Source organism: Salirhabdus euzebyi, assembly GCF_014207435.1.
GTDB lineage: Bacteria > Bacillota > Bacilli > Bacillales > Alkalibacillaceae > Salirhabdus > Salirhabdus euzebyi.
In genome coordinates this window covers 57,451-115,121 of sequence record NZ_JACHGH010000005.1, presented here as the reverse complement: position 1 = coordinate 115,121, position 57,671 = coordinate 57,451, and the positions used below count along the sequence as shown (strand labels likewise).

56 protein-coding genes and 2 riboswitches (1 of these 58 running past the window's edge) are annotated in these 57,671 nt (G+C 36.3%); of the genes, 42 read left to right on the top strand and 14 right to left on the bottom strand.

Annotated elements, in window-relative coordinates; translation table 11 throughout:
• The first annotated feature begins 105 nt into the window (after positions 1-105).
• From HNQ94_RS09570 to hpaB, 3 genes are all read left to right on the top strand, one after another.
• On the top strand, positions 106-1,170 hold the full coding sequence (locus HNQ94_RS09570) for a PQQ-dependent sugar dehydrogenase (RefSeq protein ID WP_174496141.1): 1,065 nt from the start codon (positions 106-108) through the stop codon (positions 1,168-1,170).
• Positions 1,171-1,262: 92 nt separating this feature from the next.
• Complete coding sequence (locus tag HNQ94_RS09565) at positions 1,263-2,429, top strand: acyl-CoA dehydrogenase family protein (protein ID WP_174496142.1); 1,167 nt, start codon at positions 1,263-1,265, stop codon at positions 2,427-2,429.
• A 190-nt stretch (positions 2,430-2,619) separates the two neighbouring features.
• The gene (hpaB, locus tag HNQ94_RS09560; RefSeq protein ID WP_174496143.1) at positions 2,620-4,074 is read left to right on the top strand and encodes a 4-hydroxyphenylacetate 3-monooxygenase, oxygenase component; all 1,455 of its coding nucleotides are present in this window, start codon (positions 2,620-2,622) and stop codon (positions 4,072-4,074) included.
• A 236-nt stretch (positions 4,075-4,310) separates the two neighbouring features.
• Here hpaB and HNQ94_RS09555 read toward each other — a convergent pair whose 3' ends face one another.
• From HNQ94_RS09555 to HNQ94_RS09535, 5 genes are all read right to left on the bottom strand, one after another.
• Positions 4,311-5,498, bottom strand: coding sequence for a M24 family metallopeptidase (locus HNQ94_RS09555; RefSeq protein ID WP_174496210.1), 1,188 nt, complete (start codon positions 5,496-5,498; stop codon positions 4,311-4,313).
• A 102-nt stretch (positions 5,499-5,600) separates the two neighbouring features.
• On the bottom strand, positions 5,601-7,040 hold the full coding sequence (locus tag HNQ94_RS09550) for an aldehyde dehydrogenase family protein (RefSeq protein ID WP_174496144.1): 1,440 nt from the start codon (positions 7,038-7,040) through the stop codon (positions 5,601-5,603).
• Positions 7,041-7,098: 58 nt separating this feature from the next.
• On the bottom strand, positions 7,099-8,151 hold the full coding sequence (locus tag HNQ94_RS09545; protein WP_174496145.1) for a homoserine dehydrogenase: 1,053 nt from the start codon (positions 8,149-8,151) through the stop codon (positions 7,099-7,101).
• 48 nt (positions 8,152-8,199) lie between these two features.
• On the bottom strand, positions 8,200-9,408 hold the full coding sequence (locus HNQ94_RS09540; RefSeq protein WP_246199983.1) for a M20 metallopeptidase family protein: 1,209 nt from the start codon (positions 9,406-9,408) through the stop codon (positions 8,200-8,202).
• 30 nt (positions 9,409-9,438) lie between these two features.
• Complete coding sequence (locus HNQ94_RS09535; protein ID WP_376697741.1) at positions 9,439-10,632, bottom strand: cystathionine gamma-synthase family protein; 1,194 nt, start codon at positions 10,630-10,632, stop codon at positions 9,439-9,441.
• Positions 10,633-10,851: 219 nt separating this feature from the next.
• Between HNQ94_RS09535 and HNQ94_RS09530 the strand changes: the two genes are divergently transcribed.
• The 5 genes from HNQ94_RS09530 to HNQ94_RS09510 all read left to right on the top strand — a co-directional run bounded on the left by HNQ94_RS09530 (position 10,852) and on the right by HNQ94_RS09510 (position 16,409).
• The gene (locus HNQ94_RS09530; protein WP_174496147.1) at positions 10,852-12,540 is read left to right on the top strand and encodes a PucR family transcriptional regulator; all 1,689 of its coding nucleotides are present in this window, start codon (positions 10,852-10,854) and stop codon (positions 12,538-12,540) included.
• Positions 12,541-12,694: 154 nt separating this feature from the next.
• Positions 12,695-13,648 (top strand): AAA family ATPase, encoded by a 954-nt coding sequence (locus HNQ94_RS09525; RefSeq protein WP_174496148.1) that lies wholly within the window; start codon positions 12,695-12,697, stop codon positions 13,646-13,648.
• On the top strand, positions 13,649-14,857 hold the full coding sequence (locus tag HNQ94_RS09520; protein WP_174496149.1) for a DUF58 domain-containing protein: 1,209 nt from the start codon (positions 13,649-13,651) through the stop codon (positions 14,855-14,857).
• Entirely contained in the window at positions 14,841-16,100 is a 1,260-nt protein-coding gene (locus tag HNQ94_RS09515; RefSeq protein WP_174496150.1) for a hypothetical protein, read from the top strand. Before HNQ94_RS09520 ends, HNQ94_RS09515 begins: the two co-directional genes overlap by 17 nt.
• 108 nt (positions 16,101-16,208) lie before the next feature.
• Positions 16,209-16,409: a DUF2197 domain-containing protein gene (locus HNQ94_RS09510; protein ID WP_260400921.1), complete on the top strand. Its 201-nt coding sequence runs from the start codon at positions 16,209-16,211 to the stop codon at positions 16,407-16,409.
• A 4-nt stretch (positions 16,410-16,413) separates the two neighbouring features.
• Here HNQ94_RS09510 and crcB (HNQ94_RS09505) read toward each other — a convergent pair whose 3' ends face one another.
• Positions 16,414-16,743, bottom strand: a complete 330-nt coding sequence (gene crcB / locus HNQ94_RS09505) for a fluoride efflux transporter CrcB (RefSeq protein ID WP_174496152.1) — start codon at positions 16,741-16,743, stop codon at positions 16,414-16,416.
• Positions 16,740-17,117 carry a fluoride efflux transporter CrcB gene (gene crcB / locus HNQ94_RS09500; RefSeq protein ID WP_174496153.1) on the bottom strand — a complete coding sequence of 126 codons (378 nt, stop codon included), beginning with the start codon at positions 17,115-17,117 and terminating at the stop codon, positions 16,740-16,742. The genes crcB (HNQ94_RS09505) and crcB (HNQ94_RS09500) overlap by 4 nt, the downstream gene beginning before the upstream one ends.
• A 103-nt stretch (positions 17,118-17,220) precedes the next feature.
• Here crcB (HNQ94_RS09500) and HNQ94_RS09495 point away from each other — a divergent pair, with 103 nt between their 5' ends.
• Together HNQ94_RS09495 and HNQ94_RS09490 are read left to right on the top strand one after the other, a co-directional pair.
• Positions 17,221-19,359, top strand: a complete 2,139-nt coding sequence (locus HNQ94_RS09495) for a sensor domain-containing protein (RefSeq protein ID WP_174496154.1) — start codon at positions 17,221-17,223, stop codon at positions 19,357-19,359.
• The gene (locus HNQ94_RS09490; RefSeq protein WP_174496155.1) at positions 19,356-19,502 is read left to right on the top strand and encodes a hypothetical protein; all 147 of its coding nucleotides are present in this window, start codon (positions 19,356-19,358) and stop codon (positions 19,500-19,502) included. The genes HNQ94_RS09495 and HNQ94_RS09490 overlap by 4 nt, the downstream gene beginning before the upstream one ends.
• 170 nt (positions 19,503-19,672) lie before the next feature.
• On the opposite strand, the gene HNQ94_RS09485 is transcribed toward HNQ94_RS09490, so the two are convergent.
• Positions 19,673-20,494 (bottom strand): metal ABC transporter permease, encoded by an 822-nt coding sequence (locus tag HNQ94_RS09485; RefSeq protein ID WP_174496156.1) that lies wholly within the window; start codon positions 20,492-20,494, stop codon positions 19,673-19,675.
• Positions 20,495-20,507: 13 nt separating this feature from the next.
• Entirely contained in the window at positions 20,508-21,263 is a 756-nt protein-coding gene (locus HNQ94_RS09480) for a metal ABC transporter ATP-binding protein (protein ID WP_246199984.1), read from the bottom strand.
• Positions 21,264-21,536: 273 nt separating this feature from the next.
• Between HNQ94_RS09480 and HNQ94_RS09475 the strand changes: the two genes are divergently transcribed.
• The 4 genes from HNQ94_RS09475 (at position 21,537) to copZ (ending at position 25,331) form a co-directional block, all read left to right on the top strand.
• Entirely contained in the window at positions 21,537-22,025 is a 489-nt protein-coding gene (locus HNQ94_RS09475; RefSeq protein ID WP_282960567.1) for a PCYCGC motif-containing (lipo)protein, read from the top strand.
• A 363-nt stretch (positions 22,026-22,388) separates the two neighbouring features.
• Positions 22,389-22,703, top strand: a complete 315-nt coding sequence (locus HNQ94_RS09465) for a metal-sensing transcriptional repressor (RefSeq protein ID WP_174496159.1) — start codon at positions 22,389-22,391, stop codon at positions 22,701-22,703.
• A 14-nt stretch (positions 22,704-22,717) separates the two neighbouring features.
• Positions 22,718-25,102 (top strand): heavy metal translocating P-type ATPase, encoded by a 2,385-nt coding sequence (locus tag HNQ94_RS09460; RefSeq protein WP_174496160.1) that lies wholly within the window; start codon positions 22,718-22,720, stop codon positions 25,100-25,102.
• A 25-nt stretch (positions 25,103-25,127) separates the two neighbouring features.
• Positions 25,128-25,331: a copper chaperone CopZ gene (gene copZ, locus HNQ94_RS09455; RefSeq protein ID WP_174496161.1), complete on the top strand. Its 204-nt coding sequence runs from the start codon at positions 25,128-25,130 to the stop codon at positions 25,329-25,331.
• A gap of 152 nt (positions 25,332-25,483) precedes the next feature.
• Here copZ and HNQ94_RS09450 read toward each other — a convergent pair whose 3' ends face one another.
• The 3 genes from HNQ94_RS09450 to HNQ94_RS09440 form a co-directional block, all read right to left on the bottom strand.
• On the bottom strand, positions 25,484-25,807 hold the full coding sequence (locus HNQ94_RS09450; protein ID WP_174496213.1) for a spore coat protein: 324 nt from the start codon (positions 25,805-25,807) through the stop codon (positions 25,484-25,486).
• Positions 25,808-25,879: 72 nt separating this feature from the next.
• Complete coding sequence (locus HNQ94_RS09445; protein WP_174496162.1) at positions 25,880-26,134, bottom strand: hypothetical protein; 255 nt, start codon at positions 26,132-26,134, stop codon at positions 25,880-25,882.
• A gap of 659 nt (positions 26,135-26,793) precedes the next feature.
• Positions 26,794-27,732 carry an ABC transporter substrate-binding protein gene (locus HNQ94_RS09440; protein WP_174496163.1) on the bottom strand — a complete coding sequence of 313 codons (939 nt, stop codon included), beginning with the start codon at positions 27,730-27,732 and terminating at the stop codon, positions 26,794-26,796.
• A gap of 273 nt (positions 27,733-28,005) precedes the next feature.
• On the opposite strand from HNQ94_RS09440, the gene HNQ94_RS09435 reads away from it, so the two are divergent.
• The 11 genes from HNQ94_RS09435 (at position 28,006) to HNQ94_RS09385 (ending at position 39,359) form a co-directional block, all read left to right on the top strand.
• On the top strand, positions 28,006-29,004 hold the full coding sequence (locus HNQ94_RS09435) for a FecCD family ABC transporter permease (RefSeq protein ID WP_174496164.1): 999 nt from the start codon (positions 28,006-28,008) through the stop codon (positions 29,002-29,004).
• Positions 29,001-30,053: a FecCD family ABC transporter permease gene (locus HNQ94_RS09430; protein ID WP_174496165.1), complete on the top strand. Its 1,053-nt coding sequence runs from the start codon at positions 29,001-29,003 to the stop codon at positions 30,051-30,053. The genes HNQ94_RS09435 and HNQ94_RS09430 overlap by 4 nt, the downstream gene beginning before the upstream one ends.
• A gap of 16 nt (positions 30,054-30,069) precedes the next feature.
• The gene (locus HNQ94_RS09425; protein ID WP_174496166.1) at positions 30,070-30,882 is read left to right on the top strand and encodes an ABC transporter ATP-binding protein; all 813 of its coding nucleotides are present in this window, start codon (positions 30,070-30,072) and stop codon (positions 30,880-30,882) included.
• Positions 30,875-31,636 (top strand): (2Fe-2S)-binding protein, encoded by a 762-nt coding sequence (locus HNQ94_RS09420; protein WP_174496167.1) that lies wholly within the window; start codon positions 30,875-30,877, stop codon positions 31,634-31,636. Before HNQ94_RS09425 ends, HNQ94_RS09420 begins: the two co-directional genes overlap by 8 nt.
• 223 nt (positions 31,637-31,859) lie before the next feature.
• The gene (locus HNQ94_RS09415) at positions 31,860-34,259 is read left to right on the top strand and encodes a 3-hydroxyacyl-CoA dehydrogenase/enoyl-CoA hydratase family protein (RefSeq protein ID WP_174496168.1); all 2,400 of its coding nucleotides are present in this window, start codon (positions 31,860-31,862) and stop codon (positions 34,257-34,259) included.
• Between the two features lie 28 nt (positions 34,260-34,287).
• Positions 34,288-35,463, top strand: a complete 1,176-nt coding sequence (locus HNQ94_RS09410; RefSeq protein WP_174496169.1) for an acetyl-CoA C-acetyltransferase — start codon at positions 34,288-34,290, stop codon at positions 35,461-35,463.
• A gap of 15 nt (positions 35,464-35,478) precedes the next feature.
• Positions 35,479-37,263 carry an acyl-CoA dehydrogenase FadE gene (locus HNQ94_RS09405; RefSeq protein WP_174496170.1) on the top strand — a complete coding sequence of 595 codons (1,785 nt, stop codon included), beginning with the start codon at positions 35,479-35,481 and terminating at the stop codon, positions 37,261-37,263.
• Positions 37,264-37,805: 542 nt separating this feature from the next.
• On the top strand, positions 37,806-38,162 hold the full coding sequence (locus tag HNQ94_RS09400; protein WP_174496171.1) for an arsenate reductase family protein: 357 nt from the start codon (positions 37,806-37,808) through the stop codon (positions 38,160-38,162).
• Between the two features lie 57 nt (positions 38,163-38,219).
• Positions 38,220-38,603: a glycine cleavage system protein GcvH gene (gene gcvH / locus HNQ94_RS09395; RefSeq protein ID WP_174496172.1), complete on the top strand. Its 384-nt coding sequence runs from the start codon at positions 38,220-38,222 to the stop codon at positions 38,601-38,603.
• An 83-nt stretch (positions 38,604-38,686) separates the two neighbouring features.
• Positions 38,687-39,049 (top strand): toprim domain-containing protein, encoded by a 363-nt coding sequence (locus HNQ94_RS09390; RefSeq protein WP_174496173.1) that lies wholly within the window; start codon positions 38,687-38,689, stop codon positions 39,047-39,049.
• A gap of 1 nt (position 39,050) precedes the next feature.
• Positions 39,051-39,359, top strand: coding sequence for a thioredoxin family protein (locus HNQ94_RS09385; protein ID WP_174496174.1), 309 nt, complete (start codon positions 39,051-39,053; stop codon positions 39,357-39,359).
• A 56-nt stretch (positions 39,360-39,415) separates the two neighbouring features.
• Here HNQ94_RS09385 and HNQ94_RS09380 read toward each other — a convergent pair whose 3' ends face one another.
• Positions 39,416-39,835 (bottom strand): TlpA family protein disulfide reductase, encoded by a 420-nt coding sequence (locus HNQ94_RS09380; RefSeq protein ID WP_174496175.1) that lies wholly within the window; start codon positions 39,833-39,835, stop codon positions 39,416-39,418.
• A gap of 85 nt (positions 39,836-39,920) precedes the next feature.
• Positions 39,921-40,031, top strand: a riboswitch (SAM riboswitch).
• Between the two features lie 200 nt (positions 40,032-40,231).
• A riboswitch (SAM riboswitch) is annotated at positions 40,232-40,347 on the top strand.
• Positions 40,348-40,510: 163 nt separating this feature from the next.
• Here HNQ94_RS09380 and HNQ94_RS09375 point away from each other — a divergent pair.
• The 17 genes from HNQ94_RS09375 (at position 40,511) to HNQ94_RS09295 (ending at position 57,446) form a co-directional block, all read left to right on the top strand.
• A complete protein-coding gene (locus HNQ94_RS09375; RefSeq protein ID WP_174496176.1) occupies positions 40,511-41,539 on the top strand; it encodes a methionine ABC transporter ATP-binding protein in 1,029 nt (342 codons plus the stop codon).
• On the top strand, positions 41,529-42,197 hold the full coding sequence (locus tag HNQ94_RS09370) for a methionine ABC transporter permease (RefSeq protein WP_174496177.1): 669 nt from the start codon (positions 41,529-41,531) through the stop codon (positions 42,195-42,197). Before HNQ94_RS09375 ends, HNQ94_RS09370 begins: the two co-directional genes overlap by 11 nt.
• Positions 42,198-42,220: 23 nt before the next feature.
• Complete coding sequence (locus tag HNQ94_RS09365; protein ID WP_174496178.1) at positions 42,221-43,102, top strand: MetQ/NlpA family ABC transporter substrate-binding protein; 882 nt, start codon at positions 42,221-42,223, stop codon at positions 43,100-43,102.
• A 235-nt stretch (positions 43,103-43,337) separates the two neighbouring features.
• Positions 43,338-43,490, top strand: coding sequence for a YuzK family famiily protein (locus HNQ94_RS09360; RefSeq protein ID WP_174496179.1), 153 nt, complete (start codon positions 43,338-43,340; stop codon positions 43,488-43,490).
• 253 nt (positions 43,491-43,743) lie between these two features.
• Positions 43,744-44,529, top strand: coding sequence for a Fe-S cluster assembly ATPase SufC (sufC, locus tag HNQ94_RS09355; protein WP_174496180.1), 786 nt, complete (start codon positions 43,744-43,746; stop codon positions 44,527-44,529).
• Positions 44,530-44,547: 18 nt separating this feature from the next.
• Entirely contained in the window at positions 44,548-45,855 is a 1,308-nt protein-coding gene (gene sufD / locus HNQ94_RS09350) for a Fe-S cluster assembly protein SufD (protein WP_174496181.1), read from the top strand.
• Positions 45,855-47,075, top strand: a complete 1,221-nt coding sequence (locus HNQ94_RS09345) for a cysteine desulfurase (protein WP_174496182.1) — start codon at positions 45,855-45,857, stop codon at positions 47,073-47,075. The genes sufD and HNQ94_RS09345 overlap by 1 nt, the downstream gene beginning before the upstream one ends.
• The gene (sufU, locus tag HNQ94_RS09340; RefSeq protein ID WP_174496183.1) at positions 47,065-47,508 is read left to right on the top strand and encodes a Fe-S cluster assembly sulfur transfer protein SufU; all 444 of its coding nucleotides are present in this window, start codon (positions 47,065-47,067) and stop codon (positions 47,506-47,508) included. Before HNQ94_RS09345 ends, sufU begins: the two co-directional genes overlap by 11 nt.
• A gap of 60 nt (positions 47,509-47,568) precedes the next feature.
• Positions 47,569-48,966: a Fe-S cluster assembly protein SufB gene (gene sufB, locus HNQ94_RS09335; RefSeq protein ID WP_174496184.1), complete on the top strand. Its 1,398-nt coding sequence runs from the start codon at positions 47,569-47,571 to the stop codon at positions 48,964-48,966.
• Between the two features lie 259 nt (positions 48,967-49,225).
• Entirely contained in the window at positions 49,226-50,047 is an 822-nt protein-coding gene (locus HNQ94_RS09330; RefSeq protein WP_174496185.1) for a sulfite exporter TauE/SafE family protein, read from the top strand.
• A 14-nt stretch (positions 50,048-50,061) separates the two neighbouring features.
• Complete coding sequence (locus tag HNQ94_RS09325) at positions 50,062-51,462, top strand: bifunctional metallophosphatase/5'-nucleotidase (protein WP_174496186.1); 1,401 nt, start codon at positions 50,062-50,064, stop codon at positions 51,460-51,462.
• 47 nt (positions 51,463-51,509) lie between these two features.
• Positions 51,510-51,812: a YunC family protein gene (locus tag HNQ94_RS09320; protein ID WP_174496187.1), complete on the top strand. Its 303-nt coding sequence runs from the start codon at positions 51,510-51,512 to the stop codon at positions 51,810-51,812.
• Between the two features lie 162 nt (positions 51,813-51,974).
• A complete protein-coding gene (locus tag HNQ94_RS09315) occupies positions 51,975-53,060 on the top strand; it encodes an HD-GYP domain-containing protein (protein WP_174496188.1) in 1,086 nt (361 codons plus the stop codon).
• Positions 53,061-53,136: 76 nt separating this feature from the next.
• Positions 53,137-53,919, top strand: a complete 783-nt coding sequence (gene yunB / locus HNQ94_RS09310) for a sporulation protein YunB (protein ID WP_246199985.1) — start codon at positions 53,137-53,139, stop codon at positions 53,917-53,919.
• Positions 53,920-54,017: 98 nt separating this feature from the next.
• Positions 54,018-55,568 carry a Na+/H+ antiporter NhaC family protein gene (locus HNQ94_RS09305; RefSeq protein WP_174496189.1) on the top strand — a complete coding sequence of 517 codons (1,551 nt, stop codon included), beginning with the start codon at positions 54,018-54,020 and terminating at the stop codon, positions 55,566-55,568.
• 259 nt (positions 55,569-55,827) lie between these two features.
• The gene (locus HNQ94_RS09300; RefSeq protein WP_174496190.1) at positions 55,828-57,345 is read left to right on the top strand and encodes a sodium-dependent transporter; all 1,518 of its coding nucleotides are present in this window, start codon (positions 55,828-55,830) and stop codon (positions 57,343-57,345) included.
• A complete protein-coding gene (locus HNQ94_RS09295) occupies positions 57,345-57,446 on the top strand; it encodes a methionine/alanine import family NSS transporter small subunit (protein WP_174496191.1) in 102 nt (33 codons plus the stop codon). Before HNQ94_RS09300 ends, HNQ94_RS09295 begins: the two co-directional genes overlap by 1 nt.
• 46 nt (positions 57,447-57,492) lie before the next feature.
• Here HNQ94_RS09295 and HNQ94_RS09290 read toward each other — a convergent pair whose 3' ends face one another.
• Positions 57,493-57,671: the end of a M23 family metallopeptidase gene (locus HNQ94_RS09290; RefSeq protein ID WP_174496192.1), read on the bottom strand. It continues 799 nt past the right edge of the window; 179 of the gene's 978 nt are visible here — the last part of the coding sequence; its start codon lies beyond the right edge, outside the window — the gene reads right to left on this strand; the stop codon is at positions 57,493-57,495.

Here is a 57,671-nt window from a genome sequence, read left to right as displayed (position 1 = left end):
AATGATAGGTTGATTTTCGTTATTGACTGTAATCTGAAATCGATAAACATGTTAATGGATCTTTTCTTAAAAAGGATGTAATCCAAGAAATATGAGGTGATTTGCATGAAAAAGTATTACTTTTCTCTTTTACTAATCTTTCTTATCGGATGTTCTAATGATATTGGGGAAAGTACTCCTGAGGAAAAAAGCCAAGAAGCTGAAGAGGTGTTGCAGTCAGAAGAAATCGAAATTCTAGCAACAAATTTAAACATTCCTTGGACAATTAATAAATATGGAAATGTTTTTTATCTTAGCCAGCGGGGAGGAACAATTTTAATGGTGGAGGAAGGTAATGTGCAGGAGCAAAAAATCCATGTAACGAAAGAAATTAACCACGTAGGCGAAGGAGGATTTTTAGGCTTCATTTTAGCGCCAGATTTCGAGGAGACTCAGCATGCATATGCTTATTATACATATGAAGAAAATGGAGAAATATTAAATCGAATCATCACCTTGAAACGGGATGGAAAAGCGTGGAATGAAATTGCGGTACTATTGGAAGGAATACCAGGTGGAACTATTCACAATGGAGGCAGAATTAAGATTGGACCAGATGGTAAACTTTATGCTACTACAGGGGATGCAGGGATTCGGGAATTAGCACAAGAGACAAGTAGTTTGGCTGGTAAAATTTTAAGGTTAAACTTGGACGGTACGATTCCTTCAGATAACCCGTTTTCGGGGTCTTATATTTATTCTTATGGCCATCGAAACCCTCAAGGGCTTGCCTGGGATGAGGAAGGAAATTTATATAGTTCTGAACATGGACAAAGTGCGCATGATGAAATTAATTTGATTAAACCAGGGAATAATTATGGCTGGCCGGTAATGGAGGGTGATGAGACGGCTTCCAATATGGAAGCACCTGTATTTCATACGGGTACGGATACGTGGGCACCGTCCGGACTCACTTATCATAATGGTAAATTATATATAGCTACGTTAAGAGGATCTAGAGTAATGAGTTATGACATAAATGACCAAGTAACGTCTGTTATATACAATGAGGGAAGTAGAATGCGGGATATTATTTGGGAGGGTGGTTATTTGTATACGATAACGAATAATCGAGACGGAAGAGGAAACCCGAGACCTGAAGATGATAAGCTTATCCGCATAATCCCTTGATATTCATCATTGGATAAAATCCGATAATTTTAGTATGCTTTTAGCATATAAAAAGCTGGTCAAATACAAAGTGAAAATAGTGGGGTGGTTTCATGGCTAATATATTTTCTCCCTTTATTCATAATGAACGACAAAGAGACTTGTGGAATTTAGCACATTCGTTATCCGTTCGGGCGAAAAGTAGGCGAACAGAAGTTGATCAACAAGCATCTTTTTCAGAAGAAATGTTACGTGATTTAAAGGAAGCTGATTATGTAACACTTACGCTTCCTGAGAAGTATAACGGCAAAAACATTTCGTTATACGAGCTTTTATTAGTCCAAGAACAATTAGCTGTTGGTGACGGTTCAACCGCTTTATCCATTGGCTGGCACTTAGGTGTAGTGAAGGAATTAGCTGACGATCAAACATGGTCCGCTGACGACTTTCATCGTTTGGCAATAGAAATTAGTGAAAAGAAAAAAATAGTGAATCGAGCGGCAACAGAGCCAGCTACAGGGAGCCCGACTAGAGGTGGCAGACCAGAAACAAGCGCCACATTGGAAGGAGATCACTATGTTATAAATGGAAGAAAATCTTTTACTACAATGGCAAACGTATTAGACTATTTTATTGTTTCCGCATACGTCGAGAATAAAAAGGCAGTCGGCTGGTTTTTAATTCCCAATGATGTATCTGGGCTAACAGTAGAACAGACGTGGGACACTTTAGGAATGCGTGGAACCGGTAGTGATGACCTTGTGTTAACTAATGTAAAACTGCCTCAGGAAGCTTTAGTAGAAATACAATCCCCCAAGAGAGTGCCAAAAGGATGGTTACTGCATATACCTGCTTGTTACTTAGGCATTGCTATTGCTGCAAGAAACGATGCGATACAATTTGCTAAAAACTATCAGCCTAACAGTTTAAAAACAACTATTTCTGAGGTTCCACATGTGAAACAAAAGATTGGTGAAATGGATTTTGAGTTATTGCAAGCTCGCCATTTTATGTATGCAATCGCAAAAAAATGGGATGAAAACCCAGAAGAGAGAAACTTACTAGGACCAGAATTAGCTGCAGTAAAAGTTTCTGCCACTAATGCAGCATTGAAAGTAGTGGATTTGGCGATGAGAATAGTAGGTGGAAGAGGATTGTCTAAAGATTATTCCTTTGAGCAATATTACCGAGATGTCAGGGCAGGTATTCACAATCCACCAATGGAAGATATGGTCATTCAAATGTTAGCAGGTAGAGCATTAGAAAACAATCAACAATAAAGCAACTTCCCTCATCTGAAATAGGTGAGGGAGTTTTTTTGTATAAGATAGGATTTAATCGTTTGCCCAAAAGTGTATCCATCATGATTTTAGATGAATTTAGTCAACCAATGAGAGTAACAACTGCTCTTTCTCTTCAATAAGATGTAATGGTAATGATTAATCTAAAACATTAATTAGGGGTGTGAGGATGTCAGCGATTACTGGTAAAGCGTACATCGACCGAATCGATAAAATGAATAATAATGTATGGATTGAGGGGGAAAGAGTAGAAAATAAGATTTCAGACCATCCCGCATTTAAAGGGGTATTGGCAACTCAAGCCATTCTTTATGATACACAACATCAAGTAGAACATATGACATATCCCTCACCTGTAAGTGGAAATCCAGTTGGTACTTCGTTTATGCCCCCAAAAACGCTAGAACAATTAATTCAACGGAGGAAAACTACTCAGGAATGGGCTAGAAAAAGTGGGGGCATGATGGGCAGAAGTCCTGACTATATGAACACGGCACTTATGGCATTTGCAGCTTCTAAAGGTCTGTTAGAAGGAGAAGAAAATGCATTTCCCGAAAACTTACAATCCTTTTATGAGGAAGCAAGGGAAAACGATTATTCTTTAACACACACATTTATTACTCCTCAAGTAAACCGCTCCGAACTATATTTTGAAGACTCTGATGAAGTAATTGCAGCTAAAATTGTAGACAAAAATGATGATGGGATTGTTATTCAAGGGGCTAGGCTTCTTGCAACACAAGGCGGAATTACAGATGAAGTTATGGTGTTTTCAGCTGGGGGATGTGTAGATCCTGCTTATGCCTATTCTTTTTCAATTCCAAGTAATACGAAGGGATTAAAATTTATATGTCGGGAGTCTTTTGCCTATAAAGATTCCTCCTTTGATTATCCTTTAAGTTCACGTTTTGAAGAGATGGATTCTATTATCGTATTTGATAATGTATTAGTTCCGTGGGAAAGAGTATTCTTCTACGAAAACTTAGAGCTTTCTAATAAATTTTTAATGGAAAGTGCATTTCGATCATTTGCTTTACATCAGGTAGTTTCAAGACAAATTGTCAAAATAGAGTTTGTGTTAGGAATCGTTGAGTCCATCGTAGAAACAATTAATATTGGTGAATATCAGCATGTTCAAGCAAAGGTTGCCGAAGTAATTGAAGCTTTAGAAATCATGAAGGCGTTATTGACTAGGGCTGAAGCGGAAGCAGGCATTGATCGCTTTGGGTTAATGAGTCCAGATATAAAGTCGTTACAAGTGGCAAACCATTACTTTCCTCGTATATACCCACGTTTTTCGGAAATCATTCAATTGCTTGGAGCAAGTGGAATGGTATCCATCCCAACGGAAAAGGACTTTAAATCAAAGCGGAAGAAAGATTTAGAACTATATTTACAAGGAGCAACCAAAGATGCAGAGGAGCGCTTAAAAGTTTTTCGACTTGCTTGGGATTTAAGTATGAGTGCATTTGGCACAAGGCAGACATTATATGAGCGATTCTTTTTTGGCGATCCAATCAGACTTTCTAGTGCTCTCTATAAAAGTTATGATAAACAGCCATATGTTGATTGGATAAATGATTTCCTGGTAGAAAAAGAAGATAGGGATCAGGAGAAGAATTAGTCTCTCCCTACTTTGTTGGTGCTGATACCAAAAGTTTAGTAGTTTGGCATCAGAGTTATTTTGTGCCAATTATGTTTATAATCGTGCCGAAGTGGAAGTTTATTGTGTCACTTTTGTCCATAATTGTGCCAAAATAGATGGATTTTGTGCCATTTTCGTAAATGATCGCGCCAATTGGGTATAAAGACCTATATAACACGTGAAACCCAGTCTCATATAGACTGGGTTTCTTCAAGTTAATAATTTTCTCTTGATAACAAGTTGCCATTTACAAATAAAGACGGTGACGGTTGCTTCATATATAAGTCTCTTGGGAAATTAGCAAGTGTTTCATAACCGTTATCTGTAATCCGAATAGCTTCACTAATTTCAACACCATAATTTTCGAACCATAGGCCAGGTATTAAGTGCAACGTCATATTTGGTTGAATAATGGTTCGATCTCCTTTACGAACACTAATCGTGTGTTCTCCCCAATCCGGTGGATAGCTTAGACCAACAGAGTAGCCTAAACGAGATGTTTTTTCATATCCATACTGGCCTATTGTTTTTCGCCATACCGCTTCAATTTCTTCACTTGTTATTCCTGGCTTTATCACTTCAAGCGTCTCGTTTAATCCCTCCGTCACGACTTTTGCTGTTTCCTCCATTTGTTGTGACGGTTGCCCAATTACCATTGTCCGAGCTAACGGAGAGTGGTATCGTTTATAGCAACCAGCTAACTCAATAATTGCTGGGTCGTTCCTATCGTAGCGATCATCCGTCCACGTAAAATGCGGTGCCGAGGTCTTTCGTCCGGAAGGTATCATCGGTACAATTGCGGGGTAATCTCCTCCATATTCAGCAGTTCCACTAACTTGAGCTTGATAAATATTAGCTGCAACGTCACATTCTCGAACACCTTCATCTATTGTCTCATAGGCTCTTTGCATAGCTAATTCTGCAATCTTTCCCGCCTTTTTCATATAATTTATTTCTTGTGGGGATTTAATAACTCTTACCCAATTTACTAGCTGTCCAGCATCTATTATCGTCGCATTTGGTAAACTCTTGACAAGCTTTTGATAAGATAAGGCTGAAAAGTAGTGGGTTTCCATTTCTACACCTATCACTCTATTTGCCTGCCCAATTTCCTTTAGAATGTTAGCAGCAAATTCCATTGGATGCTTCACATCATTCTGGACATAGTCATCAGGGTACGGAATAACATTATCATTGTGCATCCATGTAGAAATTTTAGCACTATTCGCATCCATCTCTCTTCCAATCCATATCGGTTGTTCCTCATCAATCATCACTACAAGCATTTGATGAACGTAAAATGACCATGCATCATAACCACTTAAATAATACATATTGGAAGGGTTGACGAGAATTAAAACTTCCATTCCTTGTTCATTCATTTTTTGTTTTGTTTTTCTCATTCTTTCCCTATATTCTTCTATAGAAAACACCGTTGATCACATCCTTTCTCCCTGGAGGTGAACGTGTAGAATTTTAGGTTTGGTGAGTAAGGTGAGCGTATACTAATTTGATAGATTAAAACACACAACTTTTGGATCTGTCATTTGATTAATTGCATACTGAATTCCTTCACGGCCAAGTCCTGAATTTTTCACTCCACCAAATGGCATTGCATCGATACGGTAATCACTGCTATCGTTTACGATAATTCCTCCTACTTTAATATTATGAATCGCTCGAAAAGCATGTTCTATATTTTGTGTAAAAATACCAGCTTGCAGCCCATAATCTACATCGTTTGAACGATTGATTGCATCATCTAAAGTATCCACTTCATATAAAATAACGACTGGCCCAAAGACTTCTTCTCTAGCTAAAGTACAATTGTTTGGCAAATTGGCCAATACGGTAGGTTCGTAAAATGCGCCATTTCGGTTGCCACCACATAATAGCTTAGCCCCTTTGTCAATCGCTTCCTTTACCCAAGATTCAACACGTTTTGCTTCTCCCTCTGTAATAAGAGGTCCCATATCTGTTTGTTCAGAAAGTTTATCGCCGACTATAAACTTTTTACTCTTATCAACAAACTGTTGTTGAAAGACTTCATAGATTTCTTGCTCAACATAAACCCGTTGAACACCAATACAATTTTGACCTGCTGCTGAAAATGATCCAGAAACAGTGGAATCAACAGCCTTTGATAAATCAGCATCTTTTAACACAATAACTGGTGAGTTGGAACCTAATTCCATGCCAAGCTTTTTCACACCAGCTTTAGCCGATATTTGTTTTCCTGTTTCATAACCACCAGTGAATGATACCATTTGCACGGCTTCATGTTGGGTGAGGACGTCACCAACTTCGCTTCCTTTACCCGTAACAACACTAAGCACTTTTCTTGGGAGACCTGCTTCTTCCAATAAACCAGCTAACTTTAGTGCACTTAATGGTGTTACGGAAGCGGGCTTAATGATAATAGCATTTCCACTAGCTATTGCAGGCCCTATTTTATGAGCTACTAGATTTAATGGATCATTAAAAGGAGTGATAGCTGCAATTAGACCTATTGGGAATCGATAATAATACCCAACTCTATTTTCACTTCCAGGTCTTTGATCAAATGCTAACGTTTCTCCATTAATTCTCCTCGTTTCTTCTGCACTTATCGTCAATGTTTCAATTGTTCGTTGTACTTCGCCTGTTGCTTCTCGTATCGTTTTACTTCCTTCCTCGGCTATTGTTTTCGCAAACTCTTCTTTTCTTTCCTCTAGTAGACTAGCAGCACGATACAAAATGGATGCTCGTTCATGGACTGGCATATTTGCGGCTATTTTAACTCCCTCTTCGGCCATTTTTATTGCTTCGAGCATGTCATCTTTACTAGCCGAAGGGACACTTGCAATCAGCTCATTATTTTGTGGGTTATACACATCGATTTTTGCTTCTCGATTAACCCAATTTCCACCGATACACATTTTAAGCTGTTCTACTTGTGCTTTCATGAGAATACTCTCCTCTCCATATACATATTTACCTATTTTTGATAGGTCACAGGGAAAGTTATTTTGGCGTGTCTATTATTTTTCTTTCTAAGTTAATAAGGTCAATTAATAAAGAATAACCAGTTTCCACAATTCCAGCACCGGCTCCTAGCAACGTAATTGGACCAGATAAGTCACATTCATAAGTGACGGCATTTGTTGCACCCTGAACGGCTGCAAGTGGATCGGTGATTTCGATTTTCTCAGGCATTACAGATGCTTCTACTCGTTGACCGTTCCAATTTATTCGACCGAGTAATTTCCACTTTTTCTTCTCTTGTTCAGCTTCTTCTATATCCTGTAAGGTTAAATGAGAAATTCCTTTACAATAAACATCTTCTTTCTTTAACGGAACACCCATAATGACATTGGCTAAAATGACAACTTTGTAAAGGGCATCGTATCCTTCTACATCACTTGTAGGATCTGCCTCAGCGTAACCAAGCTCTTGTGCTTTTGTTAAGGCATCTTCATATGGAATACCTTTCTCCATTTCTGTCAAAATGTAATTTGTTGTTCCATTTAAAATTCCTTTGATTTCATTGATTTCATTTCCGGCAAGAGACACAATCGGTAATCTTATGGCTGGTGTACCACTCATTACTGTTCCTTCAAAACCTAAACTTACATTGTGAGCTTTAGCAAGCTCCGATAACTCTTGGTATGCAAGAGCAACAGGACCTTTATTGCTCATCACGACGTTTTTACCGTTACGAATAGCTGCTTTACAGTGGTCAATTGCTGGCTGTCCGGTATGAACATCTGTATAGGTGATTTCAACAATTGTATCTGCATTTGTTTTTTCGATGGTTTCAAAACTATCCCAACCTTTTACAGCACCGTCTACATTTGGATAATCCTCTAAGTTTCCAGATTCTTTCATTATTTGGTCGACTTGTTCTAAATCTAAACCGTCCGGATGATGTATCGATCCTTTCTTCAAATCGGATATGGATACAATTTCAATATTTGTCCCGAGTGTACTTCGTAATTTTTCTTTTCTTGTACGTAAAATGTTTACTAACCCTTGACCTACTCCACCGAATCCAATTAAGGCAACTTTTTGAGTCATTTCATTCATCCCCCTTTGCTTTTGCCTATTTATAGTTCGATTGCCGACTTACAAAGTATATAAACCTTTTATATAACGAATTGCTGTTTCGGAAAGAAGTGTAACCCCATAAGGAAGGGCATCTTCATTGATATCAAATTTCGGCATGTGAAGTCCTCTATCTTTTTGGTTGTCAACCTTTGCTCCTAGGAAAAACACCGCCCCAGGGACAATTTCCGTCATATGACTAAAATCCTCTCCTCCTAAACCAAATGGTCCATGATGGATGTGGAAATCAGGCAATAGATCTTTTGTTGTTTGCTCAAACCATTTTGTAATAGTAGGATGATTATTTAAAGCAGGCTCCCCGTCATGAATGGTTAATTCATACTCTCCTCCTAATGTTTTAACTAGTTCAAGCGTGTTTTGCAGTTCTTTTTTTAACATATTTCTCCGTTCAGGGTTATAACTTCGAATCGTTCCTTGGAGTTTCACTTCACTTGGTATGACATTGTAGGAGGGGACCGTTTCTATACTCGTTACACTAATAACTGCGGGTTCTAGGGGGGAGGTTCTTCTTGAAATAATTCCTTGTATATTTTCCAGTACAGACGGTAACATTGATATGGGATCTGTACTTAAATGAGGATATGCCGCATGACCACCACTCCCTTTAATACAGGCATCAAAAGTATCGATACTTGCCATGCTATATCCTTCATTTAGTTGAATTTCTCCTACCGGCTGTTCAGGGTTCACGTGTAAAGCAAGAATAGCGTCCACTCCCTCTAACACACCAGCGTTAATTAAATAGGGAGAACCAGTTAATCCTTCTTCATCCATATCTTCTTCCGCAGGCTGAAAAATAAATTTCACGGTCCCTTTTATTTCACCTGCATTCATTTTTTCAGAGAGAAGGGAAGCAACCCCTAAAGCAATGGTTGTATGGGCATCATGACCACATGCATGCATAATTCCTTTATTTTTTGACACATATTCATGTTCATTTTCTTCATATATTGGTAATGCATCGATATCTGAACGGATTGCTATATTAGGTCCACTACCGGAAGAAATGGTTCCTACCACCCCGGTAGGTAAACCAATATTCTCCGTACCTGTTACCACTTCCATCCCATCAATCTGTTCTAAATAATGCTGTATATATTTCGTTGTTTTATATTCCTGGAAGCTAAGCTCAGGATATTGATGTAGTTGCCTTCTCGTGTCTTGAAGCTTTTGTTTCATTTTTATTGCTTGGTGAAGAGTGGAAGACAAACGATCACCCCCTTTGAAAAATGCTGTTCATTAAGAAGATTTGATGTTGGAAAGTGCTTGCTCCAAGTCATCAATAAGATCATTTACGTCTTCAATCCCAACGGAATAACGAACAAGACCTTCTGGAATCCCCATTGCTTTTCGTTCTTCTGGGGTACATTCAACGTGGCTTGTAGTCCTAGCTGGCCCAACAACTGTTTCCACTGATCCTAAATTTGCAGCACGATTAGCATATTCTAGTTTTGGTAAAAATTCTCGGACGGCATCTAAGCCACCTTTTAAGGAAAAGCTTAACATCCCACCAAAATTTCTCATTTGCTTTTTAGCAATATCATGATTATGGTGATTTTCAAGACCTGGATAAAAAACATACTCTATTGCATCATGATTCTGTAAATAGGTAGCTATTTTCATTGCGCTCTCACATTGTCTTTCATTTCGTAAATCTAAAGTCTTCATTCCGCGGAGTAGTAGATAAGCTGACATTGGGTCCATTGTTGCCCCATTAATTTCACGATAGTGATAAATTGTATCCACTAAGTCTGGCTTACCGCAAACTACACCACCTAATGCATCCGCATGCCCTCCTAAAAATTTTGTCGCACTATGAATGACTAAATCTGCTCCAAGATCTATCGGGTTTTGGTTCATTGGTGTAGCAAAAGTATTATCAACAAACACGAGTGCATTAACTTTCTTAGCTGCTTTTACCATTCGTTCAATATCCGTAATTTTAACAGTTGGGTTCGTTGGCGACTCTAAATAAAGAATATTGCAGCCTTTTGCAACTTCTGCTTCTAATTGTTCATGGTCAGCCGTTTCGCATAAAACCACTTCTACATCTAAGCGAGGGAGGAATTCTGTGAATATTTTGTTTGTGCCTCCATACGTATCTTTTATCGATACAACCCGATCACCTGGCTTTAGAAAAGTAGATAACGAATTACTAATGGCAGCCATACCAGTAGAAAAACTTGTCGCACTTTCTGCTCCTTCTAGTGCTTTTACTTTATCCTCAAATGCTTGAACGGTAGGATTGGTATTTCTCCCATAGATATGGCCATCTTTATTACCAATAGCTACTTCATACCATTCATCTACATCTTCATATCCAAACGAAACACTGTGTACGACCGGTACTTGGGTTGCGCCGTGTGCTAAATATTCTCTTTCTCCTGACCAGACTGTTTTCGTTGCTCTAGTTACTTCGCGGAAATTTGTCAACATAACCACTCCTTTACAAAAGTAAAATAAATCAAATACATAAAGCATAAATGAGTAACTAATTAGTAGAAGCTTTCATTTTTGTATGTGTAGTTCCCATGATATGATAAATGCAGTAAATTGAATATTCGTAAAATTGTAAGAAATTTTTCATACACCTTTTGTCAGTTTTGTGAAACATCCATCAAAAAAGGACAATAAAGAGGGGAGGAACCCGATATGCATTTAACAGTGGAAGATGTAGCAAGCTTGGATTTGTTAAATAACGGAGAAATTGCTGCTGGAAAGGATCACTTACAAGAAGCGATTATTGAATGGGTTTCCGTTATTGAAACGCCTGTAGAAAATTTTGTGCGCAGAAATGAATTTGTATTAACTACGGGAATTGGCTGTGGGCATGACAATGATTTACTCTATGAATTTGTAAGAGAAGTCATTCAATCAGAAGCCTCGGGACTTGCTATTGCTATAGGCAGGTATGTCAATGAACTGCCAAAGTCCATAATCGATCTAGCGAATGAGCATAAATTTCCGATTATTATGCTTCCTTGGGAGGTACGTTTTGCTGAGGTCATTCAAGTTATTTTTCAAGCATTGAAAAATGAAGAAAGCAAAATCGTAGAAAGAAATGAAGAAATTCAACAAGAATTACTAAATATTATTTTAAACAACGGTGGCTTATCAGAAATTGCCACCTATATAGATCGAACGTTACACAAGCCAGTTATTATTACGAATAAACGTGGATATATAAAAGGGAAAAGTAAAGATTCTTCGAAGTTAGAGGAGAAGTGGAACAAATATTTGCAGTCAGAAGAATATGATGTCTTTTTAACTTCATTTGATACGAATCATTACTCTACTTTTCCTAATACAAAAGTGATTTCTATTAATGGTAAAAATGTCTTGCAATTTACGATTCAAACAGCGAGCGAAATACAAGGGTATTTAATTGTAGAAGGACTAACGGATAAAGAGCTTGATACGTTACTCGGGCAAAAAACAGTGCATTTGTTAGAACATGCAGCAACTGCAATAGCTTTGTGTTTTTTAAAAGAAAACACTATTTTGGAAACAGAACTAAAATTAAGAGATGACTTCGTTTGGAGTTTAGCGAAGGAAAAAATGAATTCATGGGATCAAGTCTTATCCAGGGCTAAGTCGCTAAATTACAACGTCAATTTACCTTATGTCTGTTTAATTGGGCAACCAGAAAACTTTTCAGAGGTTTTTAAGAAAAATTTAGATCACTCCTCTTATGAACACTGGAATCAGAACATTTCGAGAAGAATTGAGGATGAAATTTATTACACAGGAAAAACGCTGAACTGTCAGACGATGACTACGCATCAACGGGATCAATTTATTATTTTCTTAGAAGTAAATTTTAATAGTGTTAATGAGACGGTCTTTTCCTTTTTTGATTATTTGAATAAGAGGCTTAAACAACTGCTACCAGAGTTAATTTTATCTTGGGGGATAAGTAAGACGGCAGGCCTACGTTGTTTTTATGACAGCTATCAGGAAGCTCAAAAAGCATTAGAAATTGGAAGAAGACAAAAAGGCCCAGGCTATCAACATATGTACTCGGATACTAGAATAGACCGAGCTTTAATGAGCCTCGAACAGAATAAAGAATTAAAAAATATTACGGATCAAACAATAGGCGCATTACTGCAGTATGATCGTGAAAGAGGAATTGACCTTGTTAATACGTTTATATCATATAGTCGAAATCGGGGGAATGTAAGTCAAACAGCAAGAGAATTAAATTTACACAGACAATCCTTAATGTATAGATTACGTAAAATTGAATCTTTAACCGATTGTTCCTTAGAAGACCCAGATGAAATCTTTTTAATTGATTTAAGCATACGATTATGGACGGTTGGAAATTTAGAATCATAAATCAACGAATAACTAGAATTTGGTTGATTGTTCTTTTTTCTTTTTTTATAATTAAAATAAACTGACTAGTCGTTTTATTATGAAAATAGAATAAACTGTTAGAAGTTTTATACAATCTTTGTGATAAAATGAATGGTATTGAAGGAGGAGTATTATGGCACCGAACAATCAGAAAATCACAGAAGCAAAAGAAGCAATCAGTCAAGTTATATATGGAAATGAAGAGGTTATTGAGCTTTTGTTCACAGCTCTTCTTGCAAAAGGTCATGTACTATTAGAAAGTGTTCCCGGATCAGGTAAAACACAGCTGGCGAAAACCTTTGCTAAAGTAATAGAAGGTAAGTTTAGTAGAGTTCAATTTACTCCAGATGTATTGCCGAGTGATGTGACTGGTATTCAATTTTTTAATCCAAAAACGCAGTCCTTTGAATTAAGATATGGTCCTGTTATGACGAACATTTTATTGGCAGATGAAATAAATAGAGCAACGCCAAAAACACAATCTAGTTTATTAGAAGTAATGGAAGAACATCAAACAACAATTGATGGGGAGACAATTAAAATACAAGCTCCGTTTATTGTGTTGGCAACACAAAATCCAATCGAATCAAATCAAGGAACATTTCCATTGCCAGAGGCGCAATTAGATCGGTTCCTTTTTAAAGTGAATATGCTTTATCCTGCACTTGCAACAGAAAAAAAAATATTAAAAAGCTATCAATTGGAGGAACCGCTTGAAAAAATAGCTAGTGTTCTATCTAAGGAAGAAATTGTAGCCCTTCAAGAGGAAGTAAAGAAAGTAAAAGTCTCTGATGTCGTCTTAGATTACTTACTTGCTCTTGTTCATGAAACGAGAAATCATGCTGATATTGAACTTGGTATTAGTACAAGAGGAACACTTGCTTTAATGCGAGCAAGCCAGGCTAGAGCATTCATAAAGGGTCGAGAATATATTACCCCAGAGGATGTAAAAGAGTTAGCATACTATGCATTTGAACACAGAATTATTTTGTCAATGGAAGCTTCTCTGCAAAAGACTTCTAGACAGGTGATCGCGGAAATTTTAAAGGAGATTCAAGTGCCTGTTGAGTTTGAGGATGTGAAATAAATGGATTGGAAGAAGGACTTAGGCGCGCAGGATAGCAAGTATTATGAATGGTTTAACATATTTGCTGCATTTGCTGTCTTAGGTAGCTTACTAACGCAACGTCCTCTATTTTTGCTTTTTGCTGGGGTTATTTTTACTTTTGTAGCTGCGAGTAAAATGTATGACAAGCGAGTGGGTAAAAAGTTATATATCAGGAATGAAAGAACATCTGTAAGGTTATTTCCGAATAACGAAGAAAAAATATCCATCCGGTTTCAAAATGAATCTTTTCTTCCTATTATAAATGGCGAGCTATCTTTTAAATTGGAAGATAATGTTCAGTTAGACAATTACGAAGGGGTATTAGTCCAGGGAGAAAAAAAATATTACGTACCTTTATCTATTATTGGTAAAGGGGAAACGGAATTATCCTTGTCAGTTAAGGCAATAAAAAGGGGAGTAGCTAGAGTTAAAGCGATACAATATGTATTCCCTCATTTTATAAATTTTCGAACGATTGGATTATATTATAGACGGTACTATCAAACAGAAATTATCGTTTATCCAAAACCTATTCCTGTAAAAGGGTTGCAAGAAACCTACTTCAATACAATAGGTGACCAACGAACGAACATATCACCATATGAAGATATATTAAACCCAATTGGAACAAGGGATTATACTTCATCTGATCCTTTTCATCGGATTCATTGGAAGGCTTCCGTAAGAAAACAGTCTTTACAAACGAAGGTTTTGGAAAAAACGAGAGATAATACGTGGATTTTTATTATTAATATTTCAGCTAGTAGTCGATTAGGCAATACTTACTTTACAAACAACATCGAAAATCTTTTATCTTATGTAACCTTTGTATGTCATTTTGCAACCAAAATGGGTATTCCTTTTGAAATTCACTTGAATACCCAAAGAGGAAAAAAACTTTTTAGTGGACAAGGAAAAGAACATCTCAAAAGTGCACTAGAATTATTGGCTAAAGTAAGTAATCAAAATACATTGGTTCCGTTCCAACATTTATTGTATAAAATTGACCATCAAATAAATAGACAGCAAACGGTTATTTTGTTTGGTGAACTACCGGATGAGGCAAGAATCTATACGGCAAAATGGACAAGGAAAGGATTAAATGTGTTTCGTGTAGTAGAACATGAAAATGGTGCAACAATAGAAAGCACTTCGAAAGTGGGGGATGGCCTTGAACATATACAATAAGATGGCCATAAGAACATTATCTTTTATAAATGAAGTCATCTTTATTTATTTCTTTATCGCCCCAGTTTTTTTCTATTTGAAGTTTCCTTTTCCCTATGTAAGCTATTTGCTTGTTGTGTTCCTAAGTGCTGCTGTTTTTTGGGGAATAGGCAGGTTTACCTCAACCTATAGCCCTTTCCTGATCGTCACACCACTGATGGCCTTTATAATCTACTATTTATTTGCGTATCCTGCCGTTGTAGCAGTTCTTTTAGCAATTATTTTTAGCTGGAGATTTATAAAACAATTAGATGGATCAAGTGGGGAAAACGAGAGGCTAATCTTAATTATTAGTTTTGTACTTGCTATTTCCGAAGCGCTTATTTTTAAGAGTGATGTTTTTATTTGGATAGGGATAACCCAATTCATCCTTTTATTACTTAACCATTTAGTAAAGCAGTATTTAGCAATGGCTGAAATGAATGAGGGTAATAAATTTAGTAAATTGAACTTGGCTAGTGGACCAGCCTTTCTTATGTTTATATTTCTATTTATCAGTGCGTTTCTTTTACTATTCTTTGATGTAATTGTTAGGATTGCCTCTTTTCTATATAGTGTTATCCATAGCATGTTTATAGGCTTACTCACGATTATGGTGAAGGTACTAGGCCTTACTGGAATTGATATGACAGAGCTTCTGAATGCATTAAAGTTAGATAAAGGTTCCTTGTTTGATATGGATTTTACAAGAAAGGAAGAAGTAGAACGTCAGAAGTCTTGGGCAACTCAGAATAGGGAAGAAATTATCGAAGCCATTTCATGGACAGGCATTGTTATCGGAGCGATTGTTGCTCTTGTTATTATTTTCATTCTATACAAGAAGAAAATCAATCGGTATGAAAGTAATAATCATATAGGCAACGTTATTCATTCAAGTAATCCCATGTCAGGTGATAAAGGTAAAAAGAAAAATCCTTTTCAGAAATTTTTAGACATCTTTTCTGCTAAGTCGGAGGAACCGGCTAGAAAATTATTTTTCGATTTTGAAAAGTTCGCACATAAAAAAGGGTATGGGAGATCGTATTCGGAAACAATAGAAGAGTGGTTTACTAGATTAAGCTTTCCAGTAAAAAACGTAGACCTTTACCAAAAAGTTAGGTATGGAGAAGAACGTTTGTCCCAATTTGAAATGGAGCACTTGAAGAAAGAATTAACTTTATTACGTCATTTTATTAAGGAACGTTCAGAGACGGAAAAAGAATGAAGGAAGAGGAGAACACCATTGTTCTCCTTTTTTTGATGTGTTGTAAATCTAAATCTGTTAAAATGAAAGTGAAATATAGCTTTGAATAATAGAAAATGGGGTGTTTTTATGGATGTTATTTGTATGACATGTCAGAAAGCTTACACAATTGATTCAAAAGATCCTCAGTACACAAAGCTTAAACGTGGGCTAACGAAGCTATACATTTGCACGAACTGTAATCAATCCATTCAAGGTGAGGCAAGTCGGACGAAACAAATTAATCCGCATGACCTTGATCCCCATCAAAAAGCATTGAATTTTAAGTAAATTACTACATGAGGAAAATGACAAGTACAATTACTAAGCTAACAACAATAGAGCTTGATACATAAATTCCGGCTTTCAACCATTTTTTCTCCTCTAGTAGTTTAATGGTTTCCAAGCTAAAGGTGGAAAAAGTGGTGAAAGCCCCACAAAATCCTATTCCTAATAACAGAAAAACAGTGTCATTCACACCAATTTTAACCACTATTCCTAACAAGCAAGAACCAATTATATTGGCTAACCATGTTCCATAAGGGAAGAATGAATGATTCAGCATTTGACTGAGCATTATTCTACTTAGAGCACCGATACCCCCTCCAACAAAAATCCATATCATTTATTCGCCACTCTCCTTCCCATGTACGAATAACTCAATATACTAATAAGTAATCCACCTACTATTGTTGTACCAATATATACGAGAAAGAGGAAAAACTGATTATTTTGCAACAATTTTATGCTCTCTACGGAAAAGGTAGAAAATGTTGTAAAGGAACCAATAATTCCTGTACCTAAAATAAGTTTCCCTGTTGGATTTAACTTTGGTATAAAAAAGACAATCGGCAGTAGAAAGCACCCTACTAGGTTAGCTGTTAAGGTAGCTAAAGGGAATCCATCCCCATTATCTATGTAAATGGACAAGCCATAGCGTAAAATGGCCCCAATTCCACCGGCTATGAAAATGAAGAAAACGGTTAATTTAGACAACATTCTACACATCCTTTAAAGAATTTTTAGATTTTTTAGAATTTAATGTATAATGGTAGTATAAATGATAACCTAGGATTTTTTAATCACTCATAGGAGGACAGCAATGAAAGCAAAACTTCTAAAGTTCATAGCAAGAGATTCCGCAATTTTTCGATTTATTATAACATTCCTTTTCCTTTCATTCAGTATCATGTTAGCGCTTATTGCTGATTTTTTTGTGCTGTTCTATCTGGAAAACTCTTTATATTATCCTTATATTCGCATTGTTACTGTCATTCTTTCTCTTATTCTGGCAACATTCATACTTTATTTGATTGTTGAAAAAGTTCTACCTTTAAAGAAAAAATTCACTTTCAAAGAAAATAGAATGGAAGATTTTTTAGCTAATGAAGTGTTACAAAATATAAAACAAGGAATTGCGATTACGGATTATCGCGGTACGTTGTTAAAAGTAAATAAGGCGTTCGCTGATATGACAGGACACAAGGAACATGAACTGATAGGATCAAATTTTGTTCACTTAAAGCATTTTTTATATCCACAGGAATTTTTTAAAGACATTATTAGGATTGTTCAAAAAAATGGGAAATGGCAAGGGGAAATTTTGAACAAACGAGAAGATGGTCAAGTCGTACCAGAATATTTGACAATTTACCAGGTTTTAAATGAGTTAGGAAAGGTAATTTACTATTTTGGTATTTTTGTTGAATTAAAGGAAATTAAAGAAAAAGAAAAAGCATTGTGGGATACCAACAATAGACTGCAAGCAATTTTTGAAGATTCTCCATTAGGTATTATTGTGTGTGATTTGAATGGTAATGTGGAATTTTGGAATAGACAGGCGGAGAAAATTTTAAAACATCAAAGGGAGAATGTTATTAATCAATCGATCAGCAATGTACTACCTCATTTTGCTTGTCAATATTCTCATCATCAAGAACTCATTACTGCATATAAAAAGGATCAAAATATCATTAATACGTATTCTGCAAATGGGGAAGAAAAAACATTGCAATTAACATGCACTCCATTACATAAGCAAGATAATGAACTTAGTGGATTTCAGATGACCTTTACGGATATCACCGACTTTATGGAAGCAGAAAGACATATTGAATATTTAAAGAAATTTGATCGCAATACTGGTCTTTATAATTATGATTATTTTTATCAATACATAAGTAACCAAATAGAAGAAAAACCGGAACAAGAAAAAGCAGTTATGTTGATGGACGTTGATCGTTTTGGTGTGATCAACAAGAAGTTCGGTAACCGTTTTGGGGATAAAGCAATAGAAGAGGTCGGGAAGAAAATTCATCAAGTAGTTGGATCACAAGGTATTGTTTCTAAGTTAAAGGGAGACGAGTTTGGCGTTTTTCTGGACCTTAATAATAAACAGGAAGCTTTAGATTTGGCAAAAGCAATATTCACAAGCTTGTATGACCCTTTAATTGTAGATGGCCAGCCTGTTCACATCACTTTATCTATTGGTATTGGCATGTACCCAAATGACGGTTTCAACTTTGACCAAATTTCAAAGGCTGCTAGTTTAGCTCTTTCTAGGGCAAAAAGAGAACGGAATGTATATAAGTTATATGACGCGTCAATGCATGATGATTCAAACCATTTTTATTATGAAAATGAATTACACAAAGCATTAAAAAAGAATGAGCTTAACGTACATTATCAACCTCAAATTGATTTAAAGACAAATGAGTTGTTTGGAGTAGAGGCTCTAGTAAGGTGGGAGCATGGAGAGAATGGGAATATTCCACCAAATATTTTTATTCCTATTGCAGAGGAGTCAGGCCTTATTGCTCCTTTAACAAGTTTTGTTATTCATCGAGTATGCCAAGATTATTTACTTTGGAAGAAGAATGGCTTTGATATGCCAGCAATAGCTATTAATATATCTGCTAAACAATTTTTCAAAAAGGATTTTGCTATAAAGCTTATAGACATCTTAAACCATTACCATATTCCAAAAGATATCATCCATTTAGAAATTACCGAATCCGTTGTGATGGATATTGAAAATAGTATGGATAAATTCCATGTTTTAAAACAGCATGGTATTAAAATTAGTATAGATGATTTTGGAACAGGATATAGTTCTTTAAAATATTTGCAAGAACTTCCTATTGATTACGTGAAAATTGATAAGGCTTTTATTAGAAAGATATTAGAAAATAATATGAGCATGGTTGATTTTATTATCCATATAGCTGTGCAAGTGGCATGAATGTAATAGGGGAAGGAATTGAGACAGAAGAGCAAAGTAACTACTTGGTAAATCAAGGTTGTCGAATAGGGCAAGGATTTTTATACAATAAAGCTATTCCTGCTCAGGAAATTATGGAACAGTATTATCAATTAAAGGTTTAATATCAGTACTTCGCTATCGGTAAAACCTGATGGCGAAGATATTTTTAGGAAGGGATTGTTACTGCTTAATTTACCTTCTTTCAATGCGAGAGTAAAACATTTAAACAGCATTCTATAAAAGAGGCTGATACAAAAGGAATTTTTTCTTTTGTATCAGCCCTCATTTTGTTTTATTTATTTTTCTTTAAAAATAATGTGACAACTAAAATTAGCGCAGATGAAACGACAATAGTTCCCCCAGGGGGTATTTCAAAGTAGTATCCACTTATAATTCCAGTTAAAACAGAAATTTCTCCAAAGATGATACTGATAAATATGGCCTGCTTAAAACTCTTTGCTATACGGATACTCGCAGCGACAGGCAAGGTCATTAATGCAGAGACTAATAATACTCCGACAATGCGAATGGATGCTGAGATAGCTAGAGCAGTTAATATAATAAATAGCATATGGATAAGTTTTGCATGGATTCCGGATACTTTGGCATGTTCTTCATCAAAGGATAATGCAAATAACTCCTTATAGAAAAATACAACAGCCAATACAATAAAGATGGAAATGACCAATATAAGATAAAAATTACTACGACTAACTGCTGCAACAGATCCGAACAAATAGGCAAATATATCTGTATTAAGGCCATCTGCCAAAGAAATAAAAATGACACTTAGTCCAACACCTACAGATAAAATAATAGGGATAGCGATTTCTTGAAAAGATTTATAAACACTACGCAAATATTCAATGATAATTGCACCAATTATAGAAAAAACAATTCCTGTGTAAAAAGGAGAGAAAGCTAGAAAGAATTTTTTTTGAACTAACAAACCAAAGGCAATTCCAGATAAAGTTACGTGAGCTAACCCATCAGCAATTAACGAGAGGCGTCTAACTACAATAAAAGTGCCTAGTAAAGGAGCTATTAAGCCTACAAGTAAGCCAGTAAATAGCGTATTACGTAGAAATTCAAACTGTAAAAATGTTTCAAGCATAACTTACCTCCTGTTAATGATTGTGGGATATCGAGTGCATGGAATGGCCATAAAACTCTGATAGCTCTTTATCTGATTTTTGGTGGAACTCACCCGGATCACCGTGGTAGTGGAGCGTTTTATTTAAGCATAACAAGTCCGTAACATATGAAGTAATCGTGCCAATATCATGGGAAACGAGTAGTAATGTAATTCCACGTTCTTTATTTAGACTAGAAAGCATGTGATAAAACCGATCGACATTCTCTGTATCAACACCAACAGTTGGTTCATCTAAAATAAGAAATTCAGGATCGCTAACTAGTGAACGAGCAATAAATACACGTTGCTGTTGACCTCCTGAAAGATCCCCAATATTACGATTTTTATAAGGCAACATACCAACACTTTCAAGAGCTTGTTCAATTTTTTGCTTATGCTGCTTATTTAGAAATCGAAAGTAGCCCATTTTTCCAAATAACCCCATGGCTACAACCTCAAATACAGTAGCTGGGAAACCTCTATTAAACGTGTTAGCTTTTTGAGAAACGAAGCTAATTTTGTGCCAATCTTTGAATTTCTGTATCGGCGTACCAAATAATTCAATATTTCCCGATTGTATGCGGTGTAAACCTAGAATTAGTTTAATTAAAGTGGTCTTTCCTGATCCATTTGGACCTACTAATCCAGCAAATGCGCCTGGTTTAATATCCATGTCTATATTCTCTAATACATTTTGTTGATCATATTTATAATTTAAGCTATTAATGCGTAACACTGGTGTTTCCACGTTTTTTCCCCCTTTTTTGCCATCTCACCGATCATCTATATAGAAGAATAAATAACCTATTAAAATTCCATTATTAATCATTATTACAATAATATTTGATTTTACCCTAAAACAAGGTTATTTTATCTGAATGAAATATATTTGTAAATAGAAATGATTACGATTTAACAATTGTATGTACAAAATAGTATTCATATTTTTGCCACATCATGTTATTTATTTATGTGTTATGCTTGTACATATAATTTTTAATAGAAAGAGGAGACTTACTAAATGAAGCGCTATTTTCTTGTGTTAGGAATTTTAATTGTCGCTTTAACGGCTTGTTCCAATGAAACAAAAACAGAGACAGGACATGCTCATCAAGAAAAAAATACCTCAACAGCTCTTTCCTATAATATAGAAACAGATGAGTGGCCTCCAGATGTAGCTACTTTTTTTCAAGATGAAGCAAACCATGATGTGAAGGAAGCTTATGAAATAGCGATACACCATCCAGAACTACTTAGTATGATGCCGTGTTATTGTGGTTGCGGGGAAGATGGCCATACAAGTAACCATGATTGTTTTGTTGATAGCAGAGATAATGAAATTGTTTATTTAGATTCCATGGGCTTTGGCTGAGGCATTTGTGTAGACATAGCCCGTGAGGCTATGAAAATGAATGAAGAAGGTAAGGATTTGAAAACGATTCGTGACACGATAGATCAAAAGTATGCAAGTCTTGGTGTTGAATCAACACCAACTCCAATGCCTGAATAACTTGAAAGCAATTACCGATTGAGGTAATTGCTTTTTTTACTGCTTAGGAGATTATAAAATTTCGGACTTGTGGATAAGTTAGTTGCACGGGGGAGCCACGTCTAGCTCCAGCACCTACCCCCTCGGGACATAAGTCAATCCCTTCTGTGGCAAAAACCTCCACGGCAGGTCTTGTCTTATGCCTGTCGGGGGTGAGCAAGGCGCTTGCGCTTTTGTACCTTTAAGATAGTTAACTTTTTTAAGGAATTGGCAAGCCAAGTTTTCCTAATGGGAAAGATAATGATGTGGATGAAAAGCTTTTTAATCTTTTTATTGACATAAATACTATAGGGGGGTATAGTATTATTTGAAGGAAGTGATAAAATGGAAAAATTACCAGAAAACAGTGGTAAAAAACCAGTAAAGTCTAAATCACATGATGAAAAACAACAAATAATAAATAGACTAAAACGAATAGAAGGACAAGTGAGAGGTATTCAAAAAATGGTCGAAGAGGATAGATACTGCGTAGATATTTTAGTGCAAGTTTCGGCCATTAATGCTGCTTTAAAAAAAGTGGGGTTTAGTTTGTTGGAGACCCACTCACATCATTGTGTAAGTTCTGCAGTAAAATCGGGAAATGGAGAAGAGGCTATCGATGAATTGATGAAAGTTTTTCAGCAGTTCTCTAAGTCGTAAAGGAGAGATGAACGATGAGTGAACAAAAGCAAGTCCAAATAGGTATAACAGGCATGACATGTGCTGCCTGTTCATCAAGAATTGAAAAAGTCCTCAATAAGATGGACGGCGTAAATGCGAATGTGAATTTGACACTTGAAAAAGCATCCATTTCTTATGATCCTAATCAAGTAAACATGGATGTCATTCAAGCTAAAATTAATAAGCTTGGTTATGGTGTGAAAAAGGAAAAAGTCGAGCTTGATGTATTTGGTATGACATGTGCTGCCTGTTCCACGAGGATTGAGAAAGTTTTAAATAAGATGGATGGGATTGAAAAGGCAACAGTAAATTTAGCTAATGAGACAGCCTTAATTGAATATGAAGCAAGTACTGTCCAAGTTGACGACATTATTCATCGAATTCAAAAGCTAGGGTACGACACAAAGCAACGAGCAGATCAAAAAGAGAAGGAATTGGATAAAGAGGAAGAGCTAAAGCAGAAACGAATGAAGCTCTACATATCTGCGGCCCTTTCCTTACCTTTGTTATACACGATGTTAGAGCATTTATTTAATCTTTACGTTCCACCTTTACTGATGAACCCATGGTTTCAATTTTTATTAGCGACTCCTGTCCAATTTGTTATTGGTTGGCAATTTTATGTAGGAGCATATAAAAATTTACGAAACAAGACGGCAAATATGGATGTGTTAATTGCTCTTGGTACTAGTGCAGCGTATTTCTATAGCTTGGCTCAAGCAATTGAAGTAACTATTCACCCAGGGATGATGCCTCATCTTTATTTTGAAACAAGTGCCATTTTAATCACATTAGTACTATTAGGGAAATATTTCGAATCTGTTGCTAAAGGTAGAACGACAATTGCTATTTCCAAGTTATTAGATTTACAGGCAAAAGAAGCAACAGTCATTAGAGAAAATGAAGAAGTAAAAGTTAAAATAGAAGAAGTAGTAGTTGATGACATTTTACTTGTTCGACCTGGTGAAAAAATTCCTGTGGATGGAGAAGTAATAAAAGGTACTACCTCTATCGATGAGTCGATGATTACGGGAGAATCCATTCCTATTGAGAAGGTAGTTGGGGATACCCTAATTGGAGCAACAATTAATAAGAACGGTACAATTCATATGAAAGCAACGAAGGTTGGGAAAGATACAGCCCTTTCCAGTATTGTGAAAGTAGTGGAAGAAGCTCAAGGCTCTAAGGCACCAATTCAAAGGATGGCGGATGTCATTTCAGGATATTTTGTTCCTATAGTTGTGATAATTGCGGTTCTCACCTTTATTATTTGGATGTCACTTGTAGCACCCGGGGATTTACCTCAGGCCCTTTCTGCAGCGATAGCCGTTTTAGTAATTGCTTGTCCTTGTGCTTTAGGATTAGCAACTCCAACTTCTATTATGGTAGGAACAGGTAAAGGTGCTGAAAATGGAATTTTATATAAAGGTGGCGAGCATCTAGAAAGTACACATAAAATTAATACAATTGTTTTTGACAAAACAGGAACGATTACAAAAGGTCAACCAGAAGTAACAGATTATGAAGGAGATCTTGATCTATTAGCCTATGTGGCAACTGCTGAAAATTCTTCTGAGCATCCTCTAGCAGATGCAATTGTAAAATATGCTAAGACAAATGGAGTGGAGTTAAAACAAACCGAAGCCTTTGAAGCAGTTCCTGGTCATGGGATAAAGGCTACTATTGAAGGGGAAAATATTTTAATTGGAACAAGGAAGTTATTAAGTAATAACGGGGTTTCTTATGAGGTGTTTGATCAAAGGATGGAGCAGCTTGAAACAGAAGGAAAAACAGCTATGCTCATTGCGGTTAATGGGCAAAGTAAGGGCTTAATTGCGGTAGCTGACACAGTAAAAGAAACAGCCAAAAAAGCGTTAAGCGACTTGAAAAAGTTAGGCATTGAATTAGTTATGTTAACAGGTGATAATGAGCGTACTGCTAAATCTATCGCCAACCAAGTTGGAATTGATCAAGTAATAGCTGAAGTGTTGCCAGAGCAGAAAGCCTCTGTCGTTCAACGCCTGCAAAAAGAAGGGAAATATGTAGCAATGGTAGGAGATGGGATCAATGATGCACCTGCCTTAGCAATAGCCGATGTAGGTATTGCAATAGGAACAGGGACCGATGTAGCGATTGAAGCTGCAGATGTAACGATACTAGGTGGAGAGTTATTGCTCATACCGAAAGCCATTAAGCTTAGCCAAAAGACGATTAAAAATATTAGACAAAACCTTTTTTGGGCACTTGCCTATAATTCTGCAGGAATCCCAATTGCTGCATTGGGATTATTAGCTCCATGGGTAGCAGGAGCTGCAATGGCATTTAGTTCTGTGAGTGTTGTGTTGAATGCTTTAAGACTTAAAAGAGTGAAAATATAACATTATTTAGGAGGAAGATTTTAAAATGACTATAACTTTAAATGTGAGTGGAATGACTTGTGGACATTGTGAAGCTTCTGTTAAAGGAGCATTAAAAGACCTTGATGGGGTACAAAACGTAGACGTAAACCTTGCGACTGGAAAAGTAGATGTCCAGTATGAAGAAGGAAAAGTAACTGAAGCAGAAATGAAAGAAGCTGTTGAAGAACAAGGTTATGATGTAGCATAAATACGAAAAGGTTGCCGACATGGCAACCTTTTTTGTACTTTAAGAAAGTTTAACTTTGTTAAAGGATTAAAGTATAAGAAAAACTAAGGCTTTCGCCATAAGGACTTGACGACAAGCCAAGTTTTTCTAAAATTAAGCGTATTAATTGTAATTTATTGCAAGTATGGCAGTTGGTTAGAATAACCGGAGTATTGCTGATAGGCTTGTTGCATTTTTTTCTGGTCAGCTACTTCAAGTGAATACCAACCTTTTTCGAACATTAAGTTAAAAAGCTGACGTTGGCAATCTTGGGATTCCTTAAAAATAGTCGCTAAATCACCATATAGAGTTTGATGACTTACTTCATTCATCGCGGTACTATAGGCATCTGTCATATATTTCTCTGTTGCTAGCATGTCATTAACAAAATCACGTTCATTCATTTCAGGGGTCTTAGGCACCTTTGTTTCAGGATTGGATACTTTTTTGCTCTCCATTTGTTGCATAATTGCCATGTTTCTTTGGGCATCTTGTTGTAATTGTTGTTCGTTTGTCACCTTTATCCCTCCTTAATTACTAACCTGTGGACTTGGATTATGACTTAGATACTGTAAAAGTTTTTGATAATGTTGTTGGTGCATTTGTCCTGCTTGATCGAGAGCCGATTTTACTTCTTGATCATGACACTGTTGAGCAAAAAAGTGAGCTTTTTTACTTGCTAGTAAGTTCCATGAAAGCATATCCGTTAAGTATGATTGATCCTTTGTACTTATCATATTAGGTGGGGATGGTTGTGGTGGATTCTGATTATTTGGTTGTGGCATTCTGCTTCCTCCTTTAAAATATTTCTCCTTTTTTTAGGATGTCTAATCGAGGTGTAAATATGCCTATGACTTCTATTAGATAACAGCTCTTTCCGTAGAAATTCTTGTATCTCATTTGATGGAAAATGCGACGTAACCATTGAACTTTAATTCCAGCCGCTACGGAAATACACTACGCTTTCCACGGGCTCGCGCTGAGCCTCCTCACTCGCACAGAACGCTCGCTGTGGGGTCTCAACGTCTTCGCTGTCCCGTAGGAGTCTACGTGTATTTCCTTCGCTAAGCATGTGCTTATCTTTAATGTACGGATGAATTGGGAAAAGGAAAGTTAATAATATAGTCGTATTGATAAAGAAGAATTAATCTAACATGCCTATATGGTTTACCACTATCCTTGAATCAGAAAATCAATCTTAGCGTAGGCAGAATACGCAGACTCCTACGGGATAGCACGTGTCTGAAGACCCCGGAGCGGTGGTTTTCCGCGAGGAGGCTGAGGCCGTGCCCGTGGAAAGCGAAGTATTATGCCGAAGCGGTCGTATAAGCACTGACCAAATTACAAAGTTACTTCGCAGTTTAAGGAAAAAAGTAACCACATTTTAGATAGAATAAAAAAGCTCCCTTATCGCAAAATTGATAAGGGAGCTTTTCGTTATTCTTTATTCACTAAGTAATTTGTTTTCTAAATCAGTTAACATTAAGTTAGCAGCCATAACGCCACCAGCTGTATTCCATATTGTGTCGCTAACTTCATAAGCTTTACCAGCTTTAACCGCTTCTAAGTTATTCCATAGTGGATCGTTAATCCATTGATCTTCTGCTTGTTGTCCTTCACCTTTTTCATTTTCATATGTGAAGTAGAAAATAACGTCTCCATCCATTTCATTAATTCTTTCTTTCGTCACACCTTTTGCAGCAAAATCATCAACATCTTGTGCTTCAGGACGTTTTAAACCGATTTCGCTTAGGATAATACCAGAGAACGAATCTTTATGATAGATACGTACATCGTCTGGCATAAAACGAACCATGGACACTTCTGTATTAATTTTATCACCTAAGTTTTCAGCTAATGTTGCTACTCGGTCATTGTAAGTATCTAAAACTTCTTGCCCTTTTTCAGCTTTATTAACCGCTTCAGCTATTAGCTCATAGTTAACTTTCCAATCACCACGAAGTGTTTCTTCAAAAACTGTTGGAGCGATATCACTTAATGCTTGATAATGCTCTTCTTGTCTCATTTTGTTTCCTAAAATTAAATCAGGCTCTAAAGCAGCAATAGCTTCTAAGTTAATATCACTTTCCAAACCAACTACTTCTACGCCCTCCATCTCACTTGCAATATGCTCATACCAAGGATCACCTGTCCAGGATTGAACTGCACCAACTGGTTTTACACCTAATGATAAAAGTGCTTCTGTACCATGGTTAGTTAAAACAACAATTCTTTCTGGATTTTCTGGGACAGTTGATGTACCCATAGCATGTTCTACTTCAAAACCTGCTTCACCTGTTGTTTCATCTTCCGTTTGACCACAAGCTCCTAAGAATAAAACGAATAATAACAAAGTAATGGAAATACCGAATTTCTTAAACATGTATGCTACCTCCTATGTAGGATATTTTTAATTGATAATGATTTTCATTACCAACTTGATGATAATCGTTATCAGTTAGATTGTCAATATACATTTTATCGTTTTATTTATTGGCATGTAACTTCTAGTAGGTTAGTAGGTAAGCACTTTTATGCTCATTGACAATGATTATCAATTGCATTAGACTTTTAGGAGAAATATTATGTGATAAAGAAATAAAATGCTTTTTTTAATTAGATATAGATATAGAGTAGTAGGGGAAGGTTATCAGCTATGTTAAAAAGTAACGTTACGAAATTAGTGGGGATTTTCATAGGGATCATACTCGTTCTCCTATTAATGTGGAGTAGCGTTATTTTTGGACTTACAAAAATCACTCCACAAATGGTAATAGACGCTTTTAGTAATTTTAATGGATCAAATGAGCATATCATCATTAAAGATGTAAGAATACCACGTGCCTTAATTGCTGCTGCTGTCGGTGCTAATTTAGCGATAGCAGGAACAATTATGCAAGGGCTAACAAATAATCCGCTTGCATCACCAAGTATTTTTGGGGTGAATGCAGGAGCTAGTTTTTTTGTCGTATTTGGTATTAGTACGTTAGGAATTTCTTCGCTTGCTACTTTGTCATGGTTTGCTTTTGCCGGTGCTGCTTTAGCGGCAGTTCTTGTATACGTTTTAGGGTCAATGGGACGCGACGGTATGACACCAGTAAAATTAACGTTAGCTGGAGCAGCAATGGCAGCTTTATTTTCATCCTTTACACAAGGCATTCTGACAATGAATGAACGGGCTTTGGATCAAGTATTGTTTTGGTTAGCTGGTTCGGTACAAGGAAGAGATCTTCAAATATTAATTTCAGTTCTTCCTTATTTAATAGTTGGATGGATTTTTGCCACATTTATTGGAAAACAAATGAATATTTTATCAATGGGAGAAGATGTAGCGAAGGGCTTGGGCCAAAAAACAATTATCGTAAAAATATTTGGGGCTATTATTGTCGTGTTGTTAGCTGGTGGTTCCGTTGCCATTGCAGGGCCAATTGGTTTTATTGGAATTATTATTCCCCATATCTCAAGATGGCTCGTTGGGATCGATTATAAATGGGTTATCCCTTATAGTGGTCTATTGGGCGCAACTCTTCTGCTATTAGCCGATATAGGCGCAAGGTATATTATTATGCCAGCAGAGGTACCAGTAGGCGTAATGACTGCATTGATTGGTGCACCCTTCTTTATTTATATAGCAAGAAGGGGGTTTGATCGATGAAAAAATATGTACCTTTTCGCATGTGGAAAGTCTCTTTACTGTTAGATAAAAAGTCATTGGTTGTGACAATTGGCTTTCTTTTTCTCATGTTACTCATAATGATAATTAGTTTAGGTATAGGGCAAATGAACATTTCCCCGTTGAATGTATTAAAAGTAATTTTTGGTACAGGCAGTTCAATGGAAGAATTAGTCGTGTTCTCCTTCCGAATGCCACGTATATTGTTAGCTGTTGTTGCTGGCGCAGCTTTGGCTATATCCGGTGCTATTCTACAAGGGATTATCCGTAACCCGCTAGCATCACCTGACATTATTGGTATCACTGGTGGAGCTGCTTTTACGACAGTTGGTTTTTTAGCGTTATTTAGTGATCGTAGTAATACATTAACAGTTAGTATACATTGGTTACCGCTAGCTTCTTTCATTGGTGCTGTATGTATGGGGTTTCTCGTTTATGCTCTTGCCTGGAAAAAGGGTGGTATCACACCTATTAGACTAGTTCTAATAGGTATTGGGCTAGCAGCAGCTATGCAAGCATTTACAACAATGATGATGATTTTAGGTCCAGTGTTTACTGCTTCAAGAGCAAATATTTGGATTACTGGAAGTGTAAACGGTACAAATTGGAATGAAATTGCGATCATTGTTCCGTGGATTTTGCTCCTTACAATTATTACATTCGTATATGCAAGACGATTAAATATGCAAGAATTAGGTGAAGAATTAGCAGTTAATGCTGGTCAGAAAGTGCAAAAAGATCGTTTTGTCTTACTGTTCTTAAGTACTGCTCTAGCAGGTGGAGCTGTAGCTTTTGCAGGTGGCATTGGTTTTGTTGGATTAATGGCCCCGCATATAGCGAGAAAGTTAGTAGGGTCTTCCTTTGGTGCACTTTTACCAGTGTCAGCTCTAATGGGTGGAATTATTGTATTAATAGCTGATTTAATTGCTCGTGTAGCTTTTGCTCCTTTAGAGTTACCAGCTGGGGTTCTTACCTCTGCAATAGGTGCACCTTATTTCATTTACTTAATGTATAAGAGTAGAAACATGTAAGAAAGGGATGGGAAAGATGGATGCTCTATCAGTAAAATCACTAACTTTGGGATATGATGACAGCACAATAATTGATGACATAAGCTTAACCATTCCAAAAGGGAAAATCACAATTTTAATAGGTAGCAATGGATGTGGAAAATCAACTTTACTTCGGGCTATGGCAAGGTTATTACCACCAAAAAGCGGTTCTGTCCTTTTACATGAAACGGAAATAGAGAAGATGCCTACAAACGAAGTTGCTAAAAACTTATCTATTTTACCTCAATCGACCCATGCACCAGAAGGATTAACGGTTTTGCAATTAGTAAAGCAAGGAAGATATCCTTATCAGTCGTGGATAAAACAATGGACGGAAGAAGACGAGAGAGCGGTTGATGCTGCACTACACGCAACTAGAGTTTATGATTTAGCTGAACGGAAGGTAGAATCGCTTTCCGGTGGACAACGGCAGCGCGTTTGGATTGCCATGACTCTTGCTCAACAAACTGACATATTATTGTTAGATGAACCAACTACTTTTTTAGACATGACCCACCAAATAGAAATATTGGATCTATTATATGATTTGAATCAACTTGAACAAAGAACCATTGTGATGGTGTTACATGATTTGAATTTAGCTTGTCGGTATGCAGACCATATTATTGCTATTAAAGATAAAAAGGTTTTTGAACAAGGAAAGCCAGAAAATATCATAACAGAAGAATTAATATGGAAAGTTTTTGGTCTCCATTGTAAAGTAACATTTGATCCTTTTTCTGGGACACCATTATGTGTTCCGTATGGAAAAGGGAGAAAGCTTAAAGGGGAACGTAAAAATGACTAGTCGACTAGTAACAGAGGAAAAGAACATTTTAAACGATAATTTTCGGCTAGTATTTGAAAAAAATGGGCAAGAAGTTATACCTTTAGAGTCATTCCTTAATCACCAATTTTTACACCAATATTTATTAGATTTAAAGGATCGCTTGGGTGCTGAATCGTTATTAGCTGCATCTTCACAATTTGTGAAACGACTTGGTTTTATTATAACGATACCATTTTTATATTCCATGTCTATGTTTAACAAACAGTTGGATGTTTCCTTTAAAAACTACTATTTAGTACCGAGAGATGTAGATAATATATGGCTTCCACAGCTTTTCCTTTCTGACTCAATAACTAAAGAACTAATGGGGTTAGATCGGGATGAAGCGAGACAGAAGCACTTTATTCAAATTGTGGAAAACGTGAAACAATTGTTAGATGCTGTATCCTGTGTTGGTAAGGTACCAAAGCCTATCTTATGGGAAAACGTCGCTATTTACATCTATTGGTTATATGAAAAAAGGTTAGAAACCGATGTGGAAAATGAGAAAACACACATACAGGATGATTTTCAATATCTACTACAGAAGATCCCAGCTAATATTTTCGGAGAAGCAGTAAATCCTTTTCTGAAATTCTATGGGAATGAATGTGAAACGAATGCGTCTAATGCAGAAATTAGAATTAGAAAAACATGTTGCTTTTATTATGAGGCAAACGAGGAAAAGAGTTTTTGTTCCACTTGTCCGAAGGCAATAAGAAATTGTAAATAATAATAGTTTAGGAATACCATTAACATTTAAAGCAAGCAGGGATCCTAAGAGATGTAGGGTTCCTTTTTGTTTCGGTTAATTTTTTAAAATGAAAGTTAGGAAAAAGATTGCGAAATGTCAGAATATATTTTATAGTAAGGTTATAGACTTGGATAGGAAACTATCTAAATTTTTTTCGTAATAAAATGAATGAGTATTCATTCAAGGAATAGGGGGAACTAGAATGGATCGTAAAATCAAGCGCGCAGCAGTATTGGGTTCAGGTGTAATGGGTGCTGGAATTGCTGCACATTTGGCTAACATTGGTATTCCTACTTTAATGCTTGACATCGTGCCTCGTGATGTAACAGATGACGAGCAAAAAAAAGGATTAACTCTTGAGGATGCTGTTGTACGTAATCGTATTAGTGCTATAAGCAAACAAAAACTACTTAAGCAAAAGCCATCACCAATTACAAGTAAGAAAAGCTTGGACTTAATTGAAGTTGGAAATATGGATGATCATATGGAACGACTTCAAGAGGTTGATTGGATCATTGAAGTGGTAGTAGAAAATTTGGATATTAAACAAAAGGTATTTGCTAATGTGGATAAATATCGCAAAGAAGGTTCCATCGTAAGCTCAAACACTTCAGGGATTTCTGTAGAGGATATGGTTGAGGGACGTTCCGATGATTTTAAAAAGCACTTTTTAGGAACTCACTTTTTCAATCCACCTCGCTATTTAAAGTTACTAGAAGTTATTCCGACAAAACATACAGATCCAAGTGTTCTAGCTTTTGTTAAGCAATTTGGGGAAGATGTATTAGGGAAAGGTGTAGTGGAAGCGAAGGACACACCTAACTTTATAGCAAACAGAATTGGTACGTATGGATTGCTTGTAACGGTGCGTGAAATGTTAAAAGGCGGTTACAGTGTGGGAGAGGTTGATTCGGTAACGGGTCCATTAATAGGTCGTCCGAAGAGTGCAACCTTCCGTACTTTAGACGTAGTTGGTCTAGATACATTTGCTCACGTAGCAAAGAATGTATACGACAAAGTTGAGGGTGAAGAAAAGGAAGTTTTTGAAGTTCCTGAATTCATGAAAAAAATGCTAGAAAACGGCTGGTTAGGCGCTAAATCTGGCCAAGGATTCTTCTTAAAGAAAAAAGGGGAAAACGGTAGCGTTATTTATGAATTAAACCCTGAAACACTTGAATATGAAGAAAGCAAGAAACTAAAAACAGCAGCTACAGAACTTGCTAAACAGGAAAAAGGTGCTGGCAGAAAAGTGAAAGCGCTTGTATCAGCGAAAGGTGACCGGGCTGGTGATTTGATTTGGTCCATTTCTAAGTCAGCACTCGTTTATTCTGCTGAGTTAGTGGGCGAAATTGCTGATGATATTGTTGCAATTGATGAAGCGATGCGCTGGGGATTCGGCTGGCAGTTAGGTCCATTTGAAATGTGGGATGGAATCGGATTAACTAATTCAGTTGAACGTATGAAAGAAGAAGGCCTAGCAGTACCTGCATGGATTGAAGAAATGATAGGAAATGAATTTGAAAGTTTCTATAAAAAAGAAAACGGAAAAATTTATTACTATGATAAAGGCGAATACAAGGAAAAAGTCGTTAATAAAAAAGAAATAAACTTGAAGCTTCATAAAGAAGTAAATGGCGTTATTTTTAAGAATTCAGGTGGTAGTTTAATAGATATTGGTGACGATGTTGCCTTACTAGAATTCCATTCGCAAAATAATGCTATTGGATTAGATATCATTCAAATGATAAACAAATCCATAGAAGAAGTTGGTTCAAATTATAGAGGTCTTGTCATCGGGAACCAAGGGAAAAACTTCTGTGTTGGTGCTAATCTTGCAATGATGCTTATGGAAGCACAAGACTACAACTTTATGGAAATTGGTATGATCGTTAATCAATTCCAACAAGCAATGATGAAAATAAAATACAGTGAAAAACCGGTAGTAGCAGCTCCGTTCGGTATGACACTAGGTGGAGGAACGGAAATTTGTCTTCCTGCTAGTTCCATACAAGCATCACAAGAATCTTACATGGGACTTGTTGAATTCGGAGTTGGACTTATCCCAGGTGGCGGTGGTAACAAAGAATACTACATTAAGCAACTTCAAGGACTACCAGCTGGAATCGATTTAGACATTCAAAAGGTTGCCATTGATACTTTTGAAAAGATTGCCATGGCTAAAGTTTCCACATCTGCGGCTGAAGCTCGTGAAAATGGTTTATTAAATAACCATGATGCAATTAGTGTTAATGGGGACCACTTAATCTATGATGCGAAACAAAAGGTACTTTCTTTATCACAAGCAGGATATGCTGCTCCAAAGAGAAATAAAGTACCTGTTGTTGGTGAAGCAGGATATGCAACGATGTTATTAGGTGCAAAAGGACTAGTGCTTGGAGGGTACGCATCTGAGCATGACTTGAAAATAGCTGAGAAGCTTGCTTTTGTTCTGGCTGGTGGAAAGTTAAAAGAAGGAACACTAGTAGATGAACAATATTTACTAGATCTTGAGCGTGAAGCATTTTTGAGTTTAATAGGTGAACCTAAAACACAAGCAAGAATGCAACACATGCTTGTAAAAGGAAAGCCACTTCGTAATTAATATTCCAAAACGAATAGGGGGAAGAACCGTGAAGGAAGCTGTTATCGTCTCAGGTGCAAGAACACCTGTCGGAAAAGCAAAAAAAGGATCTCTAGCAAATACACGTCCTGATGATTTGGCTGCATTAACAATTAAAGAAACGTTGAAACGTGCAGGTGGATATAACGGAAATATTGATGACGTCGTAATCGGTTGTGCGATGCCAGAAGCAGAGCAAGGGATGAATATGGCAAGAAATATTGCCGGATTAGCTGGTTTACCAATTGATACTCCTGGTATTACGATTAACCGCTATTGTTCATCAGGTCTGCAAAGTATTGCTTATGCAGCAGAGCGAATTATGCTTGGGCATAGTGACACAATCATTGCAGGTGGAGCAGAATCTATGAGTTTGATTCCAATGGGTGGGCACGTCATTAAGCCTAACTTACAATTGGTAGAAAATGCTCCAGGTTACTATATGTCAATGGGTCACACAGCAGAAGAAGTTGCTAACCGTTTTGGCATTTCGCGAGCTGATCAAGACGCTTTTGCAGTGGCTAGTCATGAACGAGCTGCAAAAGCACTTCAGGAAGGAAAATTCAATGATGAAATCGTTCCTGTTGATGTTACCGTACGTGAGCTTGGTTCAGACAATAAAGTAAAAGAAAAAACATTTACTTTTTCACAAGATGAAGGAGTAAGAGCAGGAACAACAATTGATGTATTAGGGAAATTAAGACCAGCATTTTCTATAACGGGATCTGTAACGGCAGGTAATTCATCACAAATGAGTGATGGTGCTGCAAGCGTTTTAATCATGGATCACGATAAAGCAAGGTCGGAAGGGTTAAAACCACTTGCTCGATTCCGTTCCTTTGCAGTAGCTGGTGTCGAACCAGAAATTATGGGTGTAGGTCCAATAAAAGCGGTTCCAAAAGCACTTGAAATTGCAGGACTAAGCTTATCTGATATTGGTTTATTTGAATTAAATGAAGCATTTGCTTCCCAATCCTTACGTGTAATTCAAGAATTAGGTTTGGATATGGATAAAGTAAATGTAAACGGTGGAGCTATCGCATTAGGTCATCCTCTTGGGTGTACTGGAACGAAATTAACACTTTCTTTAATACACGAAATGAAGCGTAGAAATGAGCAATTTGGTGTTGTGACAATGTGTATTGGTGGCGGAATGGGTGCTGCTGGCGTATTCGAACTTTTATAAAAGGGGGAAAACTCAATGAGTGAAACAAAAGATAAAGTGTTTAAAGGTGGAGCTTTTCTTGTTGAAGATTTAACTGCGGAGGATATTATTACTCCCGAAGATTTTACAGATGAGCATTTAATGATCGCTAAAACTACGGAAGATTATGTTGAAGGAGAAGTTGTTCCTAAATTGGAACAATTGGAAAACCATGAATTTGATATTTCTGTAGAGTTATTAAAGCAAGCTGGTGAGCTTGGTTTGCTAGGAGCAGATGTACCTGAGGAGTATGGTGGACTGGGATTAGATAAAATCAGTTCATCATTAATTACGGAAAAAATGTCTCGCGCTGGTGGCTTCTCTATCTCTCATGGTGCACACGTAGGGATTGGATCTCTTCCAATCGTATTTTTCGGAAATGAAGAGCAAAAGAAAAAATACTTGCCAAAGCTTGCTACAGGTGAGTTATTAGCAGCTTACGCATTAACAGAGCCAGGTTCTGGATCTGATGCTTTAGGAGCTAAAACTACTGCTAAGTTAAATGAAGCAGGAACTCACTATATTCTTAACGGGGAAAAGCAATGGATTACTAACTCCGCTTTCGCTGACGTATTCGTTGTTTACGCAAAAATAGACGGAGAGCAATTTACTGCATTTATCGTAGAAAGAGAATATCCAGGAGTATCAACGGGCCCAGAGGAAAAGAAAATGGGTATTAAGTCATCTTCTACTAGAACGTTAATTTTAGAAGATGCAGAAGTACCTGTTGAGAACGTTTTAGGTGAAATCGGTAGAGGTCACGTAATTGCCTTTAATATCCTGAATGTTGGACGTTATAAATTAGCAATTGGTGGTGTAGGTGGATCTAAGCGTGCTCTTGAGGTAGCTGTTAAATATGCTAACCAACGTAAGCAATTTAAAACACCAATTTCTGGTTTTGCGCTAACACAAGAAAAATTGGCTAAAATGGCTACAGATATATATGCAAACGAAAGTGCTGTGTATCGTACGGTTGGTCTATTTGAACAACGGCTTGGTGGTTTAAGTCAAGAGGAGTTAAATAACGGTAGTGAAGTGGCAAACGGAATTGCGGAATATGCAATCGAGTGCTCCATGAACAAATATACTGCAACAGAATTGCTTGATTATGTTGTAGACGAAGCGGTTCAAATCCACGGTGGTTATGGATTTATGCAAGAATATGAAGTTGAGCGTGCGTACCGTGATTCTAGAATTAACCGTATTTTCGAGGGAACGAATGAAATTAACCGTTTAATTGTTCCAGGAACATTAATTAAAAAAGCAATGAAGGGCGAACTACCTTTGTTCCAAAAAGCAATGGCACTTCAAGAAGAATTGATGATGATGATGCCAGAGCAAGTTGGTGACGAAACTTTAGAGCAAGAAAAATATTTGCTTAAAAATGCGAAGAAAATTGGTTTGTTAGCTGCAGGATTAGCGGCACAAAAATTTGGTCAGAAACTAGAAAAAGAACAAGAAATTCTAGTTAACATTGCTGACATGGCTGCAGAAATCTATAACATGGAATCAGCAATTCTTCGTACGGAAAAAGCAATCAACAAAACTGGTGAAGAGAAAAACAAGCAAAAGCTTCTTTATACACAAGTTTACGTACAAGAAGCATTCAACCGTATTGAAGCAGATGCAAAAGAAACTTTAATCGCTAGTGAAACTGGTGATACTCTTCGCATGATGCTTGGAGCTCTTAGAAAGCTTACTAGACATGATCCTATCAATGTTATTGCGAAGAAACGTGAAATTGCTGCAACAATTATCGAAGAAGAAAAGTATGTAGTTTAACAAAAAGCTTGATCAAAACCCTTGTCAATTTTTTGGCAAGGGTTTCCTTTTGAAAAACATTTTTTCGCAAGATTGTTGCTATTTTCCTTAAACTGCTCCATAACAATATGTGTGAAGCCCCTCCTGTACAAGATGAGTGGTAGTCCGGCGCCGCGGAAAAATACTCGCTTTCCATGGGCAAGACCTCAGCCTCCTCGCGAGCAAAGAGCGCTCGTCTCGGGGGTCTTCAGACTCTTGCTCTCCATAGGAGTCTCGCATGTTTCCGCTGCTTAGGTTAGTGGTCTGTAATAGAAAGCCAGTATTCCTAAAATCAAAACGATAATATCATGTGTCATTTCTGTTCATAAATCAGAAAATCTTTATTAGCGAAGTATTCTGCCGAAGCGGCGAGCTAGTACCTACTTCAAGAAAATAAAAATTACGTCCTATTTTTCATTTACTGTGAGAAGGACCATAATTAAAAATGAAAGTGTTTTTATTTTCTTTCTAAAATCTGCTAAAATATGTCTTGATGGTATTTACAGTAAAGAAGGGGGTATTACATGACGTTAACAGTTTATCAGTATCCAAAATGTGGAACATGCAGAAATGCTATAAAATGGCTAGACAATAAAGGAATAGCGTATCATGCTATACATATTGTAGAAGAACCACCTTCTAAAGAAGAGCTGGCTAAGTTAGTGGAAAAGAGCGGCCTTCCGATTAAAAAGTTTTTTAATACAAGTGGTATGAAGTATAGGGAGTTAGGGTTAAAAGAAAAGCTGAAAGATGCCTCTGAAGATCAAATGCTAGAATGGTTAAGTTCAGATGGTATGTTAATTAAAAGGCCAATTGTAACGGATGGAGAAAATGTAACAGTAGGTTTTAAAGAAGAGACATTTGAGCAAACATGGAAATAATGTTAAGAAGAAATCAATCATAAATATATAACAGTAGAAATTATGGAGGGAAATAAAATGAGTTTACCGAAGGAATTACGCTATTCAGAAGAGCATGAGTGGGTTAAAGTAGAAGGTGACAAAGTTCGAATTGGTATTACAGACTTTGCACAATCTGAGCTAGGAGACATTGTTTTTGTTGAATTACCTGAAGTAGGTGAAGAAATAGAGGTAGATGAGCCATTTGGAAGTGTAGAATCAGTAAAAACAGTTTCTGAATTATATGCACCTCTAAGTGGTAAAATTGTTGAAATTAATGAAGATTTAGAAGACAGTCCTGAATTCGTTAATGAATCACCATACGAAAAGGCTTGGATGATTGTCATTGAACCAACAGATATGTCTCAGCTGGATGCGTTAATGACAGCGGAAGAGTATCAAAAAATGATAGACGAAGAATAATAGAAGATAAATCAAAGGCAGTGTAATAGCTGCCTTTTTCCAATTTGCGGTGTTACGGAAAATAAGAGACAAAGGTGATAATTATGTTAGAGTTGGAAAAAGTGATTATTGTGGAAGGTCGATCAGATCGAAAAAAGGTAGAACATCTTATTAACGAACAATTAGAAATTATTTGTACTAATGGTACACTCGGTATAGAAAAACTGGAAGAGCTAATAGAACAATATGAGTTGGATGATAAAGATATATACATTTTGGTAGATGAAGATGAATCCGGAATTAAATTGAGAAAACAATTAAATAAAGAATTACCTCACGCTCAAAATTTATTTGTGGATAAATCTTATCGTGAAGTTGCAACAACACCTAATAACATACTGGCTTCTGTCTTGGTGTCGGCAAACATTTCTATTCATCCGCACTTTTTAAAAGGGCAGTTTGAATAAAATGATTGAACTTAATCGTGTTGAGTTTCCAGTAGTGTGGAATAGTCCTTATTATCAATTTATATTTATTCATACTCCGCTTTGTGGTACGTGCAAACTGGCTAAGAAAATGCTCGAAACAATGGAGAATATTCCAAACGTACCAAATATACATGCAATGAATGCTTTTCTTTTTCCTGACTATATGCGGCAGTTTGAAGTGAAAAGTGTGCCTTGCTTGGCAATAGTGCGGAAAGGAGCATTGATGGAAAGTATTTACGCCTTTCAATCGATACCCAATGTATATGAAAAAATAAAACAGTATCTATAGAACCATCTCGTGTAATTAGACAAATTCTTTCAACATTTCCCGGGAAATTACAATTCTTATGTTATATTTCCTAAAGCTGATATGATGTCCAAAAAATCGGCTTTATCATCAAATACATTTGTGATTTTTCCGTTTTTGTCGATTAAGACAGTAGTAGGGACCCCTTTACACCCATACATGTTATACACTTCTCTGTCATTATCTTTTAAAACTGGCTGCTTTAAAAACTTTTCTGAAAATAGAATAGCTTCCTCCGTTGTTTTTTCTCTACCTGAAACATTGATGGTTTTTAAACTGATTTTATCTTGAGGAAGGTTATCAAAAAGGTGTTCCTTTTTAGGAAGGTCTATCGCGCAATCCGGACACCATGAAACCCAAAATGTTAAAATAATGACCTTTTTCGCTAGATCTTCAGATAGATGATATACTTTTTGTGAATCTGTTAAGTAAGGTAACGAAAACGTTGGAGCATGCATATCAAAACCTCCATTTTTTATATTGACGTGTTTTTTTCTATATGCTAACATAAACACTAATTTAAATTGAATACTTAATCTTGCGTTCTTATCAAGAGAGGTGGAGGGACTGGCCCTATGAAGCCCGGCAACCATCAAACATTAAATTGTTTGAACGGTGCCAATTCCAACAAAGCTTTGCTTTGGGAGATGAGAAGAGTGAATGTTTTATTATTTCCCTCTTCTTTTGAAGTGGGATTTTTTAATTGGTCAAACTCGATTTACTCTAAAATCAAACATTAAAATAAACTTAAGTGTTGACACTCTTTTTTTGCGATGTTAGAATTACCCTTGTGCTTAAATGTGATAAAGTGATAATGCGTTAATTCGTTAATTTAATATAGTGAATATATGAATCTCTTATCAAGAGAGGTGGAGGGACTGGCCCTATGAAGCCCGGCAACCATCAAACATTAAATTGTTTGAACAGGTGCCAATTCCTGCGAAGCTTAAAAAGCTTTGGCAGATGAGAGAACAGAGGTATTTTCGTGAGCCTTTCTGTTCTCCTGTGGACAGAAAGGCTTTTTGTTTCTTATTGAAGAAGAATTAGAACTAATAAACTGAACAAAGAAAGTAATACTACGAGTGTATGTAGCAAAATGTATGATAAGTGTTCATAGTGAGGGAGGTTAAAAAATGATTTCCATAAAAAGCTTATCCAAAATATATAAATCAAAACATAATGAAGTGAAAGCTGTTGATCACTTAAATCTAAACATAAAAAATGGTGAAATTTTCGGTGTGATTGGATATAGTGGTGCCGGAAAAAGTACTTTTATTCGTTTGCTCAATCGTCTAGAAGAACCTACAGAAGGAGAAATAACGATTAATGGTAAGGATATTACGAAGCTTGGGAGCCGCTCACTTCGTAAAGAGCGACAAAAAATAGGTATGATTTTTCAACACTTTAACCTTTTATGGTCAAGAACAGTCTTGGAAAATATCTCATTTCCACTCGAAATAGCTGGTGTTCCAAGAGATGAAAGAAAAAAGAAAGTCTTAGAGCTTATTAAGCTTGTGGGCTTGAGTGGTAGAGAAAATTATTATCCTTCGCAATTAAGTGGTGGTCAAAAACAAAGGGTTGGTATCGCTAGAGCACTTGCAAATGATCCAGATGTGCTACTCTGTGATGAAGCAACATCTGCACTTGATCCTCAAACAACAGATGATATTTTAGACCTACTCGTAGATATTAATAATAAATTGGGTTTAACGATTATTCTTATTACCCATGAAATGCACGTTATTCAAAAGATTTGCCACCGTGTAGCAGTCATGGAAGGAGGAAAAGTAATTGAGCAGGGGGATGCGCTTGATGTCTTTATGCATCCGAAAGAAAAAACAACAAAGCGTTTTGTGCAACAAGTAATGGGTCCAGAGCAAGATCAAGCATTTATAGAGTCCCTTATTAAAAGTTATGAATCAGGAAAGGTTGTTCGTTTACATTTTGTAGGAGAGTCAACAAATCAAGCTTTAATAAGTGAATTGTCGAAAACCTTCGATATAAATATAAATATTCTTCAAGGTAATATAACCCAAACGCAGGAAGGTGCTTACGGAACATTATTTGTACATTTAGATGGGACTAATGAAGAAATAGAAAAAGCCATTAACTTTATTTCCAAGACGTCTGTTGAAGTGGAGGTACAGTCCTATGCTGAGTAATCTTTTTCCTAATGTTCGAATGGAAGAACTTTGGACAGCAACAGAAGAAACATTGTATATGACAGGAATTTCTGTATTAGGGACTTTAATTTTTGGAATTATTTTGGGGTTGCTATTGTTTTTAACAGATCGTGGGAATATTTGGGAAAATAAAGCAACAAACTTTGTGATAGCAACTGTAGTTAATGTGTTTCGTGCCATTCCTTTTATCATACTAATTTTTCTTTTGTTTCCCTTTACAGATTTTATTATGGGAACCATTCGTGGTCCAAAAGCAGCACTTCCAGCCTTAATTATTGGGGCTTCTCCATTTTATGCTCGTATGGTTGAAATAGCTTTAAAGGAGGTGGATAAAGGAGTATTAGAAGCAGCAAAGGCAATGGGAGCTAAAACTTCTCATGTAATAATGAAAGTTTTATTGCCAGAGTCCATGCCAGCTCTCATTTCAGGGATAACTGTAACAGCTATTTCCTTAATTAGTTTCACTGCGATGGCAGGTGCGATAGGTGCAGGTGGTTTAGGTGATTTAGCTTATCGAAAAGGGTTTCAAAGATGGGATTTTGATGTTGTATTTGCCTGTACGATATTAATTGTTTTCATTGTATTTATTTTTCAGTTTATTGGTGATTTTACTTCAAGAAAAATGGATAAAAGATAAAAAACATAAGGAGTGTTTACGTAATGAAAAAAATTCTAACTTTATTATTTACTGCACTATTCATTTTCGCATTAGCTGCATGTGGTACAGCTGAAGAGGACACACAAAAGGATACGGATACAAATGCTGGAGAAGCTCAAGATAATGAAGCTGCTGAAGAGAACACAGAGGCAACTACAATCGTTGTTGGGTCTACTGCAGTTCCTCATTCTGAAGTTTTAGAGAAAGCAAAACCTATTTTAGCTGAGCAAGGAATTGAATTACAAATTGAAGTTTACCAAGACTATATTTTACCTAACCAAGATTTGAATGAAGATCGTTTAGATGCAAACTATTTCCAGCATACACCTTACTTAAATCAACAAGTAGCAGACTTCGGTTATGATTTTGTTAGCTTAGGTGGTGTTCACATTGAGCCTATCGGAATTTATTCTAAAAACATTACGAGTGTAGATGAAATTCCAGATGGTACTGCTGTTCTTTTAAGTAACTCAGAACCGGATCACGGTCGTATTTTAGCGCTGTTTGAGCGTGAAGGTCTTATTACAATTGCTGATGGTGTTGAGCCGACGGAAGCTCTATTAGATGATATTGTAGAAAATCCAAAAAACCTAGAGTTCGATCCTAGCTATGATCCAGGCTTTTTACCGGAATACTACAACCGTGAAGAAGACACTTTAGTAGCCATTAATACAAATTATGCAATTGAAGCAGGATTACTTCCAACTGAAGATGCTCTAATCTTAGAAGGTCCTGAATCACCATATGCAAACCTACTTGTTACAAAAACAGGAAACGAAAATAATGAAGCGTTGTTAGCATTATTGGAAGTTCTTCGTTCTGAGGAAATTCAAACATTTATGGAAGAAGAGTATAGCGGTGCAATTGTGCCAGTTAATGAATAAGCCCCCAATTTTTTAAATATATAGTAATGTAAAGAAATAAGAAGTAAATCGTATTATTAATAAATAAAAGGGATTTAACCGACTTCATTCCGGTTAGATCCCTTTTATTGTTTACATGTATCAACATATAGCTTTTGTCGAAAACTTAATAACGATGCTACAATATATATCGTAGTAATAAAGAAAGGATGATTTCGTCATTTCTGACCATTTGGCTTTAAACTATACGGGTGAAATGGAAAAAGCTATGCAACAATCACATGGAATTGGCTATAAAGAGTATAGCCGTAAATTAGAAAAACGTTTAGAAGTGGAAAAACGTAGAGAAAAAGAATATCAGAAAAGTCGACAAATAACTGCAGAAGTTGATAGACAGTTGTTTAAATAATGATCTATAGAACAGAAAGGTGACTGTATTTTTTGCAGTCACCTTTCTGTTTTTTTAGGAAAAAACTCAGTAGAAAAGTGATAAAATTTAATTACACAATTTTATTAGGCAACACTATGATTACACGTTCTTAAATCAAGGGGTATTTGTTGATTATAGATACTAAATGTTATAAGATTGTAATGAGAATAGAATGAGAATAGTTTTAATTAAACTATAAATTAAATTTATTAAATTATTGGAGGTATCTTTAATGGCAGCATCAACATTAGTAATCAAAGATCTTCATGTCGAAATTGAAGGTAAAGAAATATTAAAAGGTGTTAATCTTACTATTAACACTGGTGAATTCCATGCAGTTATGGGACCGAACGGAACTGGTAAATCTACGTTAGCTTCTGCAATCATGGGTCACCCTAAATATGAAATAACAAAAGGTTCAGTCCTTTTAAATGGGGAAGATGTATTGGAAATGGAAGTTGACGAACGTGCGCAAGCAGGTTTGTTCCTTGCTATGCAATACCCGAGTGAAATTAGTGGTGTGACAAATTCAGATTTCCTTCGCTCTTCTATTAATGCATTACGTGGTGAAGGTAATGAAATTCCTTTAATGCAATTCATTAAAGAAATGGATGCTGCGATGGATTATCTTGAAATGGATAAAAACATGGCACAACGTTATTTAAATGAAGGTTTCTCTGGTGGGGAAAAGAAACGTAATGAAATTTTACAACTTATGCTATTAAAACCAGCTATTGGTATTCTAGATGAAATTGACTCTGGACTTGATATTGATGCATTAAAAGTTGTATCAAAAGGTATTAACAAAATGCGTAACGACGGTTTTGGTTGCTTAATCATTACGCACTATCAACGCCTACTTGAATACATTACTCCAGACAAAGTACATGTTATGATGCAAGGTCGCGTTGTAAAATCAGGTGGACCTGAATTAGCAGAACGCTTAGAAGCAGAAGGTTACGAGTGGATTAAAGAAGAATTAGGAATTGAAGACGAGACTGTAGGTCAAGAAGCGTAATCGATTAGGAGGGGTATCATGGCCGTAGAAACTAAATTACCATACGATAAACAGTATGTTAGCCAATTTTCAGAAAAACGTGGCGAGCCAAATTGGATGAAAGAATTTCGATTACAAGCTTTGGAGCAATCAGAGAATTTGCCAATGCCGAAGCCAGAAAAGACAAGAATCGATACTTGGAACTTTACGGAATTCAACCATGAAGTTACTGGTGCTGAAATTTCTAATTTGGAAGAGCTACCTGAGCAATTAAAAGTATTTTTTGATTTAGAGTCAAAAAATGAAAATGTACTTATTCAACGTAATCACACTGTAGCATATGCTTCTTTAGCAGATTCGTTAAAAGATAAAGGGGTTATCTTTACTGACATTTTCACTGCCGTTAAGGAACATAGTGATCTTGTTAAAAAATATTACATGCGTGATACATTGAGTGTAGACGAAAATCGTTTAACTGCTTTGCATGCAGCGTTACTAAACGGTGGTGTTTTCATTTACGTACCGAAAAATGTTGTAATTGATGAACCACTTCAAACGATTTTTTGGCAAGAAGATGAAGAGGCTGCCTTATATAATCATGTTCTAATTGTTGCTGACCAAGGTAGTGAAGTGACTTACGTAGAAAACTACGTATCACATAATGATGAAAAACCTTCAGTGGCAAATATAGTGACAGAAGTAATTGCTCTTGATCAAGCACGTGTATCTTATGGTGCTGTTGACAACTTTGCTCAAGGAACGACAACATATGTAAACCGTAGAGGTGTTGCATATCGTGATGCTAAGATTGAATGGGCAATTGGACAAATGAATGATGGAAATACTATTTCAGAGAACACAACAAATTTAATGGGTGATAACTCGCATGCAGAAGCCAAAGCGGTAACAGTAGGACGTGGTAATCAAAGCCAAAATTTTGTTGCTAATATTACTCACTTTGGTAAAGGTTCAGAAGGATATATTTTGTCGCACGGTGTGATGAAAGATAAAGCATCCTCCATTTTTAGTGGAATAGGAAAAATTGAACACGGTGCTTCAAAATCAAATGCTGAACAAGAATCACGAGTTTTGATGTTAAGTGAAGGTGCACGTGGAGACGCGAACCCAATCCTATTAATTGATGAAGATGATGTTACTGCTGGTCACGCAGCATCAGTTGGCCGAGTAGATCCACTTCAATTGTTCTATTTGATGAGTCGAGGAATTTCGAAAAAAGAAGCTGAGCGATTAGTAATCCATGGTTTCTTAGCACCTGTTGTTAATCAAATCCCAATCGAAGCTGTTAGAAAACAACTAACAAATGTGATTGAAAGGAAAGTTAATTAATGGATGTTAACCAAATCCGAAAAGAGTTTCCTATCTTAGATCAGGAAGTTAACGGTCATCCTTTAGTTTATTTAGATAGTGCGGCTACTTCTCAAAAGCCGAAAGCTGTTTTACAAAAGCTTGATGAATATTATCGTTCGCATAATTCTAATGTTCATCGTGGTGTTCATACTTTAGGTAACAGAGCAACAGAAGGCTATGAAGGTGCTCGTGAAAAAGTAAGAAATTTCATTAATGCTAATAGCACAAAGGAAATTATTTTTACGCGAGGAACGACAACAGCTATTAATAAAGTTGCTTATAGTTATGCTAGAGCGAATTTGAAAAAGGGTGATGAAATCGTCATTACCCCAATGGAACATCACAGTAATATTATTCCTTGGCAGCAAGCAGCAAAAGCTACAGGTGCTGACTTAAAGTATATTCCTTTACAGCCAGATGGAACGATTACATTAGAAGATGTAGAAAAAACGATAACGAATAAAACAAAAGTAGTTGCAATGGTACACGTATCTAATGTATTAGGTACAATTAATCCAATTAAAGAAGTAGCCACCATCGCACATAAAAATGGTGCGATCTTACTAGTCGATGGAGCACAAAGCACACCACATATGCGGGTAGATGTTCAAGAATTGGATTGTGACTTTTTCACTTTTTCTGCGCATAAGATGTGTGGACCTAGTGGTGTGGGCGTATTATATGGTAAGCAAGAACTTCTTGAGAAAATGGAGCCTGTTGAATTTGGTGGAGAAATGATTGACTTTGTTGATTTATATGAATCAACCTGGAAGGAACTACCTTGGAAGTTTGAAGGAGGAACACCAATCATTGCTGGTGCAATAGGCCTTGGTGCAGCGATTGATTTTATTGAAGAAATTGGAATAGAAAATATTGAAGCACACGAGAAGGATTTAGCCGCATATGCCATGCAACGTCTTCGTACTATAGAAGGAATAGAAATATATGGTCCTGAAAAAAGGGCTGGGCTTGTAACCTTTAATTTAGATGGGGTACATCCTCATGACTTAGCTACTGCTCTTGATCAACAAGGTATTGCTGTTCGAGCGGGACATCATTGTGCTCAGCCTCTCATGAAGTGGCTAAAGGTATCGGCTACAGCGAGAGCCAGTTTTTACCTTTACAATACTAGGGAAGAAATTGATAAACTAGTAGTAGGACTTGAAAAAACAAAGGAGTTTTTCGGTGATGTCTTTTGATAACCTTGACACGCTTTACCGACAAGTAATTATGGATCACTATAAAAACCCTAGAAATAAAGGGGAATTCTCAGGTGATGATCATCTTACAATTGAGATGAATAATCCAACCTGTGGAGATAGAATTCATTTACAGCTACAGGTAGAGAATGGAACTGTTAAAGATGCTAAGTTTGACGGCGAAGGTTGTTCTATAAGCATGTCATCAGCTTCCATGATGACACAAGCAATCAAAGGAAAACCAGTAGAGGAAGCTTTAAAACTTTCCGAATACTTTTCAAATATGATTCAAGGTAAAGATATGGAAACGGAAGATTTAGATATAGGGGATATTCAAGCACTACAAGGTGTTTCAAAATTTCCAGCACGTATTAAATGCGCAACTCTTGCATGGAAGGCAATGGAGAAAGGTGTAGGAGAAGAAAAAGTGTAATTTAATTTTTCTCTTACGCTATGTGCAGATTTTTGCTTTTAATCAAAAGGAGGTATTTAAATGGCTAAGAAAGCACCGGAAATTGGTGATTACAAGTATGGTTTCTCTGACCGTGATATTTCCATTTTCCGTACAGAACGTGGTTTAACGGAAAATATCGTTAGAGAAATTTCTAAAATGAAAGAAGAACCAGAATGGATGCTTGAGTTCCGTTTAAAATCACTCGAGCAATTTTATAAAAAACCAATGCCACAGTGGGGTGGCGATTTAGCTGAATTAAATTTCGATGATATTACGTACTACGTAAAACCATCTGAAAAGTCTGAGCGCTCTTGGGATGAAGTACCTGAAGAAATCAAACGTACTTTTGATAAATTAGGTATTCCTGAAGCGGAACAGAAATATTTAGCAGGTGTATCTGCTCAGTATGAATCTGAAGTAGTTTACCACAACATGAAAGAAGATCTTCAGGAAATGGGAATTGTGTTTAAAGATACCGACACAGCACTTAAGGAAAACGAAGATCTCTTCAAGGAATATTTCGGTAAATTGATTCCACCATCTGATAATAAATTTTCTGCGTTAAACTCTGCAGTATGGTCTGGTGGATCATTTATATACGTACCAAAAGGTGTAAAAGTAGATACACCACTTCAAGCGTATTTCCGTATTAATTCAGAGAATATGGGACAGTTTGAACGTACACTTATTATTGTTGATGAAGGTGCATCTGTACACTATGTGGAAGGTTGTACAGCTCCAGTATATACAACTAACTCTCTGCACAGTGCGGTTGTAGAAATCTTTGTAAAGAAAGATGGCTACTGTCGATACACAACCATTCAAAACTGGGCGAACAATGTTTATAACCTAGTGACAAAACGTGCGGAGTGCCATGAAAATGCCACAATGGAATGGATTGATGGAAATATCGGTTCAAAATTAACAATGAAATATCCTGCAATCTTCCTTAAAGGGGAAGGCGCACGTGGAATGACATTGTCTATCGCACTAGCTGGTAAAGGACAACATCAGGATGCTGGTGCAAAAATGTTGCATTTAGCACCTAACACTTCTTCCACTATCGTTTCAAAATCTATTTCTAAACATGGTGGTAAAGTAACATACCGTGGTATTGTACACTTTGGTAAAAAGGCATCAGGCGCTCGTGCTAATATCGAGTGTGACACATTAATTATGGATAATGAGTCTACATCTGATACGATTCCTTACAATGAAATATTAAACGATAACATTTCTTTAGAACATGAAGCAAAAGTTTCTAAAGTATCTGAAGAGCAATTGTTCTATTTAATGAGTCGTGGTATTTCTGAGGAAGAAGCAACAGAAATGATCGTTATGGGCTTTATTGAACCATTTACAAAAGAATTACCAATGGAATATGCTGTTGAAATGAACCGACTAATCAAGTTCGAAATGGAAGGTTCAATCGGATAATAAAGAGGAACCCGTTTCTGGTAAAGAAACGGGTTTTTTTTGTCTATTTTTAAAAGATGGTTGTCCTAAAGGTAGGAGCCTCAACGTAACGAATAAATATCTTTCATGCGTTCATTATGTGCCCTAACGTTTATTTTAAGGGTGATGGAAGAAATGCTCACTAAGAAAGTATGGCATGTTGAGAATGTTTACTTTAATTTTCCATAGTAAATGTGAAATAATATAAGAAATATAAAAAAAGAAAGATAGTTGAGCTGCAATGATTTTTATATTAATGATTATAATCGGATTTTCTTCTGCATTTCTTGGAAGTATAGCAGGACTTGGTGGAGGCATCATTTTTGTCCCAAGTATTTTGCTTTTGCAACATAATATGCTTGGCTTTGAATGGGCAACGCCCCAGGCAATTGTAGGAATGTCGCTGTTAGTCATGATTTTCACAGGTTTATCATCAACTTTTGCTTACTTAAAATATAAACGAATTGATGTAAAAAGCGGTAGTATTTTTTTAATTGGGAGTATCCCTGGTTCTTTAATCGGAGTATGGATGAATAAGTTTGTAGAAACAGAGGGGTTCCAATTATACTTTGGTATGTTAATGCTTTTTATTAGCGCGATGTTTTTTGTTCGAAAAAGAATTTCTTCAAGTAAATTAATCAAAAATGAAAGAGGATTCAAGAGAACCTTTGCGTTTAGAGGAGAAGTGCACCACTATACTTTTTCTGTCCCCATCGCTTTATCCATTGCATTTGTCGTTGGGACATGTTCAGGATTGTTCGGTATAGGTGGTGGTTCCCTTATGGTACCAGCAATGATTTTATTGTTTGGTTTTCCACCACACATAGCTGCTCCAACTTCTATGTTTATGATTTTTGTATCGAGTAGTTTTAGCTCGGTAGCTCATATTGGATTAGGTCATATTCATTGGGAGTATGCATTATATTTCATACCTGCTGCTTGGATAGGTGGGACAATTGGAGCAAAGGTAAGTCAAAAACTAAAAAGTGGAACGATTGAATTAGTTTTACGAATCCTAATTATACTGATTGGCATTCAATTAATTTTGGAAGGCTTGTTCTAAGGAGAATCGATTACATGAAGGAAAATATTTTTCTTTACTTTACGAGTGATTTACATAGTCATTTTGAAAACTGGCCTAAAATTGCTAATTATTTAGAAAAAAAATCAGCTATCCATAAGCAAGAAGGCGACCAATACTACTTAATTGATAATGGGGATCATTTAGATCGTGTGCATCCAATTACAGAGGCTTATTTAGGTAAAGTGAATATAGATTTTCTAAATGAAGCTAAATATGATGTTGTTACTGTGGGAAATAATGAAGGTATTACCTTACCACCAGATAATTTGTATGAACTCTATGATAAAGCAAATTTTGAGGTAGTCTGTGGAAATATTGGAACTAAGGATAAAGTCGCTCCATCATGGCTTAAGCCGTATACAATTATAACGACAAGGAGTGGGATTAAGATAGGTGTAATAGGATTGACTGCTCCTTTTCACTTATTTTATGAACAACTTGGATGGAAAGCTGAATCACCTTACACCATATTGGATCAATTACTACCGGAACTGAAAGAGAAAAGTGATATCGTGTTGCTCCTATCTCATTTAGGTATCAACGATGATGAATATATTAGTAATCATTACGCTGGAATTGATGTGATAATCGGTGGTCATACACACCATCTATTTAAAGAAGGAAATGTAATTAACAATACGTTACTCACAGCTGTTGGGAAGTATGGATTTCATGTTGGGAAAATTCAGCTAACGTGGGACCACCATTTAAAAAGGTTAATTAGGAAGGTTGCTGTTGCCGATGAACTGGCAGATGATTCCGATCATCTTCATACAGTAAAATTATTAGATGATTATAACGATAAAGCAACGGAGTTACTTAATGAACCAGTTGGTACACTGAAAAAAGATTATGAAGTGGACTCGTTTGAAGAAACAGTATTAATGAAAACCTTAGTCCAAACCTTACAGACATGGACAAAAGCTGATTGTGCCATGCTTAATGCGGGGATATTGCTAGATGGATTAAAAGCCGGTGTTGTTTCAAAAGGGGATTTGCACCGAATATGTCCTCATCCAATTAATCCTTGTAAGGTGAGAATATCAGGAGAGTTAATTTTAGAAGCAATAAGAATGGGCCTTTCCAAACGATTTACTGAATTCGAGTTAAAGGGTTTTGGATTTAGAGGAAAGCAAATTGGGAAAATGATATTTTCAAATATTGATGTTCATGTTCATTATGGTGAAGACAACCATGTATTTGTGAAAGAGGTATGGATAAATGGAAAGCCAGTAGATGAAGACAAGGAATATGAGGTTGCAACAGCAGATATGTTTACGTTCGGAAAGTTACTTCCTGGAATTGCTGCTTCTAAGGAAAAAGAATATTTCATGCCTGAGTTTATACGGGATGTGTTGTCTGAAACCGTAAAAAAATTAAGTAAATTAGGTTAACGTTTTGCTCTCTTACTCATACATTGTATGGAAGGGAGCGTGAAGAAGTGGTTACAGTAGAACCTTTATGGATTAACGATAAGCCTTTCACTGCAGTTCAGGTAAAGCTACCGAAAACAAATTTAATGGTGGTGTCCAATGAAGTTGGTTATATAATGTGTGGTGCTCTTGATGTGGATTTATTAAGTGATAAACTATATGAAAGACAAATTGTTGCAGGAAGAGCTGTAGGTGTTAAAACAATTGAAGACCTTCTGGAAGCGCCTCTTGATAAGGTTACTACCACATCAAAAGAAAAATATGGTTGGGAAGAAGGCATGAGTTGTAAGGACGCTCTTTTACGCCTTTAATACACAGAAAAATACGAGTAACATAAAGGCCTGTCTCTATAAGAGCAGGTCTTCTATATGTTTTTCGACATAATATATTCAAAATTTGTTTATATATGTAAAATATTCAGAAAGTAATGTATAATAATTACAAAAATTATTTTCCATGAATAGGTGAATGTAATGAAAATAGTTCCGTTAGAAGCGTTAAAACCAGGTGATAAGCTTGCTAGGCCCCTTTTTAGTACTAGTGGACAATTTTTACTTCATCAAGAGACAATTTTAACAAATCAACTACTAGATCGGTTAATGAAATATGAAATTGAACACGCTTACATCACAAAAGATATATCTATAAATTTAGATTCTAAAACTTTTATAGAGAAAGATCATAAGAATAAGGTAGTTCAATACATAAGAGAATCTTTTCACACAATATATAATCATCCAATTAATGGAAACACATTTATCGTTGAACAAGCTGCAGAGGGATTAAAACAAGTAGTCGGTGATATGAACAAGCTTGTAAAGCAAAATAACGATATAGTTTCATTACTCTCGGATGTATTTGTCTTTGATGACTCCATCTTTACCCATTCATTAAATGTAACTATTTATACTTTAACGATTGCCAGAGAATTACCTTTTACAAAACAAGAACTTGAGGAACTCGGTTTAGGAGCATTGCTGCATGATATCGGGAAATTAAAAATTCCAAAAGAGATATTACTAAAACCAGATAGATTATCAAAAGAGGAATATGAAATCGTTAAGCATCATACTGTTTACGGCTATGATATGATTAAATTAATTCCAAATATACCGCAATCGGTACTGCGTTGTGTGAAGGAACATCATGAGCGTTTAAATGGAACAGGTTATCCGGAAGGCTTATCTAGTGACAAACTACATATTTTCTCCAAAATTATTGGAGTTGCAGATACGTTTGATGCAATGACGACAGAACGTGTGTATCAGGATAAAAGACTACCCCATGAGGCATTAGAAATTTTATATACTGGTAGTGGAACGTTGTTTGAACAAAAATACATAGAATTATTTAGGCAGAACGTAGCCGTTTATCCAAACGGAATGAAAATTGTTTTAAATGATGGCCGAAAAGGGATTGTCATAAAGCAAAATAATGAAGTTTCTGATCGACCTATACTGACCATTTTAGAAGAACAAGGAAAAGCAGTGAAAGAAACATATGAAATAGATTTGTCCAAACATCTTAATCTAGTCGTACAAAAAATCTATAACGAGTGATTTGTAAAAAAAATTTAATACTTTGGTCAACCCTTCTGTATTCTGAGCATAGATTTTTTACAGAGGGGGTTTTTTTGTGAGAAGAAAATTTAGTAAACAACGAAGAAGTGGACCGCCTCCCGTGGGTCATGTTTTTGCCATAACGTTGATTGTCTTTTTGGTAATGATTTTTTTTAGTTTATGGTTAATTGATAAAGGACTAAAACCAACGTTAATGGAAATAGCTGAAACAGAAATCAGACAAGTAGCAAGGGATGCTATTAACCAAGCAATGAGTAAAAAAATGACAGAAGATTTACAGTCCGATGAAGTGATCGATATTGAAACAGACAATGACGGTAACATCACAACCCTGGGTTGGAATCCCGTTGTCATAAATAGAGTACAAAGGAATGCTACATACAGGGTAAGAAACTATCTAAACAATGTAGAACGAGGCATAGCTAATCCAGAAACATCGCTTGATATAGAAGGGGAGGACAACGGTGGGCTAGAAGCAGAAAGTTTAAATCAACTTCCGGCCTATACAGAAATACCGTTAGGTCAAGCAACAAATAATGCCTTATTAGCTAACTTAGGTCCCAAAATACCTATTCGTTTTACTGTAATTGGCGACGTGCAAACAGATAAGAAGATAGAAGTTAGAGAATATGGTATTAATGGTGCATTAGTAGATCTATCGATTGATTTAAAAGTAACTGTGCGAATTGTTGTACCTTTTTCCACGGAGGAAGAGGAAGTTAGCCAAAATATATTTTATGATTCTAGAGTAATTATGGGAGAAGTTCCAGACTTTTATGGTGGAGGAGGAAACGATAGGGGCCCTCAAGTTACTGTCCCATATGATTCTTTACCTTAGCATGAGAAAATCTATATATGATGGATAGTAATTCAACCAAAGGTAATGATAGGTATTAAACTATATCATTACCTTTTTTTTGTGAAAGGAGCTTTGTGATGGAACCGACCATTTATTCCCTCTTTCCCCCATTACTCATGATCCTTCTTGTCTTATTAACAAGAAAAGTTCTATTGTCACTTGGTGCAGGAATTGTTGCTGGGGCATTAGTTATTCATGACTTCCATATAATGAATTCCTATCAAGAAATCGTAAATGCTTTGAAAGGGCTATTCATAGACGAAGGTGCTATTGCATTAGGAAGTATATATTTAATTACCTTTTTACTATTCCTAGGAATTGTAACTGCTTTTATGACTGCTTCAGGAGGAACAAAAGCTTTTGGAGAATGGGCAATTACAAAAATAAAAACCAAAAGAGGTGCTCAGTTACTTCCATCAACACTAGGAATTGTAATTTTTATTGATGATTACTTTAATAGTCTCGCTGTTGGACAAATTGCGAGACCTCTTACTGACCGACATCGAGTTTCTAGAGCAAAATTAGCCTATATTATTGATTCCACTTCCGCACCAGTTGCTGTTTTGGCCCCAATTTCTAGTTGGGGAGCTTATATCATAGGTACTATTGGTGGTATCATTACTGCAAATCAATTAGGAGCTTACCAACCATTAGAATCTTTTTTGACAATGATACCGATGAACTTTTACGCCATAACTGCTGTTGTATTAGTTTTTGTCGTATCGAGTACTAATCTTAATATAGGAGCAATGAGAACACATGAATGGAGAGCGGAACAAACGGGAGAACTAGTAGATCCAAATAGAAAAGATATACCTGGAAACTTAACGGATGAATTTCTATCTGTTAAAACTGGACGGATAATTTATCTGGCTATTCCAATTGTTACTTTAATAATTGCGACTGTTGGTGCAATGGTTTGGACAGGAATACAAAACAGTAAAGAAGAAGACTTATCATTAATAACTATTTTTAGTAATACAGAAGTGAACTTTTCGTTGTTTCTAGGTGGCTTATCAAGTATTGGCGTTTCATTTCTACTTTATGTCTTGCAAAAAGGGGTAAAGAGTTCCATTTTGAACGTATTTGCTCAAGGAATTAAATCAATGCTCCCTGCTATCTATATTTTACTATTAGCTTGGATGCTTGGTTCCATTATTGATGTTTTACAAACGGGTGAATACTTGGCAATTGTTGTAGAGGAAGCTAAAATAAATGCATCCTTTCTTCCAGCTATCATTTTTGTAATGTGTGGGTTAATGGCGTTTGCAACAGGCACTTCGTGGGGAACTTTCGGAATCATGCTTCCTATAGCAGGTGAAATAGCAGTAAATACGGACGTACAACTGTTTTTACCTGCACTAGCCGCTGTACTTGCTGGTTCTGTTTTTGGTGATCATTGTTCACCAATATCAGATACGACAATTTTATCTTCTACAGGTGCCGGATCTAATCATATTGATCACGTCCAGACACAACTACCTTATGCCATCCTCGTTGCGATAGGTTCCATTATTGGGTACATTATCCTAGGGTTTACAGGTGAAATTGTTTTATCCCTATTTACTTCTATTATTATGGTTGTTGTCGTTGCTATCGTACTGAAATACATGCAGAAGACATATTAATTAACTTTACTTAGATAAAGTCCTTCATATGAAGGACTTTTTTGTTTTTTTATTATAAAAATCAAAACTAAATTGGCAAGGAAATGGTACTTTTACCATTAATAGAATATTACAAAAACTCTTTGACACTAGGACAATATGTCTGTATAATACAGACAAGTTTAAATAATCTGAAAAGATTAAAAATTTAAAAACATTCCCTTTGCTATTTTGTCATATATTTTTATTGCAGGGGATAAAACAAAAAGGAGGTATTTTTATGGAACGTTCTCAATGGGGTACCCGTGCCGGATTTATATTGGCGGCTGTTGGTTCTGCAATTGGCCTGGGTAACATTTGGCGTTTCCCTTACGTTGCCTATGACAACGGCGGTGGGGCATTTATCGTGCCTTATTTAATTGCTCTATTTACAGCAGGTATTCCGATTTTAATTATGGAATTTACGATGGGGCATAAATATAGGGGATCTGCTCCTTTAACCTTCTCTAGAATTCACAAAAAGTCCGAAGCGGTTGGTTGGTTCCAAGTTTTTGTTTCATTTGGTATTTCTACTTATTATGCTGTTATTATTGGTTGGGCTTTAGCTTATTCTTTTTACGCCTTTAATTTATCTTGGGGCGATGACACTGGTGGCTTTTTAATGGGAGAATATTTAAAAGCTGGTGATGTAGGAGCTGTAGGTAGTTTCGTTCCTAGTGTATTAATCCCATTACTAGTTGTTTGGGCAGTAGTACTTGCCTTTTTATTTAAAGGTGTTAAAAAAGGTATTGAAGTTGCAAATAGAATTTTCATTCCGACACTTGTGGTATTATTTTTAATTATTGTTATTCGAGCAGTTACATTACCAGGTGCTGGAGATGGTTTAGATGCTTTATTTACTCCAGATTGGTCACAGCTAGGGAATGCAAAAGTTTGGACTGCAGCATATACGCAAATATTCTTTAGTTTATCTATCTGTTTCGCGATTATGATTACTTATTCTAGTTACTTACCGAAGAAATCTGATATTACAAATAATGCATTCATTACTGGTTTAGGGAACTCTGGTTTTGAATTACTAGCTGGTATTGGAGTATTTAGTGCTATTGGATTTATTGCTTATGCAACAGAAAGTGCAGTAGGTAATTATGCTGCTGATGGTGTAGGTTTGGCGTTTGCTGTATTTCCACAAATCATTAATGAAATGCCATTCCTAAATGGAGTGTTTGGTTTCTTATTCTTTGCTTCATTAGTATTAGCAGGTATCACCTCTTTGATTTCAATATGTGAGACTTTTATTGCAGCGTTTCAAGAGAAGTTTAATATTACACGTGGAAAAGCAGTTGCGGTAGGTGGAGGATTATCAGCTCTTATTTCCTTAATCTATGCAACAGAAGGTGGGGTTCACTTCCTGACTGCAGTTGACCGTTATGTATTAACAGTTGGTGTAGGACTTGGTGGACTAATACAAGTACTTGTTCTTGCTTGGGCACTTCGTAAGGTTAAAGATTTCAAAGAACATGCTGATGGTTTATCACAAATTAAATTAGGTTCTTGGTGGACAATTTGTTTAACGGTTATTACACCAGTTTTACTCGGTTATATGATCGTTCAGCAATTAATTGATGACTTTACTGCTCCATATGTTGATGGGTATCCACTTTCTCTTATTGGACCTTGGGGAATGGGTGCACTTGGACTTGTAATCGTACTTGCATTAATTTTCACCGCTTTCAAGTGGAAGCCTGGATTAGTTGAGTCCGAGTCCGTTAACGCAGATAAGGAGGTTAGTGGATAATGTCAGGGATGGCTATTGTGATGATGTTGCTAAGTATGGTTTTGATTTGGGGAGGCTTAGGTGCAAGCATCTATAATGCTGTAAAATCCTCGAAAGAATAAAATAAAGGATTGGGTAGATTTGCACTCTACCCAATCCTTTTTCATTTTAATGTGTTCTGGAAGCTCTTTCCCATTTCCTTAAATATGGATAAGGATCAAACGACCATTCCGTATTCCCATTGTCTCTGTACATACCATAATGCAAATGTGGTGGGAATTTACCAGATGTGCCTTTTGGCCCATAACCTGAAGCTCCGACATACCCGACAATATCTCCAGGTTTTA

Excerpts from the sequence above, each read along its gene's own strand:
- HNQ94_RS09570 (WP_174496141.1), top strand. The coding sequence starts at position 106 with ATGAAAAAGTATTACTTTTCTCTTTTACTAATCTTTCTTATCGGATGT.
- HNQ94_RS09565 (WP_174496142.1), top strand. The coding sequence starts at position 1,263 with ATGGCTAATATATTTTCTCCCTTTATTCATAATGAACGACAAAGAGAC.
- hpaB (WP_174496143.1), top strand. The coding sequence starts at position 2,620 with ATGTCAGCGATTACTGGTAAAGCGTACATCGACCGAATCGATAAAATG.
- HNQ94_RS09555 (WP_174496210.1), bottom strand. The coding sequence starts at position 5,498 with ATGAGAAAAACAAAACAAAAAATGAATGAACAAGGAATGGAAGTTTTA.
- HNQ94_RS09550 (WP_174496144.1), bottom strand. The coding sequence starts at position 7,040 with ATGAAAGCACAAGTAGAACAGCTTAAAATGTGTATCGGTGGAAATTGG.
- HNQ94_RS09545 (WP_174496145.1), bottom strand. The coding sequence starts at position 8,151 with ATGACTCAAAAAGTTGCCTTAATTGGATTCGGTGGAGTAGGTCAAGGG.
- HNQ94_RS09530 (WP_174496147.1), top strand. The coding sequence starts at position 10,852 with ATGCATTTAACAGTGGAAGATGTAGCAAGCTTGGATTTGTTAAATAAC.
- HNQ94_RS09525 (WP_174496148.1), top strand. The coding sequence starts at position 12,695 with ATGGCACCGAACAATCAGAAAATCACAGAAGCAAAAGAAGCAATCAGT.
- HNQ94_RS09520 (WP_174496149.1), top strand. The coding sequence starts at position 13,649 with ATGGATTGGAAGAAGGACTTAGGCGCGCAGGATAGCAAGTATTATGAA.
- HNQ94_RS09510 (WP_260400921.1), top strand. The coding sequence starts at position 16,209 with ATGGATGTTATTTGTATGACATGTCAGAAAGCTTACACAATTGATTCA.
- crcB (WP_174496152.1), bottom strand. The coding sequence starts at position 16,743 with ATGATATGGATTTTTGTTGGAGGGGGTATCGGTGCTCTAAGTAGAATA.
- crcB (WP_174496153.1), bottom strand. The coding sequence starts at position 17,117 with ATGTTGTCTAAATTAACCGTTTTCTTCATTTTCATAGCCGGTGGAATT.
- HNQ94_RS09495 (WP_174496154.1), top strand. The coding sequence starts at position 17,221 with ATGAAAGCAAAACTTCTAAAGTTCATAGCAAGAGATTCCGCAATTTTT.
- HNQ94_RS09490 (WP_174496155.1), top strand. The coding sequence starts at position 19,356 with ATGAATGTAATAGGGGAAGGAATTGAGACAGAAGAGCAAAGTAACTAC.
- HNQ94_RS09485 (WP_174496156.1), bottom strand. The coding sequence starts at position 20,494 with ATGCTTGAAACATTTTTACAGTTTGAATTTCTACGTAATACGCTATTT.
- HNQ94_RS09465 (WP_174496159.1), top strand. The coding sequence starts at position 22,389 with ATGGAAAAATTACCAGAAAACAGTGGTAAAAAACCAGTAAAGTCTAAA.
- HNQ94_RS09460 (WP_174496160.1), top strand. The coding sequence starts at position 22,718 with ATGAGTGAACAAAAGCAAGTCCAAATAGGTATAACAGGCATGACATGT.
- copZ (WP_174496161.1), top strand. The coding sequence starts at position 25,128 with ATGACTATAACTTTAAATGTGAGTGGAATGACTTGTGGACATTGTGAA.
- HNQ94_RS09450 (WP_174496213.1), bottom strand. The coding sequence starts at position 25,807 with ATGGAGAGCAAAAAAGTATCCAATCCTGAAACAAAGGTGCCTAAGACC.
- HNQ94_RS09445 (WP_174496162.1), bottom strand. The coding sequence starts at position 26,134 with ATGCCACAACCAAATAATCAGAATCCACCACAACCATCCCCACCTAAT.
- HNQ94_RS09440 (WP_174496163.1), bottom strand. The coding sequence starts at position 27,732 with ATGTTTAAGAAATTCGGTATTTCCATTACTTTGTTATTATTCGTTTTA.
- HNQ94_RS09435 (WP_174496164.1), top strand. The coding sequence starts at position 28,006 with ATGTTAAAAAGTAACGTTACGAAATTAGTGGGGATTTTCATAGGGATC.
- HNQ94_RS09430 (WP_174496165.1), top strand. The coding sequence starts at position 29,001 with ATGAAAAAATATGTACCTTTTCGCATGTGGAAAGTCTCTTTACTGTTA.
- HNQ94_RS09425 (WP_174496166.1), top strand. The coding sequence starts at position 30,070 with ATGGATGCTCTATCAGTAAAATCACTAACTTTGGGATATGATGACAGC.
- HNQ94_RS09420 (WP_174496167.1), top strand. The coding sequence starts at position 30,875 with ATGACTAGTCGACTAGTAACAGAGGAAAAGAACATTTTAAACGATAAT.
- HNQ94_RS09415 (WP_174496168.1), top strand. The coding sequence starts at position 31,860 with ATGGATCGTAAAATCAAGCGCGCAGCAGTATTGGGTTCAGGTGTAATG.
- HNQ94_RS09405 (WP_174496170.1), top strand. The coding sequence starts at position 35,479 with ATGAGTGAAACAAAAGATAAAGTGTTTAAAGGTGGAGCTTTTCTTGTT.
- HNQ94_RS09400 (WP_174496171.1), top strand. The coding sequence starts at position 37,806 with ATGACGTTAACAGTTTATCAGTATCCAAAATGTGGAACATGCAGAAAT.
- gcvH (WP_174496172.1), top strand. The coding sequence starts at position 38,220 with ATGAGTTTACCGAAGGAATTACGCTATTCAGAAGAGCATGAGTGGGTT.
- HNQ94_RS09390 (WP_174496173.1), top strand. The coding sequence starts at position 38,687 with ATGTTAGAGTTGGAAAAAGTGATTATTGTGGAAGGTCGATCAGATCGA.
- HNQ94_RS09385 (WP_174496174.1), top strand. The coding sequence starts at position 39,051 with ATGATTGAACTTAATCGTGTTGAGTTTCCAGTAGTGTGGAATAGTCCT.
- HNQ94_RS09380 (WP_174496175.1), bottom strand. The coding sequence starts at position 39,835 with ATGCATGCTCCAACGTTTTCGTTACCTTACTTAACAGATTCACAAAAA.
- HNQ94_RS09375 (WP_174496176.1), top strand. The coding sequence starts at position 40,511 with ATGATTTCCATAAAAAGCTTATCCAAAATATATAAATCAAAACATAAT.
- HNQ94_RS09370 (WP_174496177.1), top strand. The coding sequence starts at position 41,529 with ATGCTGAGTAATCTTTTTCCTAATGTTCGAATGGAAGAACTTTGGACA.
- HNQ94_RS09365 (WP_174496178.1), top strand. The coding sequence starts at position 42,221 with ATGAAAAAAATTCTAACTTTATTATTTACTGCACTATTCATTTTCGCA.
- HNQ94_RS09360 (WP_174496179.1), top strand. The coding sequence starts at position 43,338 with ATGGAAAAAGCTATGCAACAATCACATGGAATTGGCTATAAAGAGTAT.
- sufC (WP_174496180.1), top strand. The coding sequence starts at position 43,744 with ATGGCAGCATCAACATTAGTAATCAAAGATCTTCATGTCGAAATTGAA.
- sufD (WP_174496181.1), top strand. The coding sequence starts at position 44,548 with ATGGCCGTAGAAACTAAATTACCATACGATAAACAGTATGTTAGCCAA.
- HNQ94_RS09345 (WP_174496182.1), top strand. The coding sequence starts at position 45,855 with ATGGATGTTAACCAAATCCGAAAAGAGTTTCCTATCTTAGATCAGGAA.
- sufU (WP_174496183.1), top strand. The coding sequence starts at position 47,065 with ATGTCTTTTGATAACCTTGACACGCTTTACCGACAAGTAATTATGGAT.
- sufB (WP_174496184.1), top strand. The coding sequence starts at position 47,569 with ATGGCTAAGAAAGCACCGGAAATTGGTGATTACAAGTATGGTTTCTCT.
- HNQ94_RS09330 (WP_174496185.1), top strand. The coding sequence starts at position 49,226 with ATGATTTTTATATTAATGATTATAATCGGATTTTCTTCTGCATTTCTT.
- HNQ94_RS09325 (WP_174496186.1), top strand. The coding sequence starts at position 50,062 with ATGAAGGAAAATATTTTTCTTTACTTTACGAGTGATTTACATAGTCAT.
- HNQ94_RS09315 (WP_174496188.1), top strand. The coding sequence starts at position 51,975 with ATGAAAATAGTTCCGTTAGAAGCGTTAAAACCAGGTGATAAGCTTGCT.
- HNQ94_RS09305 (WP_174496189.1), top strand. The coding sequence starts at position 54,018 with ATGGAACCGACCATTTATTCCCTCTTTCCCCCATTACTCATGATCCTT.
- HNQ94_RS09300 (WP_174496190.1), top strand. The coding sequence starts at position 55,828 with ATGGAACGTTCTCAATGGGGTACCCGTGCCGGATTTATATTGGCGGCT.
- HNQ94_RS09295 (WP_174496191.1), top strand. The coding sequence starts at position 57,345 with ATGTCAGGGATGGCTATTGTGATGATGTTGCTAAGTATGGTTTTGATT.